General features: G+C 62.7%; 57 protein-coding genes (2 of these 57 running past the window's edge). 30 read left to right on the top strand and 27 right to left on the bottom strand.

The window, feature by feature from the left end; all coding sequences use genetic code 11:
* The 9 genes from hisD to LOY37_RS04975 all read right to left on the bottom strand — a co-directional run.
* Window positions 1–612: the beginning of a histidinol dehydrogenase gene (gene hisD / locus LOY37_RS05015; RefSeq protein ID WP_045196365.1), read on the bottom strand. The gene continues 714 nt to the left of window position 1, outside the view; only the first 612 of its 1,326 coding nucleotides appear in the window; it begins with the start codon at window positions 610–612; its stop codon lies off the left edge, out of view.
* A gap of 135 nt (window positions 613–747) precedes the next feature.
* Window positions 748–1,383, bottom strand: coding sequence for an ATP phosphoribosyltransferase (gene hisG, locus LOY37_RS05010; protein WP_038996931.1), 636 nt, complete (start codon window positions 1,381–1,383; stop codon window positions 748–750).
* Between the two features lie 107 nt (window positions 1,384–1,490).
* Entirely contained in the window at window positions 1,491–2,756 is a 1,266-nt protein-coding gene (murA, locus tag LOY37_RS05005) for a UDP-N-acetylglucosamine 1-carboxyvinyltransferase (RefSeq protein WP_010223372.1), read from the bottom strand.
* Between the two features lie 23 nt (window positions 2,757–2,779).
* The gene (locus LOY37_RS05000) at window positions 2,780–3,019 is read right to left on the bottom strand and encodes a BolA family protein (protein WP_010223373.1); all 240 of its coding nucleotides are present in this window, start codon (window positions 3,017–3,019) and stop codon (window positions 2,780–2,782) included.
* Between the two features lie 115 nt (window positions 3,020–3,134).
* Window positions 3,135–3,440 carry a lipid asymmetry maintenance protein MlaB gene (locus LOY37_RS04995; protein WP_045196361.1) on the bottom strand — a complete coding sequence of 102 codons (306 nt, stop codon included), beginning with the start codon at window positions 3,438–3,440 and terminating at the stop codon, window positions 3,135–3,137.
* A complete protein-coding gene (locus LOY37_RS04990) occupies window positions 3,437–4,087 on the bottom strand; it encodes a phospholipid-binding protein MlaC (protein ID WP_045196359.1) in 651 nt (216 codons plus the stop codon). The genes LOY37_RS04995 and LOY37_RS04990 overlap by 4 nt, the downstream gene beginning before the upstream one ends.
* 9 nt (window positions 4,088–4,096) lie before the next feature.
* A complete protein-coding gene (gene mlaD, locus LOY37_RS04985) occupies window positions 4,097–4,564 on the bottom strand; it encodes an outer membrane lipid asymmetry maintenance protein MlaD (protein ID WP_010223376.1) in 468 nt (155 codons plus the stop codon).
* Complete coding sequence (mlaE, locus tag LOY37_RS04980; protein WP_045196357.1) at window positions 4,564–5,361, bottom strand: lipid asymmetry maintenance ABC transporter permease subunit MlaE; 798 nt, start codon at window positions 5,359–5,361, stop codon at window positions 4,564–4,566. The genes mlaD and mlaE overlap by 1 nt, the downstream gene beginning before the upstream one ends.
* Entirely contained in the window at window positions 5,361–6,170 is an 810-nt protein-coding gene (locus LOY37_RS04975; RefSeq protein WP_045196354.1) for an ATP-binding cassette domain-containing protein, read from the bottom strand. Before LOY37_RS04975 ends, mlaE begins: the two co-directional genes overlap by 1 nt.
* Window positions 6,171–6,414: 244 nt before the next feature.
* Here LOY37_RS04975 and LOY37_RS04970 point away from each other — a divergent pair, with 244 nt between their 5' ends.
* The 10 genes from LOY37_RS04970 (at window position 6,415) to LOY37_RS04925 (ending at window position 13,425) form a co-directional block, all read left to right on the top strand.
* Window positions 6,415–7,389 carry a KpsF/GutQ family sugar-phosphate isomerase gene (locus LOY37_RS04970; RefSeq protein WP_045196353.1) on the top strand — a complete coding sequence of 325 codons (975 nt, stop codon included), beginning with the start codon at window positions 6,415–6,417 and terminating at the stop codon, window positions 7,387–7,389.
* Entirely contained in the window at window positions 7,390–7,914 is a 525-nt protein-coding gene (locus LOY37_RS04965; RefSeq protein WP_045196351.1) for an HAD family hydrolase, read from the top strand. It abuts the gene before it with no gap.
* An 8-nt stretch (window positions 7,915–7,922) separates the two neighbouring features.
* A complete protein-coding gene (gene lptC, locus LOY37_RS04960) occupies window positions 7,923–8,498 on the top strand; it encodes an LPS export ABC transporter periplasmic protein LptC (protein WP_045196349.1) in 576 nt (191 codons plus the stop codon).
* Window positions 8,485–9,009: a lipopolysaccharide transport periplasmic protein LptA gene (lptA, locus tag LOY37_RS04955; RefSeq protein WP_045196347.1), complete on the top strand. Its 525-nt coding sequence runs from the start codon at window positions 8,485–8,487 to the stop codon at window positions 9,007–9,009. The genes lptC and lptA overlap by 14 nt, the downstream gene beginning before the upstream one ends.
* On the top strand, window positions 9,010–9,735 hold the full coding sequence (lptB, locus tag LOY37_RS04950) for an LPS export ABC transporter ATP-binding protein (protein ID WP_038996944.1): 726 nt from the start codon (window positions 9,010–9,012) through the stop codon (window positions 9,733–9,735).
* A 179-nt stretch (window positions 9,736–9,914) separates the two neighbouring features.
* Window positions 9,915–11,408 carry an RNA polymerase factor sigma-54 gene (locus LOY37_RS04945; protein ID WP_045196344.1) on the top strand — a complete coding sequence of 498 codons (1,494 nt, stop codon included), beginning with the start codon at window positions 9,915–9,917 and terminating at the stop codon, window positions 11,406–11,408.
* A gap of 81 nt (window positions 11,409–11,489) precedes the next feature.
* Window positions 11,490–11,798, top strand: coding sequence for a ribosome hibernation-promoting factor, HPF/YfiA family (hpf, locus tag LOY37_RS04940; RefSeq protein WP_010223385.1), 309 nt, complete (start codon window positions 11,490–11,492; stop codon window positions 11,796–11,798).
* A gap of 12 nt (window positions 11,799–11,810) precedes the next feature.
* Window positions 11,811–12,275, top strand: coding sequence for a PTS IIA-like nitrogen regulatory protein PtsN (ptsN, locus tag LOY37_RS04935; RefSeq protein WP_045196342.1), 465 nt, complete (start codon window positions 11,811–11,813; stop codon window positions 12,273–12,275).
* Between the two features lie 2 nt (window positions 12,276–12,277).
* Complete coding sequence (gene rapZ / locus LOY37_RS04930) at window positions 12,278–13,132, top strand: RNase adapter RapZ (protein WP_045196339.1); 855 nt, start codon at window positions 12,278–12,280, stop codon at window positions 13,130–13,132.
* Between the two features lie 20 nt (window positions 13,133–13,152).
* Window positions 13,153–13,425 (top strand): HPr family phosphocarrier protein, encoded by a 273-nt coding sequence (locus LOY37_RS04925; protein WP_045196337.1) that lies wholly within the window; start codon window positions 13,153–13,155, stop codon window positions 13,423–13,425.
* Window positions 13,426–13,439: 14 nt separating this feature from the next.
* Here the strand turns inward: LOY37_RS04925 and LOY37_RS04920 are convergent, their stop codons facing one another.
* The 6 genes from LOY37_RS04920 to pmbA form a co-directional block, all read right to left on the bottom strand.
* Window positions 13,440–14,333, bottom strand: a complete 894-nt coding sequence (locus LOY37_RS04920; RefSeq protein WP_045196335.1) for a ZIP family metal transporter — start codon at window positions 14,331–14,333, stop codon at window positions 13,440–13,442.
* An 11-nt stretch (window positions 14,334–14,344) separates the two neighbouring features.
* On the bottom strand, window positions 14,345–14,956 hold the full coding sequence (locus LOY37_RS04915; protein WP_045196333.1) for a superoxide dismutase: 612 nt from the start codon (window positions 14,954–14,956) through the stop codon (window positions 14,345–14,347).
* Window position 14,957: 1 nt separating this feature from the next.
* Window positions 14,958–15,419, bottom strand: coding sequence for a hypothetical protein (locus tag LOY37_RS04910; RefSeq protein WP_045196331.1), 462 nt, complete (start codon window positions 15,417–15,419; stop codon window positions 14,958–14,960).
* Between the two features lie 27 nt (window positions 15,420–15,446).
* A complete protein-coding gene (locus LOY37_RS04905; protein ID WP_258716395.1) occupies window positions 15,447–16,823 on the bottom strand; it encodes a lyase family protein in 1,377 nt (458 codons plus the stop codon).
* Window positions 16,816–17,217, bottom strand: a complete 402-nt coding sequence (locus tag LOY37_RS04900) for a FagA protein (RefSeq protein WP_258716394.1) — start codon at window positions 17,215–17,217, stop codon at window positions 16,816–16,818. The genes LOY37_RS04905 and LOY37_RS04900 overlap by 8 nt, the downstream gene beginning before the upstream one ends.
* Before the next feature lie 118 nt (window positions 17,218–17,335).
* Entirely contained in the window at window positions 17,336–18,682 is a 1,347-nt protein-coding gene (pmbA, locus tag LOY37_RS04895) for a metalloprotease PmbA (protein ID WP_045196325.1), read from the bottom strand.
* 108 nt (window positions 18,683–18,790) lie between these two features.
* Between pmbA and yjgA the strand changes: the two genes are divergently transcribed.
* Window positions 18,791–19,312, top strand: coding sequence for a ribosome biogenesis factor YjgA (gene yjgA / locus LOY37_RS04890; RefSeq protein WP_045196322.1), 522 nt, complete (start codon window positions 18,791–18,793; stop codon window positions 19,310–19,312).
* Window positions 19,313–19,354: 42 nt separating this feature from the next.
* Here yjgA and tldD read toward each other — a convergent pair whose 3' ends face one another.
* From tldD to mreB, 8 genes are all read right to left on the bottom strand, one after another.
* Complete coding sequence (tldD, locus tag LOY37_RS04885; RefSeq protein ID WP_258716393.1) at window positions 19,355–20,794, bottom strand: metalloprotease TldD; 1,440 nt, start codon at window positions 20,792–20,794, stop codon at window positions 19,355–19,357.
* A gap of 2 nt (window positions 20,795–20,796) precedes the next feature.
* On the bottom strand, window positions 20,797–21,648 hold the full coding sequence (locus tag LOY37_RS04880) for a carbon-nitrogen hydrolase family protein (RefSeq protein WP_045196318.1): 852 nt from the start codon (window positions 21,646–21,648) through the stop codon (window positions 20,797–20,799).
* Window positions 21,649–21,656: 8 nt separating this feature from the next.
* Window positions 21,657–25,472 carry a YhdP family protein gene (locus tag LOY37_RS04875; RefSeq protein ID WP_258716392.1) on the bottom strand — a complete coding sequence of 1,272 codons (3,816 nt, stop codon included), beginning with the start codon at window positions 25,470–25,472 and terminating at the stop codon, window positions 21,657–21,659.
* Between the two features lie 88 nt (window positions 25,473–25,560).
* Window positions 25,561–27,018, bottom strand: coding sequence for a ribonuclease G (gene rng / locus LOY37_RS04870; RefSeq protein ID WP_045196314.1), 1,458 nt, complete (start codon window positions 27,016–27,018; stop codon window positions 25,561–25,563).
* Window positions 27,019–27,098: 80 nt separating this feature from the next.
* Complete coding sequence (locus tag LOY37_RS04865; protein ID WP_045196312.1) at window positions 27,099–27,701, bottom strand: nucleoside triphosphate pyrophosphatase; 603 nt, start codon at window positions 27,699–27,701, stop codon at window positions 27,099–27,101.
* A 35-nt stretch (window positions 27,702–27,736) separates the two neighbouring features.
* Window positions 27,737–28,225: a rod shape-determining protein MreD gene (mreD, locus tag LOY37_RS04860; protein WP_045196310.1), complete on the bottom strand. Its 489-nt coding sequence runs from the start codon at window positions 28,223–28,225 to the stop codon at window positions 27,737–27,739.
* A complete protein-coding gene (gene mreC / locus LOY37_RS04855) occupies window positions 28,225–29,292 on the bottom strand; it encodes a rod shape-determining protein MreC (protein WP_082075424.1) in 1,068 nt (355 codons plus the stop codon). Before mreC ends, mreD begins: the two co-directional genes overlap by 1 nt.
* 167 nt (window positions 29,293–29,459) lie before the next feature.
* Complete coding sequence (mreB, locus tag LOY37_RS04850) at window positions 29,460–30,497, bottom strand: rod shape-determining protein MreB (RefSeq protein WP_008371426.1); 1,038 nt, start codon at window positions 30,495–30,497, stop codon at window positions 29,460–29,462.
* Between the two features lie 202 nt (window positions 30,498–30,699).
* On the opposite strand from mreB, the gene gatC reads away from it, so the two are divergent.
* The 6 genes from gatC to LOY37_RS04820 all read left to right on the top strand — a co-directional run bounded on the left by gatC (window position 30,700) and on the right by LOY37_RS04820 (window position 35,914).
* Window positions 30,700–30,987, top strand: coding sequence for an Asp-tRNA(Asn)/Glu-tRNA(Gln) amidotransferase subunit GatC (gene gatC / locus LOY37_RS04845; protein ID WP_045196305.1), 288 nt, complete (start codon window positions 30,700–30,702; stop codon window positions 30,985–30,987).
* A 16-nt stretch (window positions 30,988–31,003) separates the two neighbouring features.
* Window positions 31,004–32,455 (top strand): Asp-tRNA(Asn)/Glu-tRNA(Gln) amidotransferase subunit GatA, encoded by a 1,452-nt coding sequence (gene gatA / locus LOY37_RS04840; protein ID WP_258716391.1) that lies wholly within the window; start codon window positions 31,004–31,006, stop codon window positions 32,453–32,455.
* An 11-nt stretch (window positions 32,456–32,466) separates the two neighbouring features.
* Window positions 32,467–33,912 carry an Asp-tRNA(Asn)/Glu-tRNA(Gln) amidotransferase subunit GatB gene (gene gatB / locus LOY37_RS04835; protein ID WP_258716390.1) on the top strand — a complete coding sequence of 482 codons (1,446 nt, stop codon included), beginning with the start codon at window positions 32,467–32,469 and terminating at the stop codon, window positions 33,910–33,912.
* 136 nt (window positions 33,913–34,048) lie between these two features.
* On the top strand, window positions 34,049–34,420 hold the full coding sequence (locus LOY37_RS04830; RefSeq protein ID WP_093388150.1) for a septal ring lytic transglycosylase RlpA family protein: 372 nt from the start codon (window positions 34,049–34,051) through the stop codon (window positions 34,418–34,420).
* Between the two features lie 62 nt (window positions 34,421–34,482).
* Entirely contained in the window at window positions 34,483–35,526 is a 1,044-nt protein-coding gene (locus LOY37_RS04825; RefSeq protein ID WP_045196297.1) for a calcium/sodium antiporter, read from the top strand.
* Between the two features lie 10 nt (window positions 35,527–35,536).
* The gene (locus tag LOY37_RS04820; protein WP_045196295.1) at window positions 35,537–35,914 is read left to right on the top strand and encodes a carboxymuconolactone decarboxylase family protein; all 378 of its coding nucleotides are present in this window, start codon (window positions 35,537–35,539) and stop codon (window positions 35,912–35,914) included.
* A 22-nt stretch (window positions 35,915–35,936) separates the two neighbouring features.
* Here the strand turns inward: LOY37_RS04820 and LOY37_RS04815 are convergent, their stop codons facing one another.
* Both LOY37_RS04815 and LOY37_RS04810 read right to left on the bottom strand, forming a co-directional pair.
* The gene (locus tag LOY37_RS04815; protein ID WP_045196293.1) at window positions 35,937–37,310 is read right to left on the bottom strand and encodes an amino acid permease; all 1,374 of its coding nucleotides are present in this window, start codon (window positions 37,308–37,310) and stop codon (window positions 35,937–35,939) included.
* A gap of 52 nt (window positions 37,311–37,362) precedes the next feature.
* Entirely contained in the window at window positions 37,363–38,304 is a 942-nt protein-coding gene (locus LOY37_RS04810; RefSeq protein ID WP_258716389.1) for an AEC family transporter, read from the bottom strand.
* A 182-nt stretch (window positions 38,305–38,486) separates the two neighbouring features.
* Between LOY37_RS04810 and LOY37_RS04805 the strand changes: the two genes are divergently transcribed.
* Together LOY37_RS04805 and LOY37_RS04800 are read left to right on the top strand one after the other, a co-directional pair.
* The gene (locus LOY37_RS04805) at window positions 38,487–40,127 is read left to right on the top strand and encodes a phospholipase (RefSeq protein ID WP_258716388.1); all 1,641 of its coding nucleotides are present in this window, start codon (window positions 38,487–38,489) and stop codon (window positions 40,125–40,127) included.
* 14 nt (window positions 40,128–40,141) lie between these two features.
* Window positions 40,142–40,333, top strand: coding sequence for a hypothetical protein (locus LOY37_RS04800; RefSeq protein ID WP_213602342.1), 192 nt, complete (start codon window positions 40,142–40,144; stop codon window positions 40,331–40,333).
* Between the two features lie 59 nt (window positions 40,334–40,392).
* On the opposite strand, the gene LOY37_RS04795 is transcribed toward LOY37_RS04800, so the two are convergent.
* Both LOY37_RS04795 and LOY37_RS04790 read right to left on the bottom strand, forming a co-directional pair.
* Entirely contained in the window at window positions 40,393–40,953 is a 561-nt protein-coding gene (locus LOY37_RS04795; RefSeq protein WP_010223415.1) for a response regulator transcription factor, read from the bottom strand.
* Entirely contained in the window at window positions 40,953–42,209 is a 1,257-nt protein-coding gene (locus LOY37_RS04790; RefSeq protein WP_045196284.1) for an ATP-binding protein, read from the bottom strand. The genes LOY37_RS04795 and LOY37_RS04790 overlap by 1 nt, the downstream gene beginning before the upstream one ends.
* Before the next feature lie 202 nt (window positions 42,210–42,411).
* Here LOY37_RS04790 and LOY37_RS04785 point away from each other — a divergent pair, with 202 nt between their 5' ends.
* The 11 genes from LOY37_RS04785 to LOY37_RS04735 all read left to right on the top strand — a co-directional run.
* A complete protein-coding gene (locus LOY37_RS04785) occupies window positions 42,412–43,131 on the top strand; it encodes an SIMPL domain-containing protein (protein WP_093388139.1) in 720 nt (239 codons plus the stop codon).
* A 314-nt stretch (window positions 43,132–43,445) separates the two neighbouring features.
* The gene (locus LOY37_RS04780) at window positions 43,446–45,071 is read left to right on the top strand and encodes an ABC transporter substrate-binding protein (RefSeq protein ID WP_258664322.1); all 1,626 of its coding nucleotides are present in this window, start codon (window positions 43,446–43,448) and stop codon (window positions 45,069–45,071) included.
* 254 nt (window positions 45,072–45,325) lie between these two features.
* Window positions 45,326–46,918: an ABC transporter substrate-binding protein gene (locus LOY37_RS04775; RefSeq protein ID WP_258716387.1), complete on the top strand. Its 1,593-nt coding sequence runs from the start codon at window positions 45,326–45,328 to the stop codon at window positions 46,916–46,918.
* A gap of 225 nt (window positions 46,919–47,143) precedes the next feature.
* Window positions 47,144–48,469 (top strand): OprD family porin, encoded by a 1,326-nt coding sequence (locus LOY37_RS04770; RefSeq protein WP_093388136.1) that lies wholly within the window; start codon window positions 47,144–47,146, stop codon window positions 48,467–48,469.
* Between the two features lie 72 nt (window positions 48,470–48,541).
* Window positions 48,542–50,137 (top strand): ABC transporter substrate-binding protein, encoded by a 1,596-nt coding sequence (locus LOY37_RS04765; protein ID WP_045196276.1) that lies wholly within the window; start codon window positions 48,542–48,544, stop codon window positions 50,135–50,137.
* A 74-nt stretch (window positions 50,138–50,211) separates the two neighbouring features.
* Entirely contained in the window at window positions 50,212–51,222 is a 1,011-nt protein-coding gene (locus LOY37_RS04760) for an ABC transporter permease subunit (protein ID WP_036993941.1), read from the top strand.
* 10 nt (window positions 51,223–51,232) lie between these two features.
* Window positions 51,233–52,162: an ABC transporter permease subunit gene (locus LOY37_RS04755; protein WP_045196274.1), complete on the top strand. Its 930-nt coding sequence runs from the start codon at window positions 51,233–51,235 to the stop codon at window positions 52,160–52,162.
* A gap of 10 nt (window positions 52,163–52,172) precedes the next feature.
* Window positions 52,173–53,141 (top strand): ABC transporter ATP-binding protein, encoded by a 969-nt coding sequence (locus tag LOY37_RS04750; protein ID WP_045196592.1) that lies wholly within the window; start codon window positions 52,173–52,175, stop codon window positions 53,139–53,141.
* Window positions 53,141–54,109 (top strand): peptide ABC transporter ATP-binding protein, encoded by a 969-nt coding sequence (locus LOY37_RS04745; protein WP_045196272.1) that lies wholly within the window; start codon window positions 53,141–53,143, stop codon window positions 54,107–54,109. Before LOY37_RS04750 ends, LOY37_RS04745 begins: the two co-directional genes overlap by 1 nt.
* A 116-nt stretch (window positions 54,110–54,225) precedes the next feature.
* Entirely contained in the window at window positions 54,226–55,035 is an 810-nt protein-coding gene (locus LOY37_RS04740; RefSeq protein ID WP_093388127.1) for a nuclear transport factor 2 family protein, read from the top strand.
* A gap of 61 nt (window positions 55,036–55,096) precedes the next feature.
* On the top strand, window positions 55,097–56,237 hold the 5' portion of the coding sequence (locus LOY37_RS04735; RefSeq protein WP_258716386.1) for an FAD-binding oxidoreductase. Its footprint extends 266 nt past the window's final position; the window shows 1,141 of its 1,407 coding nt (coding positions 1–1,141); it begins with the start codon at window positions 55,097–55,099; its stop codon lies beyond the right edge, outside the window.

The following is a 56,237-nucleotide window of genomic DNA, read 5'->3' as shown; positions in this document are numbered from 1 at the left end:
ATAGGCCAGGGCGGCAACCGCCTGGGCGCCACCGATGGTGAAAACCCGGTCAACACCGGCGATGCAAGCGGCGGCCAGCACCAGCTCATTGACCTCGCCACGCGGGGTCGGCACCACCATGACCACTTCACCAACGCCGGCGACCTTGGCCGGAATCGCGTTCATCAGTACCGATGACGGGTACGACGCCTTGCCGCCCGGCACATACAGGCCGGCACGATCCAGCGGCGTGACCTTCTGGCCAAGCACAGTGCCGTCGGCTTCGGTGTAGCTCCAGGAGTCTTGCTTCTGTCGCTCGTGGTAGCTGCGCACGCGCTCGGCGGCTTTTTCCAGGGCTTCGCGCTGGGCCGGGGTGATGCGGGTCAGGGCCAGTTCCAGGCGCTCGCGACCGAGGATCAGGTCGTTGATCGAAGTCGCCTGCACGCCATCAAAGCGCTGGGTGAACTCCACCAGCGCCGCATCGCCACGCTCGCGCACGGCCTTGATGATGTCGAGTACGCGCTGGTTGACCGCGTCGTCAGAGACACTTTCCCAGCTCAGCAGATGATCCAGATGTCGGGCGAAATCCGGGTCAGCGGCATTGAGTCGGGCGATTGCAGTGGACGTGGTCATAGCGAGGGCCTCATAAATGGCGAATGCTCAGGCGCCCTAAGCTACCAGTCCATCCGCGCGGGCACCCGAGAAAATTGGCTATGACGCGGATAGACGGGCGCGACAGCGAAGGTCGCGCGCAGGAGGTAGAAAGTCTTAGCCGCGGTGTCGCGATTCGACAGCCTGGCGCAGGGTGTCGATCAGGCTCTGGATGCGGGCGTGCTGCATCTTCATCGAAGCCTTGTTGACCACCAGCCGGGAGCTGATGGTGGCAATCAGTTCCTGGGGTTCCAGGCCATTGGCACGCAGGGTGTTACCGGTGTCGACAACGTCGATGATCTTGTCGGCCAGGCCAATCAGCGGCGCCAGCTCCATCGAACCATACAGCTTGATGATATCGACCTGACGGCCTTGTTCGGCATAGTAGCGCTTGGCGACGTTGACGAACTTGGTGGCTATGCGCAGACGGCCCTTGGGCTCGGCAGCGCCGACTTTGCCGGCGGTCATCAGCTTGCACTGGGCAATCTGCAGGTCCAGCGGCTCGTACAAGCCCTGGCCACCGTACTCCATCAGCACGTCCTTGCCGGCCACGCCCAGGTCGGCGGCACCATGCTCGACGTAGGTCGGCACGTCGGTGGCGCGCACGATCAGCAGACGCACGTCTTCCTGAGTCGTCGGGATGATCAGCTTGCGGCTCTTGTCCGGGTTTTCGGTCGGCACAATACCGGCTTCCGCCAGCAGCGGCAGGGTATCGTCGAGAATCCGACCTTTGGATAGCGCGATGGTCAACATGGGAAACGTCGGTCCTTATGCGGCTACAGCCGGCCGGGCGCTAACAGGCCCGACCGCATTCAATTCGGTGCAGCAATTGGCTGGCGCGTCCCTGCGCCACTCACAGACTAGCCCGGCACGCGGCGGATCTTGGCGCCGAGCATCTGCAGTTTCTCTTCGATGCACTCATAACCACGGTCGATGTGGTAAATGCGGTCGATCAGGGTATCGCCTTCGGCAACCAGCGCCGACAGCACCAGGCTGGCCGAAGCCCGCAGGTCGGTGGCCATCACTGGAGCGCCTTTGAGGGTCTTGGTCCCGGTAACGATGGCAGTGTTGCCTTCGACCTGGATCAGGGCACCCATGCGGTGCATCTCGTAGACGTGCATGAAGCGGTTTTCGAAGATCGTCTCGATTACCGCGCCAGTGCCTTCGGCAATGGCGTTGAGCGAGATGAACTGCGCCTGCATGTCGGTCGGGAACGCCGGGTACGGAGCGGTACGCAGGTTGACGGCTTTCGGCCGCTTGCCATGCATGTCCAGCTCGATCCAGTCTTCACCGGTGGTGACTTCGGCGCCGGCTTCCTTGAGTTTTTCAAGGACGGCTTCGAGGATGGTCGGATCGGTGTCCTTGACCTTGACGCGACCGCCAGTCACGGCAGCGGCAACCAGGTAGGTACCGGTCTCGATACGGTCAGGCATGACCCGGTAGGTCGCCGAACCCAGGCGCTCGACGCCATCGATGGTGATGGTGTCGGTACCAGCGCCCTGGACTTTCGCGCCCATGGCGTTGAGGAAGTTGGCAAGGTCGACCACTTCCGGCTCGCGCGCGGCGTTTTGCAGCACGCTGCGGCCTTTGGCCAGGGCTGCAGCCATCATGATGTTCTCGGTACCGGTGACACTGACGGTATCGAAGAAGAAGTGCGCGCCACGCAGGCCGCCTTCTGGGGCCTTGGCCTTGATGTAGCCGCCTTCGACCTCGATCTTCGCGCCCATGGCCTCAAGGCCGCGGATGTGCAGGTCGACCGGACGCGAACCAATGGCGCAACCGCCAGGCAGGGCCACTTCGGCTTCGCCAAAACGGGCGACCATCGGGCCCAGTACCAGGATCGAGGCACGCATGGTTTTCACCAGCTCGTACGGCGCGACCAGGGTCTTGATGGTACGCGGGTCGATTTCGACCGAGAGCTTCTCGTCGATCACCGGCTCAATGCCCATGCGGCCGAACAGCTCGATCATCGTGGTGATGTCGTGCAGGTGCGGCAGGTTGCCAACGGTGACCGGGCCATCGCAGAGCAAGGTGGCCGCCAGGATCGGCAGGGCAGCGTTCTTTGCCCCGGAAATGCGGATTTCGCCATCGAGGCGAACGCCGCCAGTAATAATCAGTTTGTCCATTAGAGTCTCGCCGCCAAGTTGGCTCAGGTGCGCTCAGCCCAGGCTGCGCTGCTGAAAAATTTCATGGTTACCGCATGGATGCTGCCATCGGTGATCCACGGGTTAAGGTGAGCATAGATCTGCTGCTGACGCTTGACCGGGCTCAGGGCCGCCAATTCGTCGCTGATCACGTTCAACTGGAAGTTGCAGCCTTCGCCTTCAACTTCGACCCGGGTTCCCGGCAACTTTTCTTCAAGGAAGTTCTTAACTTCTACGGCCTGCATGCTCAACCTCAATCGGCGCCCTTTGCGCGCGGGTCGGCCATCATACAAAAAAGCCCCTCGCCTGCGAACCCCGTAATCGGAGACTCTGACAGAGGGGCCAGTCACTGGCTGGCGGTCATTGACCGGCCAGCACCTCGTCAAGGTCATAAACCTCGGCAATTTCCCGCATGTCCTGGGGCATGGCGCGAACCTCGACGGCCTTGCCGGCCGCCTTGCCGTCGCGCATGAAGGCCAGCAGCAGGGACAGGCCGACGCTGCTGGACTTCTCCACCTGCGCGCAATCGAGCACCAGCCCGGGGGCCTTGCACGCCGCAATCAGGGCCTTGCCCTGCTTGCGCAAGGCCGGCCCGCTGCGGTAGTCGAGCACCCCGGCCAGGCTCAATACGCCTGGCTCGCTCATGGTCACGACACTGTCGCTCATTGCCCTTGCTTCTCGGCCGCTTGCTCGGTGCTTTCCTTGGCCTTGGCCACTTCGCCCGCCCAGCCGTCGATGGTCTTGTCCAGGTCGTTGCCGTTGCGGTTCATGGCGTCGGCGAACTGGTCACGGAACAGCTTGCCGATGTTGATGCCGTTGACGATGACGTTACGCACCTTCCACTCGCCGTCGAGTCTGGTTAGGGTGTAGGACACCGGATAGACAGCACCGTTGTTGCCCTTGACGCTCATGTCGACGCTGGCACGGTCGTCGCCATCCTTCTTCTCGTTGCCGACGGTAATGCCCTGGTTGTTGTACTCGAGCAGGGCGTTGCCGTAGAACTGCATCAGGCTGCGCTTGAAGTTTTCCTGGAAGCGCTGCATCTGCGCCGGGGTAGCCTTGCGCGAATACTTGACGGTCATGATGCTTTTCGAGATGCCATCGGCATCGACGACCGGCCCCAGGTTGGCATTGAGCGCATCGTAGAAGGCGCTCGGGTTGGCCTTGTATTGCTCCTTGTTGGCTTTCAGGTCAGCCAGCAACTGGGTGGTGGTCTTCTCGATCACCTGCTTGGGTGACAGAGCAGCTGCACTGGCCATCAGCGGCAGTGCTGCCAGCAACACCAGCAAGCCGCGTCGCAGGATAGAAATCATGGAAACTCCTTATTTAGCTTCTTTGCCAACGGTATTGAGCAGGAACTTGCCAATCAGGTCTTCCAGTACCAGCGCCGACTGGGTGTCGTGGATGGTTGCACCATCCTTGAGCACCGCATCTTCTCCGCCCACGCTGATACCGATGTATTTCTCGCCGAGCAGCCCTGCGGTGAGGATAGATGCAGTGGAATCGACAGGCAGGTTATCGACCCGTTTTTCCAGCTGCAGCGTCACCCGACCGGTGAAGGTGTCACGATCCAGATCGATGGCAGTGACCTTGCCGATGGTCACACCGGCCATGGTCACTTTAGCTCTGACCGTCAAACCGGCGATATTGTCGAAGTTTGCATAAAGTTTATACGTGTCGCTGCTCGGGCTCGCCGACAGGCCGCTGACGCGCAGGGCCAGCAGGATCAGCGCCAGGATCCCGGCCAGGAGGAACAGGCCGACACCGATTTCCAGGGTGCGGTTTTGCATCAGAAATCTCCAAACATCAAGGCGGTCAGAATAAAGTCCAGACCCAGGACTGCCAATGAGGCATAGACCACGGTCTTGGTGGTGGCACGACTGATCCCTTCTGAAGTGGGCTCGCAGTCATAACCCTGGAATACGGCAATCCAGGTCACGACGAAGGCAAACACCAGGCTTTTGATCACCCCGTTGAGCACATCGTCGGTAAAGGAAACACTGTTCTGCATGTTGGCCCAGAACGAGCCCTCGTAAACGCCCAGCCAGTCGACGGCCACCCACGAACCACCCCAGATACCGACCACGCTGAAGATCAAAGCCAGCAACGGCAGCGAGATGAAACCGGCCCACAGCCGCGGCGCGACGATGTACTTGAGCGGATCGACACCGATCATTTCCAGGCTGGACAGCTGCTCGGTGGACTTCATGTTGCCGATTTCGGCGGTCAGCGCCGAGCCTGCACGGCCGGCGAACAGCAGCGCAGTAACCACCGGGCCCAGTTCACGCAGCAGGGTCAGGGCGACCATCTGCCCCACCGCCTGCTCCGAACCGTACTTGGTGAGGATGCTGAAGCCCTGCAGGGCCAGGACCATGCCGATGAACACACCGGACACGACGATGATCGCCAGCGACAGCACGCCAACCGAATAGAGCTGGCGAACCAGCAACTGAAAGCCGCCGCCAGTGCCGCTGCGCCCGACCAGCGAATGCAGCAGGAACAGGAAGGAGCGGCCGAGAATGGCCAGCACGTCGATGGCCGATCGGCCAAAGCGACGAATACGTTCGAGTAAGGATTTTCTGCGCATCAACGCTTCCCCAGAAGATCGGCGCGGTAATCCGGCGCAGGAAAGTGAAAGGGCACCGGGCCATCCGGATCGCCTTTCATGAATTGACGAATGCGCGGGTTGTCGGAGCCCATCAGCTCTTGCGGCGTGCCCTGCCCCAATACCTGGCCGTCACCGACCACGTAGATGTAGTCGGCGATGCTGGCGGTTTCGGCCAGGTCGTGAGAAACCACGATGCTGGTGATGCCCAGGGCATCGTTGAGCAGGCGGATCAGCCGCACCAGCACGCCCATGGCAATCGGGTCCTGGCCGACGAACGGTTCATCGTACATGAGGATTTGCGGATCCAGGGCAATCGCCCGGGCCAGCGCCACACGACGTTTCATGCCGCCGGATAGCTCGTCGGGCATCAGCTCGATGGCGCCACGCAGGCCAACAGCCTGGAGTTTCATCAGGACTATGTCGCGAATCATCTCGTCAGACAGCTGGGTATGCACGCGCAACGGGAAGGCGACGTTCTCGAACACATCGAGATCGGTGAACAGCGCGCCACTCTGGAACAGCACGCCCATCTGCTTGCGGGCATCGAACAGGTCACTGCGCGACAGGGTCGGCAGGTTCTGCCCGGCCACCCAGACCTCGCCACTGGCCGGGCGCAGTTGTGCACCCATCAGCCGCAGCAGCGTGGTTTTGCCGCACCCGGAAGGCCCCATGATGCCGGTAACCTTGCCACGGGGAATGCGTATGTCGACATTATTGAAGATGCTGCGCGAACCGCGCTTGAAGGAAACGCCCTTCAATTCGACCGCGTAGGCGTTATCAACGCTCATCTAGACTCCTTGCGATGCAGCCTTCTCACTCAGACGCGCGCCCCCTTCGTGGAGGCACGCACGCACCAAGCGGGCCGAACAGCGGCGAACTATAGCACCGCTGATAGGGCCGCCCCAAGGCCGCCGAAGTGCTTGTTCAGCTATGGTTAAGCCAACCGGGCGAATGTATGACAATCACAAGGTGAGGCTTTCGCCCATTACCGCTATAATCGCCGCCTTTTCATCAGGCAATCCGATTTTCGACATGAGCCAATCCAGCGACCTGATCCAATCCGCGCAGCGCACCATCCGTTTCGAACTCGAGGCGGTTGAGGGCCTGCTGGCCCACATCGACGCCGATTTCGTCAAGGCATGCGAGCTGATCCTGGCCAGCAAGGGCCGGGTGGTGGTGGTCGGCATGGGCAAGTCGGGGCACATCGGCAACAAGATCGCCGCGACCCTGGCCAGCACCGGTACGCCGGCGTTTTTCGTTCACCCGGCCGAAGCCAGCCATGGCGACATGGGCATGATCACCCGCGACGACGTGATCCTGGCCCTGTCCAACTCGGGCTCCACCGCCGAGATCGTCACCCTGCTGCCACTGATCAAGCGACTGGGTATCCAGCTGATCAGCCTCACCGGCAACCCCGATTCGCCCCTGGCCAAGGCCGCCGAGGTCAACCTCGACGCCCGCGTTGCCCAGGAGGCCTGCCCGCTGAACCTGGCACCGACCTCCTCGACTACCGCAGCGCTGGTGCTGGGCGACGCCCTGTCCATCGCCCTGCTCGAGGCCCGCGGCTTTACCGCTGAAGATTTCGCCTTCTCGCACCCCGGCGGCGCCCTCGGCCGACGCCTGCTGCTGAAAGTCGAGAACGTCATGCACGCCGGCGACGAGCTACCGCAGGTGCAACGCGGCACCCTGCTCAAGGACGCGCTGCTTGAAATGTCTCGCAAGGGCCTGGGCATGACCGTGGTGCTCGAAGCCGACGGACGGTTGGCCGGGATCTTCACCGACGGCGACCTGCGCCGCAGCCTCGATCGCAATATCGACGTGCACAAGACCCTCATCGAAGAAGTCATGACCGCCCACGGCAAGACCGCCCGCGCCGAGATGCTCGCCGCCGAAGCCCTGAAGATCATGGAAGACCACAAGATCAGCGCCCTGGTGGTGATCGACAAGGACGAGCGCCCGGTCGGCGCCCTGAACATGCACGACCTGTTGCGTGCGGGAGTGATGTAAATGACCCAGGACCTGCTCCAGCGCGGCAAGGCCATCAAACTGGCGGTTTTTGACGTAGACGGCGTGCTCACCGACGGTCGCCTGTACTTCCTCGAAGATGGCAGCGAATTCAAGACCTTCAACACCCTCGACGGCCAGGGCATCAAGATGCTCATGAACTCGGGCGTGACCACGGCGATCATCAGCGGTCGCAAGACCCCGGTGGTCGAGCGCCGGGCAAAGAACCTCGGCATTCCTCACCTGTACCAGGGCCGGGAAGATAAACTGGTGGTATTGGACGAGCTTCTTGGCCAGCTCAACCTAAGCTATGAACAGGTCGCCTATCTGGGCGACGACCTGCCTGACCTGCCGGTAATCCGCCGGGTCGGCCTGGGCATGGCGGTGGCCAATGCTGCCGCGTTCGTCCGCGAGCACGCCCACGGGGTAACCCTGGCACGTGGCGGCGAAGGTGCAGCCCGCGAATTCTGCGAACTGATCCTGCAAGCCCAGGGCAACCTCGACGCGGCCAACGCCCATTACCTGTAGAGCGACACATGTTCAGTAAGAAAATCCGCAACATTGCGCTGTTCAGTGTGATCGCCGCCCTGCTGGTGGCGGTCGGCTACTGGAACATCAGCCCCGAGAGCTTCCTCGACAACAAGCCGGTTGCCGGGCCGGACCAGAGCGCCATCGACTATTACGCGGTGAACGCCCACAGCGTGCAGTTTTTGCCCGATGGCAAGATGCAGTACGAGATGACCGCCGACAAGGTCGAGCACCTCAAGGCCAGCGAAGTCACCCTGCTGACCAAGCCCGACCTGCAGATGTACCGCGGCACCACTTATCCGTGGCACGTGCAGAGCGAGCGCGGCGAGGTCAACCCCGACGGCAGCGAAGTCGAACTGATCGATTCGGTAAGGGTCGCCCGCACCGACGAAAAGAACCGCACCATGATCATTACCAGCAGCCGCATGACGGTATTCCCGCAGAAGCAATATGCGCAAACCGAGCAAGCCGTTAGAATCGACGGCGCCGGTGGCGTCACTACGGGCAATGGAATGAAAGCGTATTTGAAAGACGGCAGGATGGACCTGCTGTCCAACGTAAGAGGACAGTATGAGGCTCGTTAAAACCCTCCCCTTTTTGCTCAGCCTGAGCGCAGCACTGGGAAGCGCGAGCGCCTGGGCCCTGCCGAACGACCGTGACCAGCCGATCCGCATCCAGGCCGACCACGCTCAACTGGACGACAAAAAAGGCATCGCCACCTACACCGGTGACGTGATCATCACCCAGGGTTCGATGATGATCAAAGGCAACACCGTGACCATCACCCGTACCGCCGGTGGCGACATCGACGTGGTGACCTCGGTGGGCAACCTGGCCTACTTCGAGCAGCAGCAGAGCGCCGCCAAGCCAGACAAGATGCAGGGCTACGGCAAGACCATCCAGTACAATGCGCCGCAAAACCGCATCGTCCTGATCGACCGCGCCAAGGTCATCAACGAAGGCAACACCACCGAGGGCGAGAAAATCGTCTACGACACGGTGAAACAGATCGCTACCGCCGGTCGCGGTGGCAAAGTCACCGAGTCGCGTCCGCGTATCGACATGGTGATCCAGCCGAAGAAGAAGGCCGAGTAAATGGCAACCCTCAAAGCCCAGCACCTGGCCAAGAGCTACAAGAGCCGGCAAGTGGTCCGCGACGTCAGCCTGTCGATCGACAGTGGCCAGATCGTCGGCCTGCTCGGCCCTAACGGCGCCGGCAAGACCACCTGCTTCTACATGATCGTCGGCCTGGTCCAGGCCGACCAGGGCCGCGTCCTGATCGACGACCTCGATGTCAGCCACCAGCCCATGCACGGCCGCGCCCGCGCCGGTATCGGCTACCTGCCGCAGGAAGCCTCGATCTTCCGCAAGCTGTCGGTGGCCGACAACATCATGGCGATCCTCGAAACCCGCAAGGACCTGGACCGCGATGGCCGGCGCAAAGAGCTGGAAAGCCTGCTGCAGGAGTTCCACATCAGCCACATCCGCGACAACCTCGGCATGAGCCTCTCCGGTGGTGAACGCCGCCGCGTCGAGATTGCCCGCGCCCTGGCCACCGCGCCCAAGTTCATCCTGCTCGACGAACCCTTTGCCGGTGTCGACCCGATTTCGGTCGGCGACATCAAGCAGATCATCCACCACCTGAAGGCCAAGGGTATTGGCGTTCTGATCACCGACCACAACGTCCGTGAAACCCTGGATATCTGCGAAACCGCTTACATCGTCAACGATGGCCAACTGATCGCCGAAGGCGATGCAGAGACCATCCTGGCCAACGACCTGGTCAAAGAGGTTTACCTCGGCCATGAGTTCCGCCTGTAGGCTCAAGGTGTAAGGCGCTGCCGGAGCGCTCGTAAACAAGCCAGATAATGGCTTAATTGTTACGGCGCTCTAGGCAAACGCTGCAATTTCAGGCATATAATTTGCTTAAAGTTGGCGCTTCGGTGCCCTTGTAGTGGATGGCGCATGTGCGCCGGCAAATAAGGTGTTAAGCCCCTGCCATGAAACCATCGCTCGTCCTAAGAATGGGCCAGCAACTGACGATGACCCCGCAGTTGCAACAGGCCATACGTCTGCTCCAGCTTTCTACCCTGGACCTCCAGCAGGAAATCCAGGAAGCGCTGGAATCAAACCCGATGCTCGAGCGCCAGGAAGAAGGCGACGACTTCGACAACAGCGACCCGATGGCCGACAACGCCGAGAGCAAACCCGTCGCCGACGTTCAGGAAACCAGCTTCCAGGAGACCGCCCCAACGGTGGACAACCTCGAAGAGGGCGAGTGGAACGAGCGCATCCCCAACGAGTTGCCGGTCGACACCGCCTGGGAAGACATCTACCAGACCAGCGCCAGCAGCCTGCCCAGCAACGACGATGACGAGTGGGACTTCACCACCCGCACTTCGGCTGGCGAAAGCTTGCAGAGCCACCTGCTCTGGCAGCTCAACCTGGCACCGATGTCCGACACCGACCGGCTGATCGCCGTGACCCTGATCGACTGCATCAACAACCAGGGTTATCTCGACGAAACCCTGGAAGAAGTCTGCGAATCCTTCGACCCCGAGCTCGACATCGAGCTGGATGAAGTCGAAGCCGTGCTGCACCGTATCCAGCAATTCGAACCTGCCGGCATCGGCGCGCGCAACCTCAGCGAGTGCCTGCTGCTGCAACTGCGCCAGCTGCCGCCGCGTACCCCGTGGATGGCCGAAGCCCAGCGTCTGGTCAGCGACTACATCGACCTGCTCGGCGGCCGCGACTACAGCCAGCTAATGCGCCGCATGAAGCTCAAGGAAGACGAGCTGCGCCAGGTCATCGAACTGGTACAGAGCCTCAACCCGCGCCCGGGCTCGCAAATCGAGTCCAGCGAAGCCGAATACGTGGTGCCCGACGTGATCGTGCGCAAGGACAACGAGCGCTGGCTGGTCGAACTCAACCAGGAAGCGGTCCCGCGCCTGCGGGTCAACCCGCAGTACGCCGGTTTCGTCCGTCGCGCCGACACCAGCGCCGACAACACCTTCATGCGCAACCAGTTGCAGGAGGCGCGCTGGTTCATCAAGAGCCTGCAAAGCCGCAACGAAACCCTGATGAAGGTCGCCACCCAGATCGTCGAGCACCAGCGCGGCTTCCTCGATCACGGTGACGAGGCGATGAAGCCGCTGGTGCTGCACGACATCGCCGAAGCGGTGGGCATGCACGAGTCGACCATTTCCCGGGTGACCACGCAGAAATACATGCACACGCCGCGCGGAATTTACGAGCTGAAGTACTTTTTCTCCAGCCACGTCAGCACCTCCGAAGGCGGCGAATGCTCGTCCACGGCGATCCGCGCAATCATCAAGAAACTGGTTGCAGCGGAAAATCAGAAAAAGCCATTGAGTGACAGCAAGATCGCTGGTTTACTGGAGGCACAAGGCATCCAGGTAGCACGTCGCACCGTCGCCAAGTACCGCGAGTCCCTCGGCATCGCACCGTCGAGCGAGCGCAAGCGATTGATGTAACGGCTCCTGAGGTGTGCCACCGCAGTTCAGTGGCAGGCGCAATACCTGCCTCTTATGCACCGGCAACAAAGGAGAAGCTGTATGCAAGTCAATATCAGTGGACAGCATGTAGAAGTTACTCAGCCCCTGCGTGAGTACGTCGAGCAGAAATTGAAACGACTGGAGGGGCATTTCGACAAGATTACCAATGTGACGGTAATCATGAAGGTCGAGAAGCTGCAGCAGAAGATTGAAGCGACGCTGTTCATTCCCGGCGGCGAAGTGGTTGCAAATGCCGAACACCAAGACATGTATGCAGCGATCGACGCCTTGACCGACAAGCTCGACCGCCAACTGAAAAAACACAAGGAAAAACAGCAAAGCCTGCTGCAAGGTGCAGCGGCCCGCTGATCCCCCTCATCCATGATCCGACTTGAAACCATCCTGACCCCCGGCCGTTCCCTTGTGAACGTGCCGGGCGGCAGTAAAAAGCGTGCGCTCGAACAGATCGCCAATCTGATCGGCAGAGAAGTGCCCGAGCTGGACACCCAGATCGTGTACGAAGCCTTGATCGCCCGGGAGAAACTGGGCTCCACCGGCTTCGGCAACGGCATTGCCATTCCCCACTGCCGCCTCAAGGGCTGTGAGTCGCCGGTCAGCGCGCTGTTGCACCTTGACGCCCCTATCGATTTCGACGCCATCGATGGCGCCCCGGTCGACCTGCTGTTCGTACTGCTGGTCCCGGAAGCGGCTACCGATGCGCACCTGGAGCTGCTGCGCCAGATCGCCAGCATGCTCGATAGCAAGGACGTACGCGAAAAACTGCGTGCGGCCACCAGTAACGAAGCCTTGTACCAGGTCGTACTGGACGTACAGAACGGGCATTGAACATGCGCTTGATCATCGTTAGCGGCCGGTCTGGCTCCGGCAAGAGTACCGCCCTCGATGTACTTGAGGACAACGGCTACTACTGCATCGACAACCTGCCTGCTGGCTTGCTGCCGCAACTGGCCGAAAGCGCCCTGATCAACACGGAATTGATGCAGCCCAAGGTGGCCGTTTCGATTGACGCGCGCAACTTGCCCAGCCACTTGTCGCGCTTTCCCGAGCTGCTTGAGGACGCCCGTAGCCGGCACATCCAGTGTGATGTGCTGTACCTGGATGCCGATGAAGAAACATTGCTCAAGCGCTTCTCGGAAACCCGCCGCCGCCACCCGCTGACCAACAACGAACGCTCGCTTGCCGAAGCGATCGAAGTCGAAAGCGAGCTGCTCGGGCCAATTGCCGACCTCGCCGACCTGAAGATCGATACCACCAACCTGAACCTGTATCAGTTGCGTGACTCGATCAAATTGCGCCTGCTCAACCAGCCGGAGCCCGGTACGGCCTTCCTGGTCGAATCCTTCGGTTTCAAACGCGGCATGCCGGTCGATGCCGACCTGGTGTTCGATGTGCGCTGCCTGCCCAACCCTTACTGGAAGCCGGAACTGCGCGACCATTCGGGCCTGGAACAACCGGTGATCGATTACCTGGCTGCGCAGCCGGATGTCGAGGACATGTTCCAGGACATCTCCAGCTACCTGCTCAAGTGGTTACCGCGCTTTGCCGCCAGCAACCGTGCCTATGTCACCATTGCCATTGGCTGCACGGGTGGCCACCACCGTTCGGTGTACCTGACCGAGCGTCTGGGCCAGTTACTGCAACAATCGTTAAAGAATGTCCAGGTTCGCCACCGCGACCTCTAGCCCACAGGACCAGCGCCTCGATGCCCGCAAAAGAAATCACCATCATCAACAAGCTGGGGCTGCACGCCCGGGCAGCGGCAAAGTTCGTTGGCGTTGCGGGCAAGTTTCCCTGCCAGGTTCGCGTTGGGCGTAATCCGCAATCCCTGGTTGATGGCAAGAGCATCATGGCGGTCATGATGCTGGCGGCCGGCAAGGGCACCGCCATTCATCTGCACACCGAGGGCGAGCAGGACGATGATGCACTCAACGCCCTGATCGAACTGATCAACAATTACTTCGACGAGGGCGAGTAACCGCCCCCGTTTTCTCACGAAAGCGCCGTATCCATCACCATCATCAGGCAGAAGCCGATGCACAGGCCCAGGCTGGCTAGCCGGTGATGGCCATTGCTGCGCGACTCGGGAATGATTTCCTGGGTCACGACCAGCAACATCGCCCCGGCAGCACACGCCAAGCCCAGTGGCAGCAACAACTCTGCCACGGTCACCAGCCAGGCACACACCACCGCTGCCAGCGGCTCGACCAGACCAGAAGCCGCACCAATCAGAAACGCCTTGAAGCGGGCCATCCCCGCCCCTGCCAACACCAGGGCGATCACCAGGCCTTCCGGCACATCCTGCAGGGCAATGCCCATGGCAAGGCTGTCGGCATCGGGCATGCCACCACCGGCAGACACGCCAATGGCCATGCCTTCGGGGATGTTATGGGCAATGATGGCAATGACGAACACCCAGATCCGCGCGGCGATCACCGGTTGCTGCGGCGTGCCGACCAGGGCCTCGGGCGATGCACCGGACACCTTGAGGTCGACCAGGTACAGGCAGAAGGCCCCGAACAGCAAGCCGAAGCTGACCAAACCACCGGCGCCCCATTTACCCAGGCCAATGGCCTGGGCGGCATCCAGCCCGGGAATGATCAGCGAAAAGGCCGTGGCCGCCAGCATCACCCCGGCACCAAAGCCCAGCAAGGTATCGGCCAACGCCACTGGCATGTTGCGGATCACCAGCACCGGCACCGCGCCCAGGGCCGTACCCAGGGCGCACAGCGCACCGCCTTCGAGCGCCCGTAACATGCGCGGTTCCAGGTCCAGCCAGGCGATACCCTGGGCCACCAGCAGGGCGAAGCCGACCAGCAGCAACAGGGTACCGAGCGCCAGGCGAAACAGCCGCACGCCGGCAATGGACATCACATCCGAACGCATTGCGCTGCGACTCACACAAGCGCAGCTGCGTAACGACGCTCTACCTCGGACCAGTCGATCACGTTGTAGAAGGCGTTGATGTATTCCGGACGACGGTTCTGGTACAGCAGGTAGTAAGCATGCTCCCAGACGTCCAGGCCGAGGATTGGCGTATTGCCGTTCATCAGCGGGCTGTCCTGATTACCACTGCTTTCAACCACCAGGGTCTTGGCCGGGGTCACGCTCAGCCAGGCCCAGCCGCTGCCAAAGCGAGTCAGCGCAGCCTTGGTGAAGGCGTCCTTGAACGCCTCGAAGCCACCCAATTGCTCATCAATGGCCTTGGCCACTGCGCCTTGTGGCAGGCCGCCGCCCTGGGGCGACATCACGGTCCAGAACAGCGAATGGTTGGCGTGACCACCGCCCTGGTTGATTACCGCGTTGTGCAATTTTTCCGGCAGTTGCTTGACGCTGGCCACCAGTTTTTCCACCGGCCACTCGGCATACTCGCTGCCTTCGACCGCCGCGTTGAGGTTGTTGATGTAAGTCTGGTGGTGCTTGCTGTGGTGAATCTGCATGGTCTGGGTATCGATGTGCGGTTCCAGCGCATCGTAGGCGTAAGGCAATGCAGGCAAGGTATAAGGCATATCACTGGATTCCATATTGTAGGACTGAAGGCGCGGCGCTTTCCTGACCGGCATGCAGGGCCGGCTGCGGCTCGTGCCGGTAGAGCAGACGTTCGGTACGGGGGTACTGGCCGTACTCGCTGATGAAGCTCAGCAACTCGGTGTAGGTCTTGCTGCTGTGGCGCAACGCAGCTTCGCGCAGCATCGGCGCCATGCGCGGGTCCTGGGCGGTCTGCAACAACCGCTGGTGAATGGCGCACAGGTACTCGGCGCTTTCCTGCGGCTGATTCAGCCGCAGGTGCAGGTCAGCCAGGTTGTGGTGGGCGATGACGCACACGGCCACCGCTTCGTCGGCGTCATGCCAGCGTTCGAACAACACCTGGGCAAGCGCCAGGGCTTGCAGATACAACTCGCGGGCATCGACCAACTCGCCCTGTTCGAACAGGCGGTTGGCAATTTCGGTGGTGCGTTTCCAGTGCTGCATGACAAACCTCCAGAGCGGTGGGCCGGCTCAGATCCCGCCGGCGGTGAGCTTTTCCGGATCGAGCAGCGCTTCAAGCTGGCTGCGCGGCAGGTCGGTGTTTTCGAGGGCTACGTCGATAATCGGGCGGCCTTGCTTGTAAGCGGTCTTGGCGATTTCGGCAGCCTTCTGGTAGCCGATGATCGGGTTCAGGGCAGTGACCAGAATCGGGTTGCGCGCCAGGGCTTCCTTGAGCTTGGGTTCATTGACCGTGAAGCTGGCAATCGCCTTGTCGGCCAGCAAGCGGCTGGCATTGGCCATCAGCTCGATGCTGCTGAGCAGGTTCTGGGCAATGATCGGCAGCATCACGTTGAGTTCGAAGTTGCCCGACTGCCCGGCCACGGCGATGGCCGCGTCGTTGCCGATCACCTGCGCGGCGACCATGGCGGTCGCTTCCGGGATTACCGGGTTGACCTTGCCTGGCATGATCGAAGAGCCCGGCTGCAAGCCTTCGAGCTCGATTTCGCCCAGGCCGGCCAGCGGCCCGGAGTTCATCCAGCGCAGGTCGTTGGCGATTTTCATCAGTGCCACAGCGGTGGTCTTGAGCTGGCCGGATACCGCCACAGCGGTGTCTTGCGAACCAATCAAAGCGAACAGGTTGTGCCCCGGAACAAATTCGACGCCGGTAAGCGCTGTCAGTTGCTGGCTGAAGCGCGCAGCGAACTCAGGATGGGCATTGATGCCAGTGCCCACGGCGGTGCCGCCCTGGGCCAGGGCTTGCAGGCTTGGCAAGGTGGCTTGCAGATGAGCAATGGCCGCCTTGACTTGCGCCGACCATCCACCCAGCACCTGGCTCATGCGCACCGGCATGGCATCCATCAGGTGGGTGCGGCCGGTCTTGATGAACGGATGCACCTGCTCGGCCTTGGCGTCGATCACCTTGACCAGATGCTGCAGCGCCGGCAGCAACTGCTCGTGCAGGGCCAGCGCGGCACTGACATGAATGGTGGTGGGGATGATGTCGTTGCTGCTTTGCCCGCAGTTGACGTGATCGTTGGGGTTGACCGTATCGCCCAGCACGCGGCTGGCCAGGGTCGCGATCACCTCGTTGGCGTTCATGTTCGAACTGGTACCGGAGCCGGTCTGGAAGATATCCACCGGGAAATGCTGCATGAAGTCAGCGGCCAGCAACTGCTCCACGGCTTTGACGATCGCCTCGCCGCGGGCCTGCTCCAGTTGCTTGAGCTCGATATTGGCCTTGGCCGCAGCAGCCTTGGCCAGCAGCAGTGCGCGAATGAACTGGGTCGGCATGCGTTGCTGGCTGATCGGGAAGTTGTTTACCGCGCGCTGGGTCTGGGCGCCATACAGGGCCTCGGCTGGCACCAGCAGTTCACCCATGCTGTCGCGCTCGATACGGGTATTACTCATCATCAAGTCCTTGCATCAGTTCATCGTAGGAAACCGAAGGCAGCAGCACGCAGTTCGCCAGTTGCAGGGCGAAGGGCTGCCAGCGCTGGTTGTTTTCGCGCCGATCGAGGTTGCGCAGCTCCAGCAGCGGCCGCCAGGCCTTGTCCAGGCACAGGCAGCGCCAATGCCAGGGCAGCGCGCGATCGCAGGCGGTGTCCAGCAGCAGGCGGAATGAAGTCAAGGCGATGGTCCAGGCGCTGGTATCGGTGCAACACACCAGGTAACGGCCTTCGGTGAGGTAGTGCTCGATCAGGCGCGGCTCGTCCGGATCGAGTGCACAGCGAATGCGCCGGCTCAGCCAGCGCCAGTTTTCCAGGTAGGGCAATTCGTGGAGGACTGGTTTCATGAACATCATCGCCTAGATAATGATATTCATTATTAAGTGATAATCAGAATCAGTTCAACAAGATGAAAAAAGAAAAACAAAAAGCCCGACACATGGCCGGGCTTCGAAGGGGGAGCAACACCGGGCGTTAACTGCCCGCGACGGTCATCCGCTCGATCAGCACCGAGCCTGTGTGAATATTGCTGCGGGTTTCCAGATCATTACCAATCGCGACAATTTGCTGGAACATATCCTTCATATTACCGGCGATCGTCACTTCCTGAACGGCGAACTGAATCTCGCCGTTTTCTACCCAGTAGCCTGCAGCACCGCGCGAGTAGTCGCCGGTGACCATGTTCAGACCATGGCCCATCAGCTCGGTAACCAGCAGCCCACGACCCATGCGCCGCAGCAGGGCAGCCTGGTCTTCGACCCCATGGGTGACGAACAGGTTGTGCACGCCGCCGGCGTTGGCGGTGCTCGGCAAGCCCAGCTTGCGCCCGGAATAGGTACCCAGCACGTAGGACACCAGTTGGCCGTTTTCAACGAATGGCTTGGCATAGGTGGCCAGGCCGTCACCATCGAACGCGGCGCTGCCCAGGGCACGCTGCAGGTGCGGGCGCTCGTCCAGGGTCAGCCAGGTCGGGAACAGCCGTTGGCCCATGGCACCATCGAGGAACGAAGACTTGCGGTACAGGTTGCCGCCGGAAATCGCCGAAAGGAAGCTGCCGAACAGCCCCCCTGCCAGCTCGGCCGAGAACAGTACCGGCACTTCACAGGTGGGTACCGGACGCGCGCCCAGGCGGCTGGCTGCCCGTTGCGCAGCGCGGATACCGATGCTGCGCGGGTCGGCGAGCAATTCGCCCTGGCGATTGACGTCATACCAGTAGTCGCGCTGCATCTGCCCGTCGGCTTCGGCAATCATCACGCAGCTCAGGCTGTGCCGGGTCGAAGCGTAGCCGCCGATAAAGCCATGGCTGTTGCCATACACGCGACAGCCCTGGTGGGTGTTGAGGGTGGTGCCGTCGGCGTTCTTGATCCGCGCATCGGCATCGAAAGCTGCGGCTTCGCACTCCAGGGCCTTTTCGATGGCCTGCTCAGGGGTGATGTCCCAGGCATGATAGAGGTCGAAATCCGCCTGCTCGCGGGCCATCAGCGCCGGATCGGCAAGCCCGGCGCACTCGTCTTCGGAAGTGTGCTTGGCAATTGCCAGGGCGGCGGCGACGGTTTCCCGGATCGCCTCGCTGCCGCTGGCCGAGGTGCTCGCCGAGCCTTTGCGCTGGCCCACGTACAAGGTGATGCCAAAACCCTGGTCACGGTTGAATTCGACGGTCTCGACTTCACGCTGGCGCACCGAAGTCGACAACCCCTGCTCCAGCGATACCGCCACTTCGCAGGCGCTGGCACCCTGGCGCCGGGCTTCGGCAATGATCTGTTCGACCTGTTCCTGCAACGCCGGCAGGGCCTGCGGACCTACGCTCTGGACTGCACTCATGGTTTTCTCCACTCAAATTCTGCGTTCGGCGCGGGTCAATCTACGACCGGACCGGACAAGCGGCCCCCGACTGGTTATCATGGCGGCGATTCTCAGCGGACTGCCCCCATGGTTGATTCTTACGACACCGCCTTTGACGGCGAAAAAAGCAAAACCCAGGTCAAGCGCGAAATGCAGGCGCTGGTCGAGATGGGCGAGCGCCTTACCTTGCTCAAGCCCGATACCCTGGCCAAACTGCCGTTGACCGACGAGTTGCGCGCGGCCCTGGAAGAGCACAAGCGGCACACCGCGAACGAGGCCAAACGGCGTCACAAGTCGTTCATCGGCAAGCTGATGCGCGACCAGGACATCGACGCGATCAATGCCCTGCTTGACCAGCTCGACGCCTCCTCGCGCCAATACAACGAGCGCTTCCACAACCTTGAACGCTGGCGTGACCGGCTGATCGATGGTACCGACGAGGTCCTGGAGAAGTTCGTCCAGGAATACCCCGATGCCGATCGCCAGCAACTGCGCTCGCTGATCCGCCAGGCCCAGCACGAGCTGGCGCGCAACAAGCCGCCAAGCGCGAGCCGCAAGATCTTCAAGTACATCCGCGAACTCGACGAGGTCCAACGCGGCCTGCGTTGAACCCCGCACACGGGCAGGCGCCCTGCCTGCCCGGTTTCATCTTCATGCGCCGGTGCCACCGACGGTGATCGCATCGATCTTCAGGGTCGGCTGGCCAACGCCCACCGGCACCGACTGACCATCCTTGCCGCATGTACCGACACCGCTGTCCAGCGACAGGTCGTTGCCGACCATCGATACCCGGCTCATGGCTTCCGGCCCGTTGCCGATCAGGGTTGCGCCTTTGACCGGCGCGGTAATCTTGCCGTCTTCGATCAGGTACGCCTCACTGGTGGAGAACACGAACTTGCCGCTGGTGATGTCCACCTGGCCACCGCCGAGGTTGGCGCAGTAAATACCCCTTTTCACCGAGGCAATGATTTCTGCCGGGTCGCTTTCGCCGGCACGCATGTAGGTGTTGGTCATGCGCGGCATCGGCAGGTGCGCATAGGATTCGCGACGGCCGTTGCCGGTGCGGGCCATGCCCATCAGGCGGGCGTTGAGCTTGTCCTGCATGTAGCCCTTGAGGATGCCGTTCTCGATCAGCGTGGTGCACTCGGTCGGGGTACCTTCGTCATCGACGCTCAGTGATCCGCGACGACCTTCCAGGGTGCCGTCATCGACAATGGTGCACAGGCTCGAAGCCACCTTCTCGCCCATGTGGCCGCTGTAGGCCGAACTGCCCTTGCGGTTGAAATCACCCTCCAGGCCATGGCCGACCGCTTCGTGCAGCAATACGCCCGACCAGCCGGAGCCGAGCACCACCGGCAGGGTACCGGCCGGCGCCGGGATGGCTTCGAGGTTGACCAGCGCCTGGCGCAGGGCCTCACGGGCATAGCCCATGACCCGTTCGTCGGTGAAATAGCGGTAGTCGGTACGCCCGCCGCCACCATGACCGCCGCGCTCGCGACGGCCGTTCTGCTCGACGATGACACTGACGTTGAAACGCACCAGCGGGCGAATGTCGGCGGCCAGGCTGCCATCGGCGGCGGCGACCAGGATGCGCTCCCAGACCCCGGCCATGCTCACGGTGACTTGCTGGATACGCGGATCGAGCTTGCGCGTGGCGGCGTCGACACGCTTGAGCAGCTCGACCTTGTCGGCGCGGCTGATGACCTCAAGCGGATTGTCGGTGCCATACAGCTGGGTAACGTCCTGGCTGTTGAACGCCTGCACGCTGCCGTTCTGCCCGGCACGGGAAATCGAGCGCGCCGCACGGGCCGCCGAGGTCAGGGCTTCGAGGTTGATGGCGTTGCTGTAGGCAAAACCGGTCTTCTCGCCGGACTGGGCACGTACGCCCACGCCCTGGTCGAGGTTGAAGCTGCCTTCTTTGACGATGCCGTCTTCCAGCGCCCAGGATTCGGAAATCTGCCCCTGGAAGTACAGGTCGGCGGCATCGATGCCTGGCCCAGTCAGCTCGCCCAGCACTGACTGCAGGCTGTCGAGGGTCAGGCCGCCCGGCGCCAGCAGGTGTTCGCTGACAGTGGATAACATCTCGCTCATAGTCACTCCGAGGTGTGCGCAGGCCGCAAGGCGTCCTGCGAGAAAAAGCGCCGGTGCAAGGTCACCGGCATCCGCGCCCGGATGGACGCCTGTTCGCTGCTGTCACGTTCGCCCAGCAGCACGGCTTCGCCGCTGGCCTGTTCGGCGACGATACGCCCCCAGGGGTCGACGATCGCCGCATGGCCATAAGTTTCCCGGGGCCCCGGGTGAGTTCCGCCCTGGGCCGCGGCCAGGACATAACACTGGGTTTCAATCGCCCGCGCGCGAATCAACACTTCCCAATGCGCGGCACCGGTCACGGCGGTGAAGGCCGACGGCGCACTGATCAGCTCAGCCCCGGCTTCGCGCAGCGCGCTGTACAGCTCGGGGAAGCGCAGGTCATAGCAGACGCTCAGGCCCAGGCGCCCGACCGGGGTATCGGCGACCACTACCTGGCCGCCATGGGCGTAGTCATCGGATTCGCGATAGCGGCCACGGTTATCGGCGACATCGACATCGAACAGGTGCAGCTTGTCGTAGCGCGCCACCTGCTCACCGTGCTCATCGATCAGCAACGAGCAGGCATGGGCCTTGGCTTCGGCCTGGCCGACCGGCGGCAGCGGCAAGGTCCCGGCCACTATCCATAACTTGAGGTCGCGGGCGGTCTGTTTCAACCAGGGCAGGATCGGGCCTTCGCCCAGGGCTTCGGCGCGGCCGATTGCGGCGCTGTCGCGCCGGCCCATGGCAGCGAAGTTCTCCGGCAGCACGGCAAGCCGTGCACCGCCTGCGGCTGCCTGCTCAAGCAGTTGCCGGGCGCGCACCAGGTTGGCCAGAACGTCGCTCTGGCTGACCATCTGGATAACCGCTGACTTCATCCCGGCTCCTAGCGTGATTTTTCGAAAGGTTTGATAAAGCTTATCTTAGGCTCTTTCCACGGACCCTCGACGCGATAATGCACGCTGGCGTAGCGCGCCACCCGGTCACCGAGCAGGCGATCAACCAGGAACAGCGCCCCGCCGATGGCCGGCGCACCGACGATCAGCGCGGCAATCGGCAGGTTGTTGGTCACCGGCAGGGTCACCAGCAGGTTGGCGTCGACCCGGTCACGGACCATATCCAGGGTGCCGTCCAGCTCAAGGTTGCTGGAGGGGCCGGTGACGGTGATCGGTTCGCGGGTCACATACACCCCTTCACTGGCCACCAGCAGGCCTTTGACCCGGTCGTAGCTCAGGCCCTTGTCGAGCAGGTCGGAGAAGTCCAGACGCAAGCGCCGGCCAATCGAGTTGAAGTTGAGCAGGCCGAACACGCGCAGGGCCTGGGCGCCACCTTCGACTTCGACGAACTGGCCTTTGCGCAAGGCGGCGTCGAGGCTGCCGGAGAAGCGCTTGAGGCCGACCCAGGCTGGCGAGCCGGGCCAGCGGCCGTCGACATCCAGGCGAAAATCCCGGCTGGTGACGGTCGGCGCAAAGTTGAAAGCCTTGAGGATGTCCGCCAGGTTCTTGCCTTCCAGACGGCCCTTGTACCAACTGCTGCTCGCCCCTGGCGCCCCTTCCCAACCGCCGCTACCGTCGATCTGCAGGCCTTTGACACTGACATCGAGGTCATTGAGGGCGATGCCCTTGGTAGTCGGACGAACTTTGACCGCCCAGCTGCCGAGCAGGTCATCGCCACGGAACAGCTTGTCGATGGAAAGATCAACGGCCGGAATCTTGCGCGGATCAATACTCGCCATCGGGTCCGGGCCGTCATCGGAAGACGCTTCGGCGGGGTCGGCGGCCGGCAGGTGAATGGTCTGCAGGTTGATTACCATCGGCGCGCCCTTGGCATCCGGGATCCGCGCGTTGCCGATGACTTCCTTGCTGTCCAGGCGCACGACCCAGAGGTTGCCGCCGCGATCGACACGCACCACCGCCTGCGCCAGGTTCAGGCCAAAGCCCTTGAGCTGGCCAATACTCAGGTCGACGCCACGCAGCGTCTGCTTGGCACTGCCACCCGGGTCGTTGCCGGCAAAGCGCTCGAACTGCTTCTGCCAGGGCTCCAGGTCCAGCTCGGCCAGGCGACCGCGCACACGCAGGCCCTGGCCAGGCGGCAACTGTGCGGTACCGGCGCCGAACAGCAGTTCACCGCGGCCCTGGTCGAGCTTGTCCATGGGCGCGGCGTAGATGGCCTTGGCAACGTCGGCATAAGTGACATTAAAGCGCCGCTCCGGCCCCTGCAGGCCCATGCTGAACTGGCTGTTGCGGGTCTCGTTGGCGGCCTTGCCGAACGGCGCGGGCAAATCCACCGCCAGGCCCTTGAGGCTGGAATCGACAGTCAAGGTGTTGTCGCGGCTGCCCAGGCTGACCTGCAACTGGTAAGGCAGCTCCCCGGAAAGCGGCAGGGCCTGTTTGACCTGCAGCCAGTCGGTCAGTGACTTGAGCGGCATCTGCCCTTTGGCGTTGATGCGGGTCTGCATTTGCCCGGGCTTGCCTTCGGCAAAGATCTGCGCGGTGATCGGCTTGTCGAAAGCCCGCGCACTGATGTTCTCGCCGCTCAAGCCTTTGTCGAAGTCAAAGCGCAAGTCACCCTTGAGCTGATGGAGTTCCAGGGCAGGTGAAGCGATCTTCAGCCGTGCATCGCGAACATTGAAGTCAACGACCACCTTGGGTTGCTGGCCTTTGGCCAGGGGAATATCCAGCTTGAGCTTGCCCTTGAGATCGCCCTCGCCCTCCCAGCCGGCAAACATCGGCCCGGTGCCGATAGGCGCGTCCTGGAGGATCTTCAGGCCATCGACGAGCCCGCCGTCAAATTCGCCGTCCAGGTACAGGTGATTGTGTTCACCGGCGGCAACATGGGGAATGTTGACCTCGACGTTGCGTACCTGAGTATTGAGTAACTGTCCGCTTTGCGCCTTGATGCGCACACCATCGTCGTCGATAAACACGTCACCGGCGACTTTCTGCACCTGAGGCCAGCCGGGCTGAAAATCCAGGGCAGCGTCATGGACTTTGAAGAACAGGCTGATACTGCGGGCCTGCTCCGAGGCGCCGTGGTTGAGCGAGCCCTGGTACTGGAAGTAACCCTCATCGACCGCGCCCTTGAGGATCGCCGTGCGCAGCCATTCATCCAGCGCCGGGCTTAGTACTTCGGGCAGGTACTTGGCGGTGTAGCGGCCATCGCCGTCGACCAGGCCGACGCGCAGGTCCATGTAGTCTTCACGGGTTTCATCGAACAGCAGGCGAATGAGGAAGTCGCCGGCAATCTTGCCCTCCTCGCCCAGCACCTTCAGGTACGGCGCGATCAGGGTGAAGCCTTCCTGGTCCAGGCGCCAGGTCAGGCGTGCGTTGGCTTTCTGGTAATGCCAGGGTTTCTCGAAGATCGGGTACAGGTGCAGCATGAAGGCATCGGTATCCAGGCGCAGTTCGCCCTGGCCGAGGTCACCGCTGATACTGCCGCTGACATTACCGGCAGCCGGTGCACCGTGATAGGCGTCAAAGCCAACCCGCTCAAGGTTGGCAGCAAAACTCAGGCGCTGGTCGCCGGTAGCTTTAGGCCGCACATCCAGGCGCACGTTACGCAAGGCCCCGGTGACCTTGAGGCCATCGACCACGGCCATGAGTTTTTCCGGCAGCGGCGCCAGGGCGTCGATCAGCGGCGTAACCGGGGTCAGGTCGAGACGGTCGGCCTGGATCGCCCAGGTTTCCTCGCTCGACTCGGTCGCGGCCGTCTGCTTGAGCTGCACATGGGATTCCCAGCGGGTCTTGCCCAGGCTCATGGCCAGCGAGTCGACCAGCACCTCCAGGCCCTTGTCGCCGCGCTGGAACCAGGCATTGAGGGCCAGGTTGTCAATCTGCACGGGCTTGCGTTCGGCATGATTGCCGCGCAGCTCTGGCGCATTCAGGCGCACCACCGCGCTTTGCAACTGGCCCTTGCCCCAGTTCAGCCACAGCTCGCCACCGGCGCGCAGCTCAGTGGCCTGCCACTGGCCCAGCAGGCGTGGCGGCAGCCAGCGCGCCCAGTCGCTTTGCGGCAGGCTCAGGTAGGCATCGATTTCACCGTCGCGCCACTGGCTGGGGCGAATCCGGCTGCGCAGGCTCAACGCCAGTGGCTGGCCATCGGGCAGGGTCAGCCGCGCGTCCAGGCGCTGGCGCACACTGCCGGTCTGCAGGCCGAGGCTGACGTAGGTGAGGGTCATGGGTTCGCGCTGGAACGGCTCCAGGGTCACCTGGCTGTCGACCACGGTGACTTTCGACACCACCTGGATCTGCTTGAGCAGTTGCTCGGGGTCGAGTGGTTTGTCGTCTTTTTTCGGCAGGCCTTCCAGGGCCCAGGCGCCGTTCTGGTCCTCGCGCAGGCTCAGTTGCAGGCCGCCAACTTCGAGGTTGGCCAGGCGCACCTGGCGCTCGACCAGGCTGGCCCACAGGTCCGGCACCAGCCTGACGCCGTCCAGGCGCAGGGCACTGGGCCCTTCGCCGACCTGGATATCGCGTACCCGCACGATCGGCGCCAGGCCGCTCCAGTGCCCTTCCAGGGCACCGATATGCACCGGCAGGCCCAGGGCTTGCTCGGCCTTGTCCTCGACCTCGGCACGGTACTCGGCCACCAGCGGGATGAACTGCCGGCCGAGACTGACATAAAGCGCCACCAACACCGCCAGCAAGGCACTGATGCCCAACCCCCAGCGGGTCAAGGCGCCGAGAACGCGCATCAGTCGTTCCATGCCTGTGGCCCTCCAGATCGTGCCTTAACTATGGCCGCAACCCGGCGGTTTGCCAGCCGGCGCACTGCGCAATGTTGTTCAGACCGAGTCAGAGGAGCACCACATCATATTGTTCCTGGGAATACATGGACTCGACCTGGAAGCGAATGGTTCGACCAATGAAGGCTTCAAGTTCGGCAACGTTACCCGATTCTTCATCCAGCAGGCGGTCGACCACTTTCTGGTTGGCCAGCACCCGGTAGCCTTCAGCCTGGTAGGCGCGGGCTTCGCGGAGGATCTCGCGGAAAATTTCGTAACAGACGGTCTCGGGGGTTTTCAGCTTGCCCCGGCCCTGGCAGCAATAGCAGGGCTCACAGAGTACCTGCTCGAGGCTTTCGCGGGTGCGCTTGCGGGTCATCTGCACCAGGCCCAGCTCGGTGATGCCGATGATGTTGGTCTTGGCGTGGTCGCGCTCCAGCTGTTTTTCCAGGGTCCGCAGTACCTGGCGCTGGTGCTCTTCATCTTCCATGTCGATGAAGTCAATGATGATGATCCCGCCAATATTGCGCAGGCGCAGTTGCCGGGCAATGGCGGTGGCCGCCTCGAGGTTGGTTTTGAAGATGGTCTCTTCAAGGTTGCGGTGGCCGACAAAAGCCCCGGTATTGACGTCGATGGTGGTCATCGCCTCGGCCGGGTCGACTACCAGGTAACCGCCGGATTTGAGCGGCACCTTGCGGTCCAGGGCGCGCTGGATCTCGTCTTCGACGCCGTAGAGGTCGAAGATCGGTCGCTCGCCCGGGTAGTGTTCCAGACGATCGGCGATTTCCGGCATCAATTCGGCGACAAACTGCGTGGTTTTCTGAAATGTTTCCCGCGAATCGATGCGGATCTTCTCGATTTTCGGGTTAACCAGATCGCGCAGAGTGCGCAGGGCCAGGCCGAGGTCTTCGTAGATTTCGGTCGGCGCGCCGACGGTCTTGATCTGCGCGCCGATCTGCTCCCAGAGCCTGCGCAGGTAGCGGATGTCCATGAGGATTTCATCGGCCCCGGCGCCTTCGGCGGCGGTACGCAGGATGAAACCACCGGCGTCCTGGATATTTTCCTGGGCGATGCAGTCAGTCACCACCTGCTTGAGGCGCTCGCGCTCGGCCTCGTCTTCGATTTTCAGCGAAATACCGACGTGACTGGTACGCGGCATGTACACCAGGTAGCGCGACGGGATCGACAGCTGGGTGGTCAGGCGCGCGCCCTTGGAGCCGATCGGGTCCTTGGTCACCTGCACCACCAGGCTCTGGCCTTCATGCACCAGGGCGCTGATGCTCTCGACCGACGAGCCTTCGCGCAGGGAGATTTCCGAGGCGTGGATGAACGCCGCGCGGTCCAGGCCGATGTCGACGAAGGCCGCCTGCATGCCCGGCAGTACCCGCACCACCTTGCCTTTGTAGATGTTGCCGACGATGCCACGGCGCTGGGTGCGCTCGACATGCACCTCCTGCAGTACACCGTTCTCCACCACCGCCACGCGTGATTCCATCGGTGTGATGTTGATCAGAATCTCTTCACTCATGGCAGGCTCTCGTCAAAGGACTTCAGTAATCATGGATCGCTCGCAGGCGACTGGCTAGGGCAGTTCTGGCTAATCCTCGCTCAACAGGCCGGCAGACGCTGCCAGCAGGGAATGGCGAATTGACCGAGCAGTTCGGCGGTTTCGTTCAAGGGCAGGCCGACCACGGCCGAATAGCTGCCCTCGAGGCGCTGGACGAATACCGCCCCCAGGCCCTGAATGGCGTAGCTTCCGGCCTTGTCGGCAGGTTCGCCGCTGGCCCAGTAGGCCTCGGCTTCCTCGGCACTGATGGGGCGAAACAGCACACGGCTTGTGACATTGACGCTCAGGCAACGCTGATGATCGGCCACGGCCACCGCCGTCATTACCTGGTGCTCGTGCCCGGACAGGGCTGCCAGCATGGCCAGGGCATCTTCGCGGTTTTGCGGTTTACCGAGAATTCGACCTTCGAGCACCACGGCGGTATCGGCGCCCAGCACTGCTACCGGGCCCTCGCTACCTTCGGGTAGTGACGCAAGGCCAGCGCACGCTTTCTCCCGCGCCAGACGCTCGACGTAAGCTGCTGCAGCCTCTGCGGGCAGCGGCGTCTCGTCGATCGCGGCACTGAGCGAAGTAAAGGGAACACCGATCTGGGTCAGCAACTCACGGCGGCGTGGCGAGCCAGAGGCCAGGTACAGCAGGGTCATCTTGACGTCTCCCTGTCAGCGTTGAATGTGAGTGCTCAGTTGATGCTCAGGCGTCGGCGCAGACCACGCAGGCCATAGCTGATCCACGGCCAGAGCAAGGCGCTGATGACCGCCGACCAGATCAGCGCCAGGGTCGGCAAGCGGTTGCCGGTCAGGGCGCTGAGCCACAGCTGGATCAACTGGGCCAGGCCGAAAATCACCAGGATCACCAGGCTCTGCTGCCACATCGGGAACATCCGCAGGCGCTGTTGCAACGACAGCACCAGGAAAGTGATCAGGGTCAGCACCAGGGCGTTCTGCCCCAGCAAGGTGCCATACAGCACATCCTCAGCCAGGCCGAGGACGAATGCAGTGGTCATCCCGACCCGGTGCGGCACGGCCAGGGTCCAGAAGGCCAGCAACAGGGCCAGCCACATCGGCCGGAACACTTCGGCGAACTGCGGCATGGGCGACACGCTGAGCAGCATGCCGATCAGAAAGCTCAGCCAGATGACCCAGCCATTACGGCTGCGGGTGCTTACCATCAGTGTCTCTCCCGGGAAATGACTGGCGCGCCGGGTACCGCAGCAGGGGCTGCGGGGGCTGCCGTGGCGGGCGGATGGGCACTGGTTGCCGGTGCGGCTGGCGTCGTGGCAGCCGGCGCCGGGGTGGCCGCAGCCGGTGCAGCCGGGGCGCTGCCAGGCGCAGGCGCGGCCGCCGAAGCGGGCAGGCCCTGGCGATCAGCCTCTTCCTGGGCAATCGCGGCATCGCTGGCACGTTGCTCGGGCGAGCGGCTATCGGTGAACACCAGCAGCAAGTAACGGCTGCGGTTGAGCGCAGCGGTCGGAATCGCCCGGACAATGGCAAACGGCTGGCCTGAGTCGTGGATCACTTCCTTGACCGTGGCCACCGGGTAACCGGCCGGGAAGCGCTGGCCGAGGCCGGAGCTGACCAGCAGGTCGCCTTCCTTGATGTCAGCGGTGTCGGCCACATGGCGCAGCTCGAGGCGCTCGGGGTTGCCGGTACCGCTGGCAATTGCCCGCAAGCCGTTGCGGTTGACCTGCACCGGAATGCTGTGAGTGGTGTCGGTCAGCAGCAGTACCCGCGAGGTGTAGGGCATCAGTTCGACCACCTGGCCCATCAGGCCACGCGCGTCGAGCACCGGCTGACCGAGGACCACGCCATCGCGCTCGCCCTTGTTGATCAGGATCCGGTGAGTGAAAGGATTGGGATCGACGCCGATCAGCTCAGCAACTTCGACCTTCTCGTTGACCAGCGCCGAGGAGTTGAGCAACTCGCGCAGGCGCACGTTCTGCTCGGTCAGGGCCGCCAGCTTCTGCAGGCGACCTTGCAGGAGCAAGGCTTCGGTCTTGAGTTTTTCGTTTTCAGCGGCGAGTTCGGTACGGCTGCCAAACTGGCTGGCAACCCCCTGCCACACGCGCTGGGGCAGATCGGTAACCAGGTAGGACGGCATCAGCACCAGGCCCATCTGGCTACGCATTGGCTTGAGCAGGGTGAAGCGCGCGTCGACCACCATCAGGGTGATCGACAGCACAACCAGCACGAGCAGGCGTACGCCCAGCGAAGGGCCCTTGGCGAAAAGCGGTTTAATGGGCCGCTCCTCGTGGACGACGATTCAAGAGGTCATTCATACGGCAACGCACCGGCCTGCTTGCGGATTGACGGAAAACGACGCCCACACGGACGTCAGCCCAGCACATACAGGTAGCACTGTGGGCACTACCTGTAAACCGGGCGGCGTGAACTGCGGGTTCCGGCTTATTCGCTGGAGAGCAGGTCCATGGTGTGTTTGTCCATCATTTCCAGGGCACGGCCACCACCGCGAGCCACGCAGGTCAGCGGGTCTTCGGCGACGATTACCGGCAGGCCGGTTTCCTGTGCCAGCAGCTTGTCGAGGTCGCGCAGCAGGGCGCCACCACCGGTCAGCACCAGGCCACGCTCGGCGATGTCCGAAGCCAGCTCCGGCGGCGACTGCTCCAGGGCGCTCTTGACCGCCTGGACGATGGTCGCCAGGGATTCCTGCAACGCTTCCAGCACTTCGTTGGAGTTCAGGGTGAAGGCACGTGGCACGCCCTCGGCCAGGTTGCGGCCGCGGACATCGACTTCACGAACTTCGCCACCCGGATAGGCGGTACCGATTTCCTGCTTGATGCGCTCGGCGGTGGACTCACCGATCAGGCTGCCGTAGTTGCGGCGCACGTAGGTGACGATGGCTTCGTCGAAACGGTCGCCACCGACCCGTACGGATTCGGCGTAAACCACACCGTTCAAGGAGATCAGCGCGATTTCAGTGGTACCACCACCGATATCGACGACCATCGAACCGCGGGCTTCCTCGACCGGCAGGCCGGCACCGATGGCGGCGGCCATTGGCTCTTCGATCAGGAACACTTCACGGGCACCGGCGCCCAGCGCCGACTCACGAATGGCCCGGCGCTCGACCTGGGTCGATTTGCACGGCACGCAGATCAGTACCCGCGGGCTTGGCTGCAGGAAGCTGTTTTCGTGAACCTTGTTGATGAAGTACTGCAGCATTTTTTCGCAAACGCTGAAATCGGCGATCACGCCGTCTTTCATCGGACGAATGGCAGCAATGTTGCCAGGCGTACGGCCCAGCATGCGCTTTGCCTCGGTACCGACAGCGACGACACTTTTCTGGTTGCCGTGAGTACGAATGGCCACAACCGATGGCTCATTCAGGACGATACCGCGCTCACGCACGTAAATAAGGGTGTTGGCAGTGCCCAGGTCGATGGAAAGATCGCTGGAAAACATGCCACGCAGTTTCTTGAACATGGGAAAGTGACCCTAGGCAACGCGTGGGTAAAAAAGTGCGGCAAACTCTAACAACGGCGGGGATTTTGGGCAAGGCACCAATATGTTAAATTGGCGGTTTTTCCGAGCAAGCCTGCACATGATCGCGGCCTTATGACCGTAATACTGCCAGCATGTTCCTCATCGCGGAGCAAATCCGTTTCTGTTTTCCCAGGAGATCCCCATGGCGCTTGAACGCTGCGACGTGGAAAAGATCGCTCATTTGGCCCGACTGGGCCTGAATGAAGCCGATCTGCCACGCACTACCGATGCCCTGAACAGTATTCTGGGACTGGTCGACCAGATGCAAGCGGTCGACACCACTGGCATCGAGCCACTGGCCCACCCTCTGGAAGCCACCCAGCGCCTGCGCGCCGACGTGGTAACAGAAAGTAACCATCGCGACAGCTACCAGGCCATCGCCCCGGCGACGGAAAACGGCCTGTACCTGGTTCCGAAAGTCATCGAGTAAGGGAATAGAGCCTGCCATGCATCAACTGACCCTGGCCGAGATCGCCCGCGGACTCGCCGACAAGAAGTTTTCTTCCGAAGAGCTGACCCGCGCCCTGTTGGCGCGCATCAACCAGCTCGACCCGCAAATCAACAGCTTCATCAGCGTCACCGAAGACCTGGCCATCAGCCAGGCCCGGGCCGCCGACACCCGCCGCGCCGCCGGCGAGAGCGGCGCCCTGCTCGGTGCACCGATCGGCCACAAGGACCTGTTCTGCACCCAGGGCATCCGCACCAGTTGCGGCTCGAAGATGCTCGACAACTTCAAGGCGCCGTATGACGCCACCGTGGTCAGCAAGCTGGCCGAAGCCGGCGCCGTGACCCTGGGCAAGACCAACATGGACGAATTCGCCATGGGTTCGGCCAACGAGAGCAGCTACTACGGTGCGGTGAAAAACCCGTGGAACCTCGAGCACGTGCCGGGCGGTTCGTCCGGTGGCTCGGCGGCCGCGGTTGCCGCGCGCCTGCTGCCTGGCGCCACCGCCACCGACACCGGTGGTTCGATCCGACAGCCGGCAGCGCTGACCAGCCTGACCGGGCTGAAACCGACCTACGGTCGGATTTCGCGCTGGGGCATGATTGCCTACGCCTCGAGCCTCGACCAGGCCGGCCCGCTGGCCCGCACTGCCGAAGACTGCGCGCTGCTGCTGCAAGGCATGGCCGGTTTCGACGCCAAGGACTCCACCAGCATCGACGAACCGGTGCCGGACTACAGCGCCAGCCTCAACGCCTCGCTCCAGGGCCTGCGCATCGGCCTGCCGAAGGAATACTTCGGTGCCGGTCTCGACCCGCGCATCGCCGACCTGGTCCAGGCCAGCGTCAAGGAGCTGGAAAAGCTCGGCGCGGTGGTCAAGGAAATCAGCCTGCCGAACATGCAGCACGCCATCCCGGCCTACTACGTGATCGCCCCGGCGGAAGCCTCGTCCAACCTGTCGCGCTTCGACGGTGTACGTTTCGGCTACCGCTGCGAGAGCCCGGTCGACCTCACCGACCTGTACAAGCGCTCCCGCGGCGAAGGCTTCGGCCCTGAAGTACAGCGCCGGATCATGGTCGGGGCCTACGCCCTGTCGGCCGGTTACTACGATGCCTACTACCTGCAGGCACAGAAAATCCGCCGCCTGATCAAGAACGATTTCATGTCGGCCTTCAACGACGTCGACGTGATCCTCGGCCCGACCACGCCAAACCTGGCCTGGAAGATCGGCGCCAAGAACAACGACCCGGTCGCCGAGTACCTGGAAGACGTCTACACCATCACCGCCAACCTCGCCGGCTTGCCAGGCCTGTCGATGCCGGCCGGTTTCGTCGATGGTCTGCCGGTTGGCGTGCAGCTGCTGGCACCGTATTTCCACGAAGGCCGCCTGCTCAACGTCGCGCACCGCTACCAGCAAGTGACTGACTGGCACACTCGCGCACCTAACGGCTTCTGAGGGATCACCACATGCAATGGGAAGTTGTCATCGGGCTGGAGATTCACACCCAGCTCGCCACCCAGTCGAAGATTTTCTCCGGCAGCGCCACCACTTTCGGCTCCGAGCCGAACACCCAGGCCAGCCTGATCGATCTGGGCATGCCCGGCGTACTGCCGGTGCTCAACCAGGAAGCGGTGCGCATGGCCTGCATGTTCGGCCTGGCCATCGATGCCGAGATCGGCCAGCACAACGTGTTCGCGCGCAAGAACTACTTCTACCCCGACCTGCCCAAGGGCTACCAGATCAGCCAGATGGAACTGCCGATCGTCGGCAAGGGCCACCTGGACATCGCCCTCGAAGACGGCACGGTCAAGCGCGTCGGCATCACCCGTGCGCACCTTGAAGAAGACGCCGGCAAGAGCCTGCACGAAGACTTCAGCGGCTCCACCGGCATCGACCTCAACCGCGCCGGCACCCCGCTGCTGGAGATCGTCTCCGAGCCGGACATGCGCAACGCCAAGGAGGCCGTGGCCTACGTCAAGGCCATCCACGCCCTGGTGCGCTACCTGGGCATCTGCGACGGCAACATGGCCGAAGGCTCGCTGCGTTGCGACTGCAACGTCTCGGTACGCCCCAAGGGCCAGGCCGAGTTCGGTACCCGCTGCGAGATCAAGAACGTCAACTCGTTCCGCTTCATCGAGCGCGCGATCAACACCGAAGTGCAGCGCCAGATCGAGCTGATCGAAGACGGCGGCCGGGTCATCCAGGAAACCCGCCTGTACGATCCGAACAAGGACGAGACCCGCTCCATGCGCAGCAAGGAGGAAGCCAACGACTACCGTTACTTCCCCGACCCGGACCTGCTGCCGGTGGTCATCGAAAGCGCCTTCCTTGAAGAGGTGCGCGCCACCTTGCCGGAACTGCCACCGCAAAAGCGTGAGCGCTTCCAGAGCCAGTTCGGCCTTTCGGCCTATGACGCCAACGTCCTGGCGACCAGCCGCGAACAGGCCGACTACTTTGAACAAGTGGTCGGTGTGTGCGGCGACGCCAAGCTTGCCGCCAACTGGGTCATGGTCGAGCTGGGCAGCCTGCTGAACAAGCTGGGCCTGGAAATCGACCAGTCGCCGGTCACTGCCGAGCACCTGGGCGGCATGCTCAAGCGCATCCTCGACAACACCATCAGCGGCAAGATTGCCAAGGTGGTGTTCGAGAAGATGGCCGCCGGCGACGGCGATGCCGACCAGATCATCGAAGCCGAGGGCCTCAAGCAGGTCACCGACAGCGGTGCGATCGAGAAGGTCCTGGACGAAGTGCTGGCCGCCAACGCCAAGCAGGTCGAGCAATACCGCGCTGCGGATGAAGCCAAGCGCGGCAAGATGTTCGGCTTCTTCGTCGGCCAGGCCATGAAAGCCTCCAAAGGCAAGGCCAACCCGCAGCAAGTGAACCAATTGCTCAAGAGCAAGCTCGAAGGGTAATCGCGTCGCCTGCTAAATCGCGGGTCAAGTCGGGTCGCCGCACCGCCGCTCCCACAGGATTGATTGTTGCTGTGGGAGCGGCGGTGCGGCGACCCGACTTGACCGGCGATGGCCACCCCACGGAGCATCTGCATACATGTGGCGTCCCCTCAGCGCACTCGCGCTTTTCACCCTGCTGGCCGGCTGCGCCAGCCACGATATCGACCCCCGCGGTTACGACAAGACCGGCACCGCCTCCTATTACGGCTCCCGTCACCACGGTAAACGCACCGCCAGTGGCGAGCCTTTCAACCAGCACGGCATGACCGCCGCCCACCGCAGCCTGCCCTTCGGCACGCGGGTCAAGGTCACCAACCTCAACAACGAACGCAGCGTCGTGGTGCGCATCAACGACCGCGGCCCGCATACCCGTGGCCGGCTGATCGACCTGTCGCGCGCCGCCGCGGATAAACTCGGGATGATCCGTAGCGGAACCGCGCGCGTACGGGTACAAAGTCTCAGCGATTGACCTGACCCCGGAGCCCGACCATTTTCGACCTGGCCGCTTTACCCACTTTCAGCCTGCTGCAGTTGAGCATCGGCCTGCTGTTGCTGATCGCCGGCGCCGAACTGCTGGTGCGCGCCGCCCTGCGCCTGGCCGCCAGCCTGCAAGTGCGGCCATTGATCATCGGCCTGAGCCTGGTGGCATTCGGCAGCAGCGCGCCGCAACTGACCGTCAGCCTGCAGGCGGCCTACACCGGCGCGCCGGATGTCGCGGTCGGCAGCGTGATCGGCAGTAACATCTTCAACATCCTCGTGACCCTGGGCCTGGCCGCGCTGATCATCCCGCTGCGGGTCTCGCGCCAGCTGGTTCGCCTGGATATCCCGCTGATGATCGCCGCGAGCCTGGCGGTGTACCTGCTGGCCTTCAACGAACTGCTCGGGCGCCTGGAAGGAGCCCTGCTGCTGTGTGGCTTGTTCGGCTACCTGGCGATCCTCTGGCACCAGTCCCGCCACCACGCGCGCACCTACCCGTCCCCCGGACCGCGCCCGCAGCGTGGCGGCCGGTTCTGGCTTGGTAGTGTGCTGCTGATGCTGGCCGGGCTTGGCCTGCTCAGCCTGGCCGGTCATCTGCTGCTGGAGGCAGCGGTAGAGGTGGCGCAAGACCTGGGCCTGTCAGAGCGGGTCATCGGCCTGACTGTGGTCGCGGTCTGCACCTCGCTGCCGGAACTGGCCACCTCGCTGATCGCCGCCCTGCGTGGCGAGCGGGAGATCGCCGTGGGCAACGTGATCGGCAGCAACCTGTTCAACCTGCTGGCGGTGCTCGGCCTGACCGCGTTGGTCGCCCCCGAGCCGCTGTCGATCTCGCCCAATGCCCTGGCCTTCGACCTGCCGGTGATGCTCGGGGTCGCGGTGCTGGCGCTGCCGGTGTTCTACTCCGGTTACCGGGTGACCCGCGCCGAAGGGCTGGTGTTCCTCTGCCTGTATCTGGCTTATGGTCTGCATGTGGTGGCCTTCACCACCGGCATGCCGCTGGCCAGCCGACTTGAAAAACTGATGCTGTTCTACGCATTGCCAGCACTGGGGGCGTTGCTGCTGTACACCACCCTGCGTGCCTGGCGCCGCCAACACTAAGGAAAACAACATGGGCGACAACAACAAATCCGGCGAACAGGTTCGCCGCCAGGTCATGGGCGATGCCTTCGTCGATCGCGCTTTGAGCAATGCCACCGACTTCAGCCAGCCGCTGCAGGACTTCGTCAACGAACATGCCTGGGGCAGCGTCTGGAGCCGCGAAGGCCTGCCGCTGAAAACCCGCAGCTTGATCACCCTCGCCGCCCTCACCGCACTCAAATGCCCGCAGGAGCTCAAGGGCCACGTGCGTGGCGCCCTGAACAACGGTTGTACGGTCGAGGAAATTCGCGAGGCGCTGCTGCACTGCGCGGTGTACGCCGGCGTGCCGGCAGCGGTCGATGCCTTTCGCGCCGCCCAGGAAGTGATCGACAGCTACCCGCAGAGCTGATCGATCACTTGCGCCAAGGCCGTCAGTTGCTGACGACGACGGCCTTCTGACTTTTCTTCTTCAGCCAGAACGCCACACCCAGGGTGGCGATCCAGGCCGGGATCAGCATCACCGAAATGCGGATCGGCGGAGTCAGGTACATCACCACCAGAATCAGCCCGATGAACGCCAGGCACAGGTAGTTGGTCACCGGGTGGCCCCAGCTCTTGTAGAAGGTCGACTCGCCCGACGCCTGCTTGGCGCGGCGGAATTTAAGGTGGGTGATGCTGATGCTGGCCCAATTGATCACCAGCGCCGAGACCGCCAGAGCCATCAGCAGGCCAAAGGCTTCGCCCGGCATCAGGTAGTTGATCAGCACGCACAAGCCGGTGGCCAGGGCAGAAACACCGAGGGCCGTCAGCGGCACGCCACGGCGGTTGACCTTGAGCAGCGCACGCGGCGCGTCACCCTGGCTGGCCAGGCCGAACAGCATGCGGCTGTTGCAGTACACGCAACTGTTGTACACCGACAGCGCGGCGGTCAGTACCACCACGTTGAGGATGGTCGCCACCAGGTTGCTGTCCAGGTTGTGGAAGATCATCACGAACGGGCTGCCGCCCTGCACCACCTTCTGCCACGGGTACAGCGACAGCAGCACCGCCAGGGCGCCGATGTAGAAAATCAGGATGCGATAGACCACCTGGTTGGTGGCACGCGGGATGCTGTGGCGCGGGTTGTCGGCTTCGGCAGCGGTGATACCGACCAGTTCCAGGCCGCCGAAGGAGAACATGATCACCGCCATGGCCATCAGCAAACCGCTGAAGCCATTGGGGAAGAAGCCGCCGTACTGCCAGAGGTTGGCGACGCTGGCGTCCGGCCCGCCATTGCCGCTGGCCAGCAGCCAGGCGCCAAAGCCGATCATGCTGACGATGGCGATGACCTTGACCAGGGCGAACCAGAACTCCATTTCGCCGTAGACCTTCACCTGGGTGAGGTTGATCAGGTTGATCACCACGAAGAAGATCGCCGCCGTCGCCCAGGTCGGGAAGTCCGGCCACCAGTACTGCACGTAGATACCCACGGCCGTCAGCTCGGCCATGCCGACCAGCACATAGACCACCCAGTAGTTCCAGCCGGAAACAAAACCGGCGAACTCGTTCCAGTAGCGGTGGGCAAAGTGGCTGAAGCTGCCGGCTACCGGCTCGTCGACCACCATCTCGCCCAGCTGGCGCATGATAAAGAACGCCATCAGGCCGGCAATCGCATACCCCAGCAGCACAGCCGGACCGGCCATTTGAATGGTCTGGGCAATACCCAGGAACAGGCCGGTACCGATGGCGCCACCCAGGGCAATCAACTGGATATGGCGATTCTTCAACCCGCGCTGTAATCGCTCTGGGGGGTTCTGTTCTTGCATGAAATGTCCTTGAAGGTGGAAGGCAGTGTTGGCTTTATTGTCGGCACAGAATCTAGATCCAGCCGCCCCACTGCAAGAGGAAAATGCCGATATTCGTGGTTATGGCGGCCATCAGCGTAGTAATTACGATGATCGAGGCGGCCAGTTCATGGTTACCGTTGGCCGCGCGGGCCATCACATAACTGGCCGCGGCGGTCGGGCTGCCGATGTACAGGAACAGGATACCCAGCTCCGCGCCGCGAAAGCCGCAAAGCCAGGCCGCCAGGGTGCCGATCACCGGCAACCAGATCATCTTCACCAGGCTGGCGCTGACCGCCAAGCCACCGCTTTCGCGCAGTGACGCCAGCGACAGGGTACCGCCAATGCAGATCAATGCCAGCGGCAGGGTCATCTGCGCCAGGTAATCACCGGAGGTCAGCAACCAGTTGGGCAGCGGCACTTGCCCGTAGGCCATGGGCGTGGCGAGCAGCACGCTGATGATCAGCGGGTTGCGCAGGATACTCTTGCAGATGCTCCAGGGGTCGGACTTCATGCTCGGGCTGTACACCGCCAGCACCACCGACGACAGCGAGTTGTACAGCAGTATCACCAGGCCGGCGAGGATCGCCCCCAGCGAAATGCCGTAATCGCCATACATGCTTGCCGCCAGTGCCAGGCCGATAACCCCGTTGTTGCCGCGAAAGCCGCCCTGGGTGTAGATGCCGCGGTCTTCACGCGGGCAGCGCCACAGGGCGAAGCCCCAGGCCAGGGCAAAACTGCCCAGGGTGGCGACCACGAAGAACACCAGCAGCCCGGGCTTGACCGCCGCCGTCAGGTCGGCGTGGTAGATCCCCAAAAACAGCAAAGCCGGCATGCACACGTTGAACACCAGCGACGAGGCGGTGTGGATGAAGTCGTCGTTGATGGCCTTGATGCGTTTGAGCAGCACGCCCATGAACAGCATGGCGAACACCGGCGCCGTGATGTTCAGCGTCTGGATAAAGAGGGCGAGCATGCAGGGTGGTCCCGATGGCTGTCGTTAGGGGGCTAATGATACGTCAGCCACCGATTGATGAATCGTATTCCTGTGTAAGAAAAAAGAGTTGTTGACGTAGGAAATGGTTTGGATATGATCGAAACAACTGTATATACATACAGTTGCTTAGGTAAATCCATGACATCTCAAAGGAGTTGAATATGTCAGGTATGCAAACTGGACTGCACGCCCAAAAGGCGCTCGCCACCACCGTGGTCGCCGACCTCGACGCCCTGTTCAGCGTCAGCGGCATCAACATTCCCGGCCCCGACGCCCACCTGGTGCTGGTGCTCGACGGCCATCACACGATCAAATACCACCGCCTTGGCCTGGCGGCCAAACCGCCCGCCAGTGGCAAACCGGTGCTGCGCTTTGAAGGCGGCGAACACACCGCCATTGGCGACAACACCCTGCTGCGCTTCAGCCACGACAGCGCGCCGATCCCGGCCTGGAAAGTCGCCCTGCACCTGGCCAATGGCCTGAGCCTAAGCTACGGCCAGATCGTCGCCCTGGGTGGTGATTTCTATGGCATTCCCGAGCGGCCGATTGCCGATGGCGCCACGGCCGAAGAACGCGTTGAACGTTTTGTCGCCGCCTTTGATTCACTGGCCGTGCTTCCCGCCTCCCGGGAAGAAGCCGGCAAGATCCTCGCGGTCATGCAGCGGGAAATCGCCGCCGCCAACCAGGCGATCAAAGACGGTCGCCAGCCACATGAAGCCTACGATCAGTTGGGCGACACCCTCTCGGAAGAGTGGAACAAGATCACCGGCGGCGGCAGCTTCGTTTCGCCGATGTTCCCCCTGGGTCGCTATCTCAAGCTGGCCGCCAGCAACTGGGACCACTTCGGTGAATGGGCGCTGCTGGCGTATGTCGCCGGCCATACCGCCGCCTTGCGCCAGGCCGTGAAAGCTCGCGCCAGCGGCGATGACGGGCAGCTGGAACTGGCCTACGCGATGAACGCCTTCGCCGACCACTTCCTCACTGACCTGTTCTCCGCCGGCCACGTGCGGGTACCGCGCAAGGCAATCAAGGACAACGTCACCCCGGCCGATCTCGGCTCGCTGATCTCGCGCTTCATGCACGATGAAGACAGCAAGTACGGCCTGGTGCTGCGCAATGCCCAGGGCAATACCTGGCGCGGCTATGGCGACAAGCGCTACTTCGACAGCATCGACGTCGCCAACCGCAAACAGGTGGGCCTGGCGGTGCAGAAGTCTGCCGATGAGATCTTCCAGGCATTCGACACCGGCAACCTGCCGGCGCCGACAGCCTATGGTGCGCTGCGCATCGCCGCTGACTTGCAAGCTGCCGTGGAAGGACAGGTGCCAGGCAACTTCGCCCCACTGTTTGCCCTGCGCAACGGCAAGCTGATGCGCCGCGCCGACGTCAACAACCTCAATGACCCGGCGCAGATCGACAACTGGTGGGGCTGGAGTACCTACCTGCTGCTCAAGGACTACAGCCCGAACAAACCCACCGGCTACCTCGATGCCCCTGCCAGCGCCCCGAGCATTCGCGCCGACGGCTGGCAGACCCAGGTACCGAGCCAGCCCAACTGGCTGCCCGGCCATGCCGTGCGTTATGCGGTGAGCGTGGTCAACGGTTTCAACGAGTCCTACATTGGCCCGTGGAGCGACTACGCCGAACTGACCGAGCGCTTCCAACCGACCCTGACGGTGCCGCTGGACACCTCCGGCAAGTCGGTGTCGCGCAATCTGTTCCGCCAGTTCCGCGGCGGTTCGCCGGAACTGATCGCCTCGCTGGATGCGAGCACCACGACCTATATCGATCAACAGCCGTGATAAGGAAATCACTCATGAGCATTACCCTGAACATTGAGCTGGCGTCGGGCCAGTCCCTCAAGGATGTACCCCTGGAGCTGCTGCGCGATGGCGTAGTGGTGGGCCGGGCCAAGCTGGCTGAAAGCGGCAAGGTGGTATTCGATGCCGCGCCCGGGGCCGGGCAACTGGCAGTGCGGGTGGATCGAACGATCCTCGGCGGCAAATAAATTGATCGCGGGGCAAGCCCGCTCCTACAGTAGGAGCGGGCTTGCCCCGCAATAGTCAGTCAGCGCCGAACCGGGCGCTTTTGCAGCTTGCGCTGCAAGGTCCGCCGGTGCATGCCCAGGGCCCGGGCGGTGGCGGAGATATTGCCTTCATGCTCGGTCAGCACGCGCTGGATGTGTTCCCACTGCAGGCGGTCCACCGACATCGGGTTTTCCGGCACCAGGCTGTCGAGGTCGGCGTGCTCGGAAAGCAGCGCGGCCAGCACATCGTCGGCGTCGGCGGGCTTGCACAGGTAGTTGCAGGCACCGCGCTTGATCGCCTCGACCGCGGTGGCGATGCTCGAGTAACCGGTGAGGATCACCACGCGCATTTCCGGGTCCAGTTCCAGCAGCTTGGGCAACAGTACCAGGCCCGAATCGCCATCCATCTTCAGGTCCAGCGTGGCATAGTCCGGCACGTCGTCCTGGGCGATTTTCAGGCCCTCTTCGGCAGAACCTGCGGTGCTCACGCGAAAGCCGCGGCGACTCATGGCCCGGGCCATTACCCGGGTAAAGGTAGCGTCGTCGTCAACCAGCAGCAGGTGCGGCAGCTCTTCGCCTTCAACCTGGATTTCATCACTCATCACACATCTCCTCGCGCGTCACGCGGCAGGCGCAGCTCGGTGAGCGTACCGCCTTCTTCATGACTATAGAGTTTTACCGAGCCGCCAGCACGGGTCACGCTGGCCTTGCTCAAGAACAGGCCCAGGCCGAAGCCTTTGCCCTTGGTGGTAAAGAAGGGTTTGCCGATCGATTCGGCAATCGCTGCCGGCACGCCCGGGCCGTGGTCGCGGATGCTGATCACCATGTCCTGGGCGTCCCAGTCCAGGCGCACTTCCAGGTCGTCCGGGCAAGCATCGGCGGCATTGTTCAACAGGTTCAGCAAGGCCTGGGTGAGGTCCGGCGGCGGCGCCAGGCGCGGCACATTGCCCTGGCCCAGGCGCTGGAAGCGGTAACTGGCCTCGGGGCGCATCAGGTGCCAACGGTTGAGCGCTTCGTCGAGCCAGAAGGTCACTTCCTGGTTCTCGACCGCCAGGCGCCGGTTGGCTTCGGCAGCGCGCACCAGGTTCTGCAGGGTCTCCTTGCACAGCTTGACCTGGTCCTGCAGCACCGCCAGGTCTTCCTGCAGCAGCGGGTCGCTGTGATCCTGGCGCATTTCCTTGATCAATACGCTCATGGTCGCCAGCGGCGTGCCCAGCTCATGGGCAGCGCCAGCGGCCTGGGTGGCCACGGCCAGCAGTTGCTGGTCGCGCAGGCCCTCCTCTCGGCGTTCGGCGCGCAGTTGCTCCTGGCGGCGCAGCTCTTCGGCCATCTTCGCGGCGAAGAAGGTAATCACCGCCGCAGCCAGGGCGATACTCAGCCACATGCCGTAGACCTGCATCTTCTCCCGGGCCATGGGGAAGGTCTCGAGCGGATAGAACTGCACCAGCAGCAAGCTGTAGGCGGCCAGGGCAATACCGGAGAGGATCAGCGAATAGACCCAGGGCAAGGTCACCGCGGCAATGGCCAGCGGCACCAGGTAATAGGACACGAAGGGGTTGGTCGAACCGCCCGAGTAATACAGCAAGGCACTGTGGATCAGCAGGTCACAGGCCAGCTGGAAGGCATACTCCAGCTCGGTGACCGGCAGGGTCAGGCGCAGGCGCAGGGCCGTGAACGCGCACAGCAGCATCGACAGGCCGAGGGTAATGACCAGCGACAGCCACGGTAGCGGCAGCAGTTCGGTCCAGTAGGCGACACCGACCGAGCCGGCCTGGGCGGCAAGCACCAGGATGCGGATGAAGGTCAGGCGCCAGAGGTTCTGACGGGTTGCAGACAGCATTTGTACGGGGGCGAGCATGAGCTCTCCTGATGAGTGCTCCAGGCGAATCGTCGCGAGTATACCGAAGCTGCGGCCTGGTCTGCAGTGATGCGGCAAAGCGCCACACTTTTTTACATAACAATGATGGCCATTTTGAACCTCACTACACTGTTGCCAGTCTCATGGGCCAGCGTGCACTGCTTGTGTTCAGTGCCCGCGCCACACTTTCAAGGAGTCATACATGTCGATCACCCGCAGCAGCGCCGCCCTGGCAATGGCCACCAGCTTGCTAGCCAGCCTTCCGGCCCTGGCCGATGAGGCCCCGCGCTACAACCAGATTTCGCTGCGCGCCGAAGTCAGCAAGGAAGTGGCCCGCGACCTGATGGTCGTGACCCTGTACAGCGAAGCGCAGAATACCGACCCGGGCAAGCTGGCCACTGAAATCACCGAAACCATGAACAAGGCGGTGAAACAGGCGCGCGAGGTCAAGGATGTGAAGATCAGCCAGGGCAGCCGCAACAGCTACCCGATCTACGACAACAAGGGTCAGAAGATCACCGGCTGGCGCGAACGCGCCGAGCTGCGCCTGGAAAGCGCCAACTTCCCGGCCCTGTCGCAACTCACCGGCACCCTGCTGCAGGACCTGAAAATGGGCGGCATGGACTTCTCCATCGCCCCGGCCACGCGCAAAACCAGCGAAGACGACCTGCTCAAGGATGCCGTCAACGCCTTCAAGGCCCGTGCCCAACTGGCCACCGAAGCCCTGGGCGGCAAAGGCTACAAAGTGGTCAACCTGAACCTCAACAGCAGCGGTTACCCGCATCCTTATGCCCGTAGCGCACCGATGATGATGAAAGCCGCCGGCATGGCCGCAGACGCAGCGCCCGCTCCGGAAATCGAAGCCGGCACCACCGACGTGACCATGAGTGCCGATGGCACCATTGAAGTCCAGATGCAGTAAGCCGCGTTACTTTTCTGCTGGTTCGCGGCAGTTTCGGCTGTCGCGAACCCTGTTACTTGTAGCACCTCGCGCCCCAAATTAGTGCAAAGACTGACTCGATAGTGAGACAACGTCTTCGAAACAACCTGAAACACCCCCTCGCAAACGATCAACTCCGTAAAAAATTATACGGATGCGACATTCCTGTACGTTCGTCCCACTGTTTACCGTCACCCATCCCTTTGAGTGTTGCATTGGGTATGGGGCCTGCATAAGTATCCGCAGGTCGGCTCACAAGGCCCCCTCAAATCAAAAATGACAACAATGAGGCCACCATGCTCAAACACGCGGTCATTCCGTTTCTGGTCGGCGCAGGCTTGCTAGCCGGCGCACCTTCCGCCCTTGCGGCGACTAACCTGGTGTTTTGCTCCGAAGGCAGCCCCGCAGGCTTCGACCCGGGCCAGTACACCACCGGAACCGACTTCGATGCCTCAGCCGAGACCGTCTTCAACCGCCTGAGCCAGTTCGAGCGTGGCGGCACCGCAGTGATCCCGGGCCTGGCGACCAGCTGGGACATTTCCGACGATGGCCTGACCTACACCTTCCACCTGCGCGAAGGGGTCAAGTTCCATACCACCGAATTCTTCAAGCCGACGCGCGCCTTCAATGCCGACGACGTGCTGTTCACCTTCAATCGGATGCTCGACAAGGACATGCCGTTTCGCAAGGCCTACCCTACCGAGTTCCCGTACTTCACCGACATGGGCATGGACAAGAACATCGCCAAGATCGAAAAGCTCGACGAGCACACGGTCAAGTTCACCCTCAACGGCGTCGACGCTGCGTTCATCCAGAACCTGGCCATGAGCTTCGCCTCGATCCAGTCCGCCGAATACGCCGACCAGTTGCTCAAGCAGGGCAAGCCCGCCGACATCAACCAGAAGCCGATCGGCACCGGCCCGTTCGTGTTCAGCAAGTACCAGAAAGACGCGCAGATCCGCTTCAAGGGCAACAAGGACTACTGGAAGCCTGAGGATGTGAAGATCGACAACCTGATCTTCGCCATCACCACCGACGCCTCGGTGCGCATGCAGAAGCTGAAAAAGAACGAGTGCCAGGTCACCCTGTTCCCGCGCCCGGCCGACATCGAGCCACTTAAAAACGACCCGAACCTGAAGATGCCTGATCAGGCCGGCTTCAACCTCGGCTACATCGCCTACAACGTGATGGACAAGATCAAGGGCAGCAACGAGCCCAACCCGATGGCCCAGCTCAAGGTTCGCGAAGCGCTGGACATGGCGGTAAACAAGCAGCAGATCATCGACTCGGTGTACCAGGGCGCCGGCCAGCTGGCGGTCAACGCCATGCCGCCGACCCAGTGGTCCTACGACACCACCATCAAGGACGCCAAGTACGATCCCGAGAAGGCCAAGCAGCTGCTCAAGGAAGCCGGCATCAAGGAAGGCACCGAGATCAACCTCTGGGCCATGCCGGTGCAACGCCCGTACAACCCCAATGCCAAGCTGATGGCCGAGATGCTGCAATCGGACTGGGCCAAGATCGGCATCAAGGCCAAGATCGTCAGCTACGAGTGGGGCGAGTACATCAAGCGCTCCAAGGGTGGCGAGAACGGCGCCATGCTGATTGGCTGGAGCGGCGACAACGGTGACCCGGACAACTGGCTGGGCACCCTGTTTGGCTGCGATGCCCTGGAAGGCAACAACTTCTCCAAGTGGTGCTACAAGCCGTACGACGACCTGGTCAAGCAAGCCAAGGCCACCTCCGACCAGGCCAAGCGCACCGAGCTGTACAAGCAAGCGCAACACATCCTCAAAGAACAGGTTCCGATGACACCTATCGCTCACTCGACGGTGTATCAACCTATGCGTTCAACCGTACAGGACTTCAAGATCAGCCCGTTTGGCTTGAACTCCTTCTATGGGGTCAGCGTGACCAAATAGCAGCCATCTGGCTCGGCCCCGCGACGCCACACGGCAGCCGGGGCCGCAGCCTGATGGCCTGGCAGGTCAGCCGCTAGCGCATCGACACGGAACCGTCGCACGCCCTATCGGATACCTCCTACACACCTCTGCGTAATCGCACCTATCTGCAGCGCTTTGATGGCTCTACCGTCAAGGGTGCAGCAGAGTCGGCGCGATTCGTATGGCTGTGCGCCATGGACCGCGAAAAAAACAACAAGAGAGAAGGGATCGTCATGCGCCACACTCCAATCTATGCAGCGCTGCTGGGCTTCGGCCTGCTCGCCCAGGCCCCTGCGGGCCTGGCCAAGAACCTGGTGTTCTGCTCCGAAGGCAGCCCCGGCGGTTTTGATACCGCCCAATACACCAGCGCCACCGACAACGACGCCGCCGAGCCGATCTACAACCGCCTGGTGGAATTCGAACGCGGCGCGACCGCCGTCAAACCGGCCCTGGCAAAAAGCTGGGAGGTGTCCGACGACGGCCTGACCTACACCTTCCACCTACGCGAAGGGGTCAAGTTCCACAGCAACAAGGATTTCACCCCCAGTCGCGATTTCAACGCCGACGACGTGCTGTTCACCTTCAATCGCATGCTCGACCGCGACCACCCGTTTCGCAAGGCCTACCCCACCGAATTCCCCTACTTCGTCGGCATGAGCCTGGACAAAAACATCGCCCGCATCGAAAAGACCGCGCCGATGACCGTGGTCTTTACCCTCAACAGCATCGATGCCGCCTTCGTGCAGAACCTGGCAATGAGTTTTGCCGCCGTACTCTCGGCCGAATACGCCGAGCAACTGATGACCTCCGGGCGCCCCAGCGACATCAACCAGAAGCCGATCGGCACTGGCCCGTTCGTGTTCCAGCGCTACCAGAAGGACTCGCAGATCCGCTACCGCGGCAACAAGGACTACTGGGACCCGAGCCAGGTGAAGATCGAGCAGTTGATCTTCTCGATCAATACCGACCCCTCGGTGCGCATCCAGAAACTGCGCAAGAACGAATGCCAGGTCACCCTGCATCCACGCCCGGCCGATCTCGATGCACTCAAGAGCGACCCCAAGCTGCAGGTCATCGAAAAACCCGGCTTCAACCTCGGCTACATCGCCTACAACGTTCAGCACAAACCCTTCGACCAGCTTGAAGTACGCCAGGCCATGGACATGGCGGTGAACAAGCCGGCCATCGTCAAGGCGGTGTACCAGGAGGCCGGGCAACTGGCGGTGGGCAGCATGCCGCCGACCCAGTGGTCCTACGACGAAAGCATCAAGGATGCCGGCTACAACCCGCAAAAGGCCCGCGAACTGCTCAAGGCTGCCGGGGTCAAGGAAGGCACTGAAATCACCCTCTGGGCCATGCCCGTGCAACGCCCGTACAACCCCAACGCCAAGCTGATGGCCGAAATGCTCCAGGCCGACTGGGGCAAGGTCGGTCTGAAGGTGAAAATCGTCAGCTACGAGTGGGGCGAATATCTCAAGCGCACCAAGGACGGTGAACACGACATCTCGCTGATCGGCTGGACCGGCGACAACGGCGACCCGGACAACTGGCTGGGCACCCTGTACAGCTGTGACGCGATAGGCAGCAACAACTACTCCATGTGGTGCGACCCGCAGTACGACGCGCTGGTCAAGAAAGCCAAGACCATCACCGACCGCGAGCAACGCACCCTGCTCTACCAGCAGGCGCAGCAGCGCCTCAGGCAACAGTTGCCCATCACCCCGATCGCCCACTCGACGGTCAACCAGCCGCTCAGTGCCAAGGTCGTGGATTTCAAGGTAAGTCCTTTCGGGCGCAACAACTTCTCAGGCGTCAGTACCGAATAAAAAACCGCTTTCTCCCTCGGGGGCGCGCAGCGCCTTCGCGGGCGAACTCAGCCTGAATATGCCCGATTGCCTTGCAGCAAACGATTGCAAACCCTTGTTCCAACCGGCAAGACGCCCAGCCCACAAGGCCAGGCGGTAACTAAAAAGAAGAAAAGAAAAGGGAGCTTTACCTTGAGACGAACCCAAACCGCAGTACTGGCACTGTCCCTCAGTGGTCTGTCAGCCATGGCCCAGGCCGAACCCGCCAGCCAGGACTATGTTCCGGTCAGCGTCAAAGCCACCAGCGCCCAGAGTGAAGCCAAGGGCTTCATCGAAGGCCAGAGCCTGTCCGGCTCGACCCGCAACTGGTATGGCCGCGAACGCGCCACCCGCGCACCGCTGTTCAAGTACTACAAGAGCGACGGCAGCCAGCACGACACCCACAGCCGTGACAACTGGGTGCAGGGCACCATCCTCAACTACACCTCGGGCTTTACCGAAGGTACCTTCGGCTTCAGCACCGAGGTCGCCGTCTACAACGCCATCGCCCTGGAGCGTGGCCGCGCGGCGGTGGCCGGGCCGAACAACCGCACCCTGACCCACAGCGACGGCGATGTCATCGGCCAGTGGAGCAAGATGGGCCTGGCCAACGTCAAGGCGCGGGTGTCCAACACCACCCTGACCGCCGGCCGCCAATCGATGGACACCCCGGTACTGGCCTACATCGGCAACCGCGCCTTGCCGTCGAGCTTCGAAGGTGTGAGCCTGCACAGCGAAGAATTCGACAACCTGTCGTTTGATGTCGGCACCTTCGACCGGCTCTCGAACCGGACCGAACAGGGCACCAGCAAATTCGTTGCCGAGTACGGTGATCGCGCCTTTTCAGCCGATCACGTCAACATTGCCGGTGTGAACTACCAGCCGCTGAAAAGCCTGAAAACCAGCTTCTACGTGTCCAACGTCGAAGACCTGTGGAACCAGTACTACTTCGGCGCCAGCCATGAGCTGGGCGACAGCGCGGTGCTAAGCCTGACCACCGGCCTGAACTACTACAAGACCAAGGATGAAGGCCAAAGCAAGCTTGGCAATATCGACAACGACACCTACAGCCTGTCGTTCGGCCTGACCCACCAGGCCCACAACCTGACCTTCTCCTACCAGCAGGTCAACGGTAACGAGTACTTCGACTACCTGCACGACACCAACGCGATCTTCCTGGCCAACTCCCTGCTTTCGGACTTCAACGGCCCGAACGAAAAGTCGATGCAGATCGCCTACGTGCTGAACATGGCCCAGTACGGCGTGCCGGGCCTCAAGTTCAACCTCTATAACGCGCGCGGCTGGGGCATCGACGGCACCCACTACACCGGCAGCGGCTACGACGTGCGTGGCCTGGACGGCGAGAACCACTACGAGTGGGGCATCGGCACCACCTATGCGGTGCAGAGCGGCTCGCTCAAGGACACCACCATTCGTGCCACCTACACCGCGCACCGGGCCAGCAAGGCCCAGATCGACGGTAGCCTGGACGAGCTGCGGATTGTCACCACCATTCCCTTCAACTTCCTCTAGAACGCGGTTTCCCGGCCGGTTCGCCGAATCGGCCGGGACGGCTACTCTGGTTAATCGATTGCAGGAGGTTTCATGAAACTGCTACCGCTACAGGCTGCCCTGGCAGCCGTCCTGTTGAGTACTGCGGCGGGCCTCTCAGCCAAGCCGCTGGTGGTGTGTACCGAGGCCAGCCCGGAAGGCTTCGATATCGTCCAGTACACCACCGCCGTAACCGCCGACGCCTCGGCCGAGGCCATCTTCAACCGCCTGGTCGACTTCCGCCCGGGCACCACCGATATCCAGCCGGCCCTGGCCGAGCGCTGGGACATCAGCGATGACGGCCTGACCTACACCTTCCACTTGCGCGAAGGGGTCAAGTTCCACACCACCGACTACTTCACCCCTACCCGCGAGATGAATGCCGACGACGTGCTGTGGAGTTTCCGACGACAGCTGGACCCTAATCACCCGTGGCACAACAAGACCAGCATCGGTTTCCCCTACTTCGAGAGCATGGGTTTCAAGGACCTGCTCAAAAGCGTCGAGAAGACCGACGAGCACACTGTGGTCTTCACCCTGACCCGGCCCGAAGCGCCTTTTTTGCGTGACCTGGCCATGGCCTTCACCTCGATCTACTCTGCCGAATACGGCGACCAGTTGCTCAAGGCCAACAAGACCGGCGACCTCAACAACAAGCCGATCGGCACCGGCCCGTTCATCTTCCAGCGCTACAACAAGGACGCCCAGGTGCGCTACAAGGCCAACCCGGACTACTTCCGTGGCAAGCCTCCGGCCGATGCGCTGATCTTCGCCATCGCCAACGACAACAACGTGCGCCTGCAAAAGCTCAAGGCCAACGAGTGCCAGGTGGCGCTGTACCCCAAGCCCGATGACATTCCCAGTATCAAGGCCGACCCCAAATTGAAAGTGGCCGAGATGGAAGCGCTGACCACCGGCTACATCTCGCTCAACACCGAACACAAGTACCTGAGCGATGTGCGCGTGCGCAAAGCCATCAACATTGCCTTCGACCGCCAGACCCACGTCGACCAGCTGTTCGGCAAGGGCAACGCACTGGTCGCGGTCAACCCTTACCCGCCGAGCATGATCGGCTACAACACCGACAACCAGAACCCGCCCCGTGACCTCGACAAGGCCCGCGCCCTGCTCAAGGAAGCCGGCGTGCCCGAAGGCACGGTGCTGACCCTGTTCACCCGCAACGGCGGCGGCCCGACCAACCCCAACCCGCGCCTGAGCGCTGAAATGCTTCAGGCGGACCTGGCCAGGATCGGCCTGACCGTCGATATCCGCGTGATGGAATGGGCCGAGATGCTGCGCCGGGCCAAGAAGGGCGAAGCCGACATGGTCTCGACCGGCTGGGCCAGCGACAACGGCGACCCGGACAACTTCCTTAGCCCGCTGCTTAGTTGCGACGCGGTGAAAAGCGGCGAGAACTATGCGCGCTGGTGCAATCAAACCTTCCAGCAGTTGATCACCAAGGCCCGCGAGGTTACCGACAACAATGAGCGTGCAGCGCTCTATGTAAAGGCCCTGGCGGTGTACGATGAAGATCAACCGTGGATCAGCATGGCCCATCCGCAAATGTTTACCGCCATGCGCAACAACGTTGAGGGGTACCACATCAACCCCCTCACCAATAACAACTTCGCCACTACCCAGGTGAAGTAGAACAAGAACGACCGCCGGCGCCCCACCCGGGTGCCGGCGGGCATGCCTGACCGGCTGATGAGGTACTCCAGAAGATGTTTAGTTTTATTGCCCGGCGACTGGGATTGCTGATCCCGACCTTCTTCGGCATCACCTTGCTGACGTTTGCGCTCATACGGCTGATACCCGGCGATCCGGTTGAAGTCATGATGGGCGAACGGCGGGTCGACCCGGAAATGCACGCCCAGGCCATGGAGCGACTGGGCCTGAACAAACCGCTGCCTGAACAGTACCTGGACTACGTCAGCAAGCTCGCCCAGGGTGACCTCGGCGAATCGCTGCGCACCCGCGAAAGCGTCTGGACCGAGTTCCTCGCACTGTTCCCGGCAACCCTGGAACTGGCCATGGCGGCGCTGTTTTTTGCCGGGGTGATCGGCCTGCTGGCCGGGGTCATCGCCGCGCTCAAGCGTGGCTCATTGTTCGATCATGGGGTCATGGGAATCTCCCTTGCCGGCTACTCGATGCCGATCTTCTGGTGGGGCCTGATCCTGATCATGTTCTTCTCCGTGAGCCTGGGCTGGACCCCGGTGTCCGGGCGCATCGACCTGCTCTACGACATCGAGCCGAAAACCGGCTTCATGCTCATCGACACCCTGCTCAGCGACGAAGAAGGCGCCTTCAAGGATGCACTGATGCACCTGATCCTGCCGGCCATTGTCCTGGGCACGATTCCGCTGGCGGTGATCGCGCGCATGACCCGCTCCTCGATGCTCGAAGTGCTGCGCGAAGACTACATCCGCACCGCCCGCGCCAAGGGCCTGTCGCCGGCCCGGGTGGTGTTCGTGCACGGCCTGCGCAACGCGCTGATCCCGGTACTGACGGTGTTCGGCCTGCAGGTCGGCACCCTGCTCGCCGGTGCGGTACTGACCGAAACCATTTTTTCCTGGCCGGGCATCGGCAAGTGGCTGATCGAAGCCATCGGCGCCCGTGATTACCCCGTGGTACAGAACGGCATCCTGTTGATTGCCTGCCTGGTGATCCTGGTCAACTTCGTCGTGGACATCCTCTACGGCCTGGCCAACCCACGCATCCGTCATCAGCGCTGAGGGCCTCGTCATGACTACCCCACTTGCAAAATCTGTCACCACCCCGGCCACCGCTGTCGACCAGAGCCTGCTTTACCCCTCGCCGTACAAGGAGTTCTGGCAGGCCTTTTCACGCAACAAGGGCGCGGTCGCCGGGCTGATGTTCATGAGCCTGATCGTGTTCTGCGCACTGTTCGCCCCCTGGGTGGCGCCGCACAGCCCCAGCGAGCAGTACCGTGATTTTCTGCTGACCCCGCCGGTGTGGCTGGAAGGCGGCAACTGGCAGTTCATCCTCGGCACCGACGAGCTCGGCCGCGACCTGCTTTCGCGGCTGATCCAGGGCTCGCGGCTGTCGCTGCTGATCGGCCTGTCATCGGTGGTGATCTCGCTGATTCCGGGGATTTTCCTCGGCCTGTTGGCCGGGTTCTTTCCGCGCATCCTCGGCCCGTCGATCATGCGCCTGATGGACGTGATGCTGGCCCTGCCTTCGCTGCTGCTGGCGGTGGCGATTGTCGCCATCCTCGGCCCTGGCCTGATCAACACCGTGATCGCCATCGCCATCGTCTCGCTGCCGTCCTATGTGCGCCTGACCCGCGCTGCGGTGATGGGCGAACTGAACCGCGACTACGTCACCGCCGCGCGCCTGGCCGGTGCCAGCCTGCCCCGGCTGATGTTCGTCACCGTGCTGCCCAACTGCATGGCGCCGCTGATCGTGCAGGCCACCCTGAGCTTCTCCTCGGCGATCCTCGACGCCGCCGCCCTGGGCTTCCTCGGCCTCGGCGTACAGCCGCCAACCCCCGAGTGGGGCACCATGCTGGCCTCGGCCCGCGACTACATCGAACGCGCCTGGTGGGTGGTGAGCCTGCCTGGCCTGACCATTTTGCTCAGCGTGCTGGCAATCAACCTGATGGGTGACGGACTGCGCGATGCGCTGGACCCGAAACTCAAGAATGCCGCCTGAGGAGATCGCCATGTCACTTCTGCAAATCAACAATCTGAACGTGCGCTTTGGCGACGCCAATGCGGTACCGGTGGTCGATGGACTGGACCTGACGGTCGATGAAGGTGAGGTCCTGGCCATCGTCGGTGAGTCGGGCTCGGGCAAATCGGTGACCATGATGGCGCTGATGGGCCTGATCGACGCCCCCGGGCGCATCACCGCCGATGCCCTGACCTTCGATGGCACCAACATGCTCAAGCTCAGCGGCCGGCAACGGCGCAAGGTGGTCGGCAAGGATATGGCCATGGTCTTCCAGGACCCGATGACCGCCCTCAACCCCAGCTACACCGTAGGCTTCCAGATCGAGGAAGTGCTGCGCCAGCACCTTGGCCTGCGCGGCAAGGCGGCCCGCCAGCGTGCCCTGGAACTGCTCAAGAAGGTTGAAATCCCTGGCGCCGAAAGCCGCCTGGACGCCTACCCGCACCAGCTTTCCGGTGGCATGAGCCAACGGGTGGCGATCGCCATGGCGATTGCCGGCGAACCCAAGCTGCTGATCGCCGACGAGCCGACCACCGCCCTCGACGTGACCATCCAGGCGCAGATCATGGAGCTGCTGCTGAACCTGCAAAAAGAGCAGAACATGGCGCTGATCCTGATCACCCACGACCTCGCCGTGGTCGCCGAAACCGCCAAGCGGGTGTGCGTGATGTACGCCGGCCAAGCGGTGGAAGTCGGCCAGGTGCCGGAACTGTTCGATGTCCCCGCCCACCCCTACAGCGAAGCACTGCTGGCGGCGATTCCCGAGCACAGCGAAGGCGCCGAGCGCCTGGCGACCCTGCCGGGCATCGTCCCCGGCCGCTATGACCGTCCTCAAGGTTGCCTGCTGTCGCCGCGCTGCCCTTACGTGCAGGAAAACTGCCGCCGGCAACGACCGACCCTCGATCCCCAGGCCCATAGCCAGGTGCGTTGTTTCTACCCGCTGAACCAGGAGGTGGCGTAATGACCGTCGTCCTTACCGCCCGTGAACTGACCCGTCACTATGAAGTTTCCCGCGGCCTGTTCAAGGGCCATGCCCTGGTGCGCGCACTCAACGGCGTGTCGTTCGAACTGGAAGCCGGCAAGACCCTGGCCGTGGTCGGCGAGTCCGGCTGTGGCAAGTCGACCCTGGCCCGGGCCCTGACCCTGATCGAAGAGCCCTCGTCCGGCTCGCTGAAGATCGCCGGCCAGGAAGTCGCCGGGGCCAACAAGGCCGAGCGCAAGCAACTGCGCAAGGACGTGCAGATGGTCTTCCAGAGCCCGTACGCCTCGCTCAACCCGCGACAGAAGATCGGCGACCAGCTGGGTGAGCCGCTGCTGATCAACACCAACCTGACCCGCGCCGAGCGGCGCGAGAAGGTCCAGGCGATGATGCAACAGGTCGGCCTGCGCCCCGAGCATTACCAGCGCTACCCGCACATGTTTTCCGGTGGCCAGCGCCAGCGCATCGCCCTGGCCCGGGCGATGATGCTGCAACCGAAAGTACTGGTGGCCGATGAGCCGACGTCGGCCCTCGACGTATCGATCCAGGCCCAGGTGCTGAACCTGTTCATGGACCTGCAGAAGGAGTTCAACACCGCCTACGTGTTCATCTCCCACAACCTCGCGGTAGTGCGCCACGTGGCAGACCAGGTGCTGGTGATGTACCTGGGCCGGCCGGCGGAAATGGGCCCCAAGGAGGACATCTACAGCAAGCCGCTGCACCCTTACACCCAGGCCTTGCTGTCGGCCACGCCGACCATTCATCCGGACCCGCTCAAGCCGAAGATCAAGATTTCCGGCGAGCTGCCCAACCCGCTGAACCCGCCGCCTGGCTGTGCTTTCCACAAACGCTGCCCGTATGCCACCGAGCGCTGTGCTGCCGAGGAACCGGCGTTCAGGCAGGTGGGGACGCGGCAGGTGGCGTGCCATTACGCCGAGCAGTTCCTGTAACCGTATCGCGGGTCAAGTCGAGGCGTCGCACCGCCGCTCCCACAGTGCACTGTGTGGGAGCGGCGGTGCGACGCCTCGACTTGACCCGCGCTTGGCCCCTCAATCACTATCCAGCAATGACCCCAGACCCTATCCCCGACGGCCCGGAGCAAACCCCGGAAACCGCCGCCACCGTCCTGCGCTACCACCTGTGCTGGAAGCATCGCGACCTCGACGGGGTCATGGCCTTGTATCACCCCGATATCCAGTACAACGACTATTTCCAGAACCGCGTCCTGCACCTCGATGAGCTGCGCGAATACGTGCGTGTGAGCATGCCCCGCGAAGCCGGTGAAGACATCGTCCACAGCGACCGCATCCGCGTCGATGGCTGCACCGCCTTCATCCAGTACCAGGTCACCCTGCGCGGTGGCGAAGGCCTGGTGGCGTTCCAGGCCAGCGAAGCGATCACCGTGCGCGACGGCCTGATCTGGCGGGTCAACGAGTACGCCTCGCTGGTCCGCGCGCCCAGCCAGGACACTGGCCACAATGACCTGCGCCCGGCCGCCAGCCGCCTGGGCCTGTCACCACGCCAGCTGAGCTTCATGGCCCAGGACCTGGAGCAGTACTTCCAGCGCCAGCAGCCCTACCTCGACCCGGAGCTGGACCTGCAACGGGTGGCCCGCGAAAGCGGCTACAGCCGCAACCAGATCTCCTACCTGCTCAACCAGGTGCTCGGCCAGAGCTTCTACCGCTACGTCAACCAGGCACGCCTGCAGCACCTGCTCACCAGCCTCGGCGCCACCGCCACGGTTGCACGCATCGACGAGCTGGCCTTTGCTGCCGGTTTCAATTCGCTGTCGGCGTTCTACAAAAGTTTCCGCCAGCACACCGGCCTGTCGCCCAAGGCCTACGTGAAGCAGAATTCTCTGCGTGCACGCACGTAAGACACAGCGCCCCGCAAGCTTCTAGGATCGCCACAGACCGTTACCGATGTGGAGCCGAACAATGCTGGCATTGCGCAGTATCAGCCTGTGGATGGACCAACTCGATGAGCCGTTGAGCGCACGCCCGGCGCTGCAACAGGACCTGGACGTCGACGTCTGCATCATCGGCGCCGGCTACACCGGGCTGTGGACCGCCTACTACCTCAAGCGCCTGGCACCACAGCTGAACATCGCCATCGTCGAAGCGCAGATTGCAGGCTTCGGCGCCTCCGGACGCAATGGCGGCTGGCTGATGGGCAACCTGCTCGGTGAGGACCGCCTGCTCGCCGGCAGCACGCCCGAGCAGCGGCGCGCCGCCTATGACCTGTTGCACGGCATTCCTGATGAAGTGGCCCAGGTGCTCGAACGCGAAGGCATCGACTGCGACTACCGCAAGGGCGGCGTGCTGTACTGCGCCGCGCGCTACCCCGAGCAGGAAACCAGCCTGCGCGCGTATCTGAACAAGCTCTACAAGCAGGGCCTGAACGAAGCTGACTACCGCTGGCTAAGCCCCGATGAGCTGGCATCGCAGCTGCGTATCAGCCGCCCCTATGGCGCGATCTTCAACCCCAATGTCGCCACAATCCAGCCGGCCAAACTGGTGCGCGGCCTGGCCCGCACGGTAGAGGCCATGGGCGTGAAGCTCTATGAGAACAGCCCCGTAACCCAGTGGCGTTCCGGTGAAGCACGCACCTTGCAGGCACGAATCAAATGCCAGTGGCTGGTGCCAGCAGTCGAAGGCTACTCGGTCAACCTGCCGCCGCTGGGGCGCTACCAGATGCCGGTGCAAAGCCTGCTGGTGGCCACCGAGCCACTGCCCGAACAGGTCTGGGAGCAGATCGGCCTCAACCATGGCCAGGCCTTCAGCGAGAACAGCCGCCAGGTCACCTATGGCCAGCGCAGCCTGGACAACCGCCTGGTGTTCGGCGCCCGCGGCGGCTATCGCTTTGCCGGCCGCCTGCGTGACAACTTCGACCTCACCGACAGCGAAATCGAACTGCGCCGCTACCTGTTCGGCGAGCTGTTCCCACAGTTGCAGAAGGTCAGGATCACCCACGCCTGGGGCGGCAACCTGGGCATGGCCCGGCGCTTCCAGCCGCACATGTTCTGTGACCGCAAACAGGGCATCGCCCTGGCCGGTGGCTATGGCGGCGAAGGCGTTG

Source organism: Pseudomonas sp. B21-012 (assembly GCF_024749305.1).
In the GTDB taxonomy this organism is placed as follows: Bacteria; Pseudomonadota; Gammaproteobacteria; order Pseudomonadales; family Pseudomonadaceae; genus Aquipseudomonas.
The sequence above is the reverse complement of the archived record's forward strand: the minus strand, read 5'-3'. Positions and strand labels throughout refer to the sequence as shown.

Excerpts from the sequence above, each read along its gene's own strand:
- LOY37_RS04820 (WP_045196295.1), top strand. The coding sequence starts at position 35,537 with ATGGGCGACAACAACAAATCCGGCGAACAGGTTCGCCGCCAGGTCATG.
- hisG (WP_038996931.1), bottom strand. The coding sequence starts at position 1,383 with ATGTTGACCATCGCGCTATCCAAAGGTCGGATTCTCGACGATACCCTG.
- LOY37_RS04810 (WP_258716389.1), bottom strand. The coding sequence starts at position 38,304 with ATGCTCGCCCTCTTTATCCAGACGCTGAACATCACGGCGCCGGTGTTC.
- LOY37_RS04990 (WP_045196359.1), bottom strand. The coding sequence starts at position 4,087 with ATGATTTCTATCCTGCGACGCGGCTTGCTGGTGTTGCTGGCAGCACTG.
- mlaE (WP_045196357.1), bottom strand. The coding sequence starts at position 5,361 with ATGCGCAGAAAATCCTTACTCGAACGTATTCGTCGCTTTGGCCGATCG.
- LOY37_RS04910 (WP_045196331.1), bottom strand. The coding sequence starts at position 15,419 with ATGCAGCACTGGAAACGCACCACCGAAATTGCCAACCGCCTGTTCGAA.
- LOY37_RS04740 (WP_093388127.1), top strand. The coding sequence starts at position 54,226 with ATGACCCCAGACCCTATCCCCGACGGCCCGGAGCAAACCCCGGAAACC.
- LOY37_RS04780 (WP_258664322.1), top strand. The coding sequence starts at position 43,446 with ATGCTCAAACACGCGGTCATTCCGTTTCTGGTCGGCGCAGGCTTGCTA.
- gatB (WP_258716390.1), top strand. The coding sequence starts at position 32,467 with ATGCAATGGGAAGTTGTCATCGGGCTGGAGATTCACACCCAGCTCGCC.
- LOY37_RS04975 (WP_045196354.1), bottom strand. The coding sequence starts at position 6,170 with ATGAGCGTTGATAACGCCTACGCGGTCGAATTGAAGGGCGTTTCCTTC.
- mreB (WP_008371426.1), bottom strand. The coding sequence starts at position 30,497 with ATGTTCAAGAAACTGCGTGGCATGTTTTCCAGCGATCTTTCCATCGAC.
- LOY37_RS04770 (WP_093388136.1), top strand. The coding sequence starts at position 47,144 with ATGGCCCAGGCCGAACCCGCCAGCCAGGACTATGTTCCGGTCAGCGTC.
- LOY37_RS04875 (WP_258716392.1), bottom strand. The coding sequence starts at position 25,472 with ATGGAACGACTGATGCGCGTTCTCGGCGCCTTGACCCGCTGGGGGTTG.
- lptA (WP_045196347.1), top strand. The coding sequence starts at position 8,485 with ATGAGGCTCGTTAAAACCCTCCCCTTTTTGCTCAGCCTGAGCGCAGCA.
- LOY37_RS04805 (WP_258716388.1), top strand. The coding sequence starts at position 38,487 with ATGTCAGGTATGCAAACTGGACTGCACGCCCAAAAGGCGCTCGCCACC.
- LOY37_RS04900 (WP_258716394.1), bottom strand. The coding sequence starts at position 17,217 with ATGATGTTCATGAAACCAGTCCTCCACGAATTGCCCTACCTGGAAAAC.
- LOY37_RS04925 (WP_045196337.1), top strand. The coding sequence starts at position 13,153 with ATGCCCGCAAAAGAAATCACCATCATCAACAAGCTGGGGCTGCACGCC.
- ptsN (WP_045196342.1), top strand. The coding sequence starts at position 11,811 with ATGATCCGACTTGAAACCATCCTGACCCCCGGCCGTTCCCTTGTGAAC.
- LOY37_RS04970 (WP_045196353.1), top strand. The coding sequence starts at position 6,415 with ATGAGCCAATCCAGCGACCTGATCCAATCCGCGCAGCGCACCATCCGT.
- pmbA (WP_045196325.1), bottom strand. The coding sequence starts at position 18,682 with ATGAGTGCAGTCCAGAGCGTAGGTCCGCAGGCCCTGCCGGCGTTGCAG.
- gatA (WP_258716391.1), top strand. The coding sequence starts at position 31,004 with ATGCATCAACTGACCCTGGCCGAGATCGCCCGCGGACTCGCCGACAAG.
- LOY37_RS04880 (WP_045196318.1), bottom strand. The coding sequence starts at position 21,648 with ATGAAGTCAGCGGTTATCCAGATGGTCAGCCAGAGCGACGTTCTGGCC.
- rapZ (WP_045196339.1), top strand. The coding sequence starts at position 12,278 with ATGCGCTTGATCATCGTTAGCGGCCGGTCTGGCTCCGGCAAGAGTACC.
- LOY37_RS04865 (WP_045196312.1), bottom strand. The coding sequence starts at position 27,701 with ATGACCCTGCTGTACCTGGCCTCTGGCTCGCCACGCCGCCGTGAGTTG.
- LOY37_RS04915 (WP_045196333.1), bottom strand. The coding sequence starts at position 14,956 with ATGCCTTATACCTTGCCTGCATTGCCTTACGCCTACGATGCGCTGGAA.
- LOY37_RS04745 (WP_045196272.1), top strand. The coding sequence starts at position 53,141 with ATGACCGTCGTCCTTACCGCCCGTGAACTGACCCGTCACTATGAAGTT.
- tldD (WP_258716393.1), bottom strand. The coding sequence starts at position 20,794 with ATGAGCGAGATGTTATCCACTGTCAGCGAACACCTGCTGGCGCCGGGC.
- LOY37_RS04965 (WP_045196351.1), top strand. The coding sequence starts at position 7,390 with ATGACCCAGGACCTGCTCCAGCGCGGCAAGGCCATCAAACTGGCGGTT.
- gatC (WP_045196305.1), top strand. The coding sequence starts at position 30,700 with ATGGCGCTTGAACGCTGCGACGTGGAAAAGATCGCTCATTTGGCCCGA.
- LOY37_RS04920 (WP_045196335.1), bottom strand. The coding sequence starts at position 14,333 with ATGCGTTCGGATGTGATGTCCATTGCCGGCGTGCGGCTGTTTCGCCTG.
- yjgA (WP_045196322.1), top strand. The coding sequence starts at position 18,791 with ATGGTTGATTCTTACGACACCGCCTTTGACGGCGAAAAAAGCAAAACC.
- LOY37_RS04800 (WP_213602342.1), top strand. The coding sequence starts at position 40,142 with ATGAGCATTACCCTGAACATTGAGCTGGCGTCGGGCCAGTCCCTCAAG.
- lptB (WP_038996944.1), top strand. The coding sequence starts at position 9,010 with ATGGCAACCCTCAAAGCCCAGCACCTGGCCAAGAGCTACAAGAGCCGG.
- murA (WP_010223372.1), bottom strand. The coding sequence starts at position 2,756 with ATGGACAAACTGATTATTACTGGCGGCGTTCGCCTCGATGGCGAAATC.
- LOY37_RS04750 (WP_045196592.1), top strand. The coding sequence starts at position 52,173 with ATGTCACTTCTGCAAATCAACAATCTGAACGTGCGCTTTGGCGACGCC.
- LOY37_RS04830 (WP_093388150.1), top strand. The coding sequence starts at position 34,049 with ATGTGGCGTCCCCTCAGCGCACTCGCGCTTTTCACCCTGCTGGCCGGC.
- rng (WP_045196314.1), bottom strand. The coding sequence starts at position 27,018 with ATGAGTGAAGAGATTCTGATCAACATCACACCGATGGAATCACGCGTG.
- LOY37_RS04815 (WP_045196293.1), bottom strand. The coding sequence starts at position 37,310 with ATGCAAGAACAGAACCCCCCAGAGCGATTACAGCGCGGGTTGAAGAAT.
- LOY37_RS04905 (WP_258716395.1), bottom strand. The coding sequence starts at position 16,823 with ATGAGTAATACCCGTATCGAGCGCGACAGCATGGGTGAACTGCTGGTG.
- LOY37_RS04790 (WP_045196284.1), bottom strand. The coding sequence starts at position 42,209 with ATGCTCGCCCCCGTACAAATGCTGTCTGCAACCCGTCAGAACCTCTGG.
- LOY37_RS04995 (WP_045196361.1), bottom strand. The coding sequence starts at position 3,440 with ATGAGCGACAGTGTCGTGACCATGAGCGAGCCAGGCGTATTGAGCCTG.
- LOY37_RS04795 (WP_010223415.1), bottom strand. The coding sequence starts at position 40,953 with ATGAGTGATGAAATCCAGGTTGAAGGCGAAGAGCTGCCGCACCTGCTG.
- LOY37_RS05000 (WP_010223373.1), bottom strand. The coding sequence starts at position 3,019 with ATGCAGGCCGTAGAAGTTAAGAACTTCCTTGAAGAAAAGTTGCCGGGA.
- mreD (WP_045196310.1), bottom strand. The coding sequence starts at position 28,225 with ATGGTAAGCACCCGCAGCCGTAATGGCTGGGTCATCTGGCTGAGCTTT.
- LOY37_RS04945 (WP_045196344.1), top strand. The coding sequence starts at position 9,915 with ATGAAACCATCGCTCGTCCTAAGAATGGGCCAGCAACTGACGATGACC.
- LOY37_RS04760 (WP_036993941.1), top strand. The coding sequence starts at position 50,212 with ATGTTTAGTTTTATTGCCCGGCGACTGGGATTGCTGATCCCGACCTTC.
- lptC (WP_045196349.1), top strand. The coding sequence starts at position 7,923 with ATGTTCAGTAAGAAAATCCGCAACATTGCGCTGTTCAGTGTGATCGCC.
- LOY37_RS04775 (WP_258716387.1), top strand. The coding sequence starts at position 45,326 with ATGCGCCACACTCCAATCTATGCAGCGCTGCTGGGCTTCGGCCTGCTC.
- LOY37_RS04755 (WP_045196274.1), top strand. The coding sequence starts at position 51,233 with ATGACTACCCCACTTGCAAAATCTGTCACCACCCCGGCCACCGCTGTC.
- hpf (WP_010223385.1), top strand. The coding sequence starts at position 11,490 with ATGCAAGTCAATATCAGTGGACAGCATGTAGAAGTTACTCAGCCCCTG.
- mlaD (WP_010223376.1), bottom strand. The coding sequence starts at position 4,564 with ATGCAAAACCGCACCCTGGAAATCGGTGTCGGCCTGTTCCTCCTGGCC.
- LOY37_RS04785 (WP_093388139.1), top strand. The coding sequence starts at position 42,412 with ATGTCGATCACCCGCAGCAGCGCCGCCCTGGCAATGGCCACCAGCTTG.
- LOY37_RS04765 (WP_045196276.1), top strand. The coding sequence starts at position 48,542 with ATGAAACTGCTACCGCTACAGGCTGCCCTGGCAGCCGTCCTGTTGAGT.